The sequence below is a fragment of the Parabacteroides goldsteinii genome, from assembly GCF_020091425.1.
In the GTDB taxonomy this organism is placed as follows: Bacteria; Bacteroidota; Bacteroidia; order Bacteroidales; family Tannerellaceae; genus Parabacteroides; species Parabacteroides goldsteinii.
In genome coordinates this window covers 6,689,885-6,747,555 of sequence record NZ_CP081906.1, presented here as the reverse complement: position 1 = coordinate 6,747,555, position 57,671 = coordinate 6,689,885, and the positions used below count along the sequence as shown (strand labels likewise).

Below are 57,671 nucleotides of genomic sequence, written 5' to 3'. Positions count from 1 at the left end.
GCCGATCGGTATTTTCAGGACAGAGTTCAAAATGATGGGGACTATCCCCGGCTGCCTGTTCAAGGCGTGCCGGAGATGTCCATCTCAATGCTGTATAGTAATGTATATCGTCCATGTTTCTGGCGATCAGTACCCGGTCTTTCTCTTGCTTTTTAAGAACGGACTGATGGGCACCTGGTTGGTCATAGGTTCCCAGACAGTCCTGAAACTGATCATCTTTAGGATAAGGAAAATCCAGAAATACCGATAATTGCCCTTTACGAATCAAAGGACTTTCCACGGAAACTGCAACTGCATCCGATGTAGGGTGACAAGCAGTTTTCACCGATACGGGGATACCATCCAGTTTAAACTGACTGTAAATAATGCCTGTCCACAAATCAACCTCCTGTCGGGTATCCGACAAATCGGTTTCAGTCACCGGAGTACCATCCGGCTTCGTCAACTTAAATCCGATACGTCCCAGGTTAAAACGGTGCGGATTTCCTGCCAGCCACGCCGAAAGTTCCGGTTGTTCGGGATTTGGAAGCTCATAAGGAACATCCCTTCCATGCGTATCCATCGTAAGTCTTTTAAAATCCTCCACCTTACAACCCTCCGGCAAAGGAAAACTATGCCAACTCCACTGTGACATCGTATTGAAAGGAACAAAAGTCTGTAACCCGGTAATATCCACAGAAAAGGCAAACTCTCCGTTACCTACCTGAGCCGGACTCCGGGGATTGGTCTTCGTTGTCACGATACGATGCCTGTCAACAACAGCTTTGCGGTCGATCTTCGCCTGACCGCTTATGCCTACACTTGCAAACAAAACACAAATAAGAACACTAATCAGTTTTTTCATTGAGAATCAATTTATTATTAATAACCTGGATTTTGCACCAGCGAACCTTCACTCTTATCTATCTCCGTACGAGGAATAGGAACCAGTTTATGTTGCTCTAAAAACGACCGCTTCAATAACATTGTAACTTCATATGTTTTAGTACCATCTGCCTGCTTTTGAATATTCATTGCCAATAGGTCCCTATTCTCTGTTTCATCAGCAATACACCATCTTCTTACATCAAAAAAGCGATGTCCTTCAAAAGCAAGCTCCACACGACGTTCATTCCGTATCTTATCTCTCAGCTTTTCGCCGGAAGCGGTAACAGGCGGCATATTCACACTTTGACGGGCACGTACCTTATTAACATATTCACGGGCTTGTTCCTCATTGCCCAACTCATACATGATCTCTGCATAATTCAGATAAAATTCTGCTAACCGGAAGAATATCCAGGGATTTTCAGGTTTTACGGATGACCCTGAGGGCGGAATGGATTCGACCATGAACTTTTTAAACGCATAAGCCGTCTTCGAGGCATTCCATGAACCGATGCTACTCTCCGGTGAATCAAGTCCGCCGTGCCAGGTTTCTGTCTCCCGTCCGGCCCACATAGAACCATCATGCAGGATCGAAGCATCCAGACGCGGATCACGTCCGGCATATGGATTCGACTCATCATAGCCGGAAGCCGGATTTATCTTCAACGGCAATTCCTCATTCAGATATGGTAATTCACCATTTGTCATCTCATAAGCATTCACCAGATTCTGCGTCGGGTTCTCTCCGGTCCATCCATTTGAACCATTCCGACCGTTAAACAGCATAAAGTCGGTAGAATTGGCCTGCGTAAAGTAACGCGCAAAGATTATTTCATCATTATCTTCCAGGAAGACAGACTGATAATCATTACCCAAACTATATCCGGCATCCAATACGGCCTTTGTCGCTTCTGCCGCTGCTTCCCATTTTTCTTTTGAATGGGAAGGATTATTCTGCTCGCTGGCAGCATATAATAGAACTCTCGCTTTTAAAGCCTTACAAGCATCCCCTGTAGCACGTCCCAACGTTTCACTGCTCGATTTTGCAGGTAACCAAGTCATCGCGTCATCCAGTTCTTTTGTAATGAAATCCACACAATCGCTATAAGAATCACGTTTCACCTTATAATCCTGATTCAACTCGAACAAGTCTGTGATCAGGGGAACATCGCCATAACGCCAAATCAGATTCGCATAGATCCAGGCACGGATAAATTTCATCTCGCCTTTCATTCTGTTTTTTAGATCTGTCTCAACCGGAGCATCATCAATCCGGTCAAAGAAAACATTGATCGTACGGATGTTACTATATGCAGACTTCCAATAATTAATCTTCTCTGAAATACCCGTTACGTTATCAGAAGTCATTTCTCCTTTTTGAATCACCCAGAAATTAGCCCAATTATGAATACAATAAGTTTCGTCACTCGCATCACTTAACATATGCTGACTAAATTCATGATTGATAGAATTATAAGAAGCATTCACATAAAGTTCTATCAATGCACTGTCTTCCCATACATCAGCATCCGAAACTTTATCCAGAGGTTTCATGTCCAGCACATCACATGAGTTCAAAGCTAAAATAGCCACTAATATATAAATTATCTTTTTCATATCAAATAGTATTTAGAATGTTACATTTACGCCAAAGTTATAGGTACGCTGTTGCGGGTAATACCAAAAGTCTGTTGTTTCCGGATCAAATCCCAATTCCTTCATATGATCGTAAATAATAAAGAGATTATTGGCACTAAAAGAAACGCGCAGATTCTTTACCCATAACTTCTCACAGATAGAAGCAGGTAGCGTATAACCGAATTCCAGATTTTTCAAACGAAGAAAACCGGCATTCAACAGCCATTGGGTCGAAGCTTCCGTATTATTATTCCACATACTCGAACTACCTCTCGGCATAGAAGCTTTTGTACTCTCAGGCGTCCATCTATCCTTGGCACGCCATTCCATAAAGTTTCCCAATGAATAACTCATTACCGGAAAATAACTTCCGAAATATTGTTTTGCATTCTCCTGTCCCTGAAACAGCAACGAGAGGTCGAATCCCTTATATTCGAAATTCGCATTAAAAGAATAAACTATTTCAGGAGTATTAGTCTGGTTCACACGGATACGGTCCCTTGAATCAATCTGACCATCTTTGTTGACATCTTCATAAATGATATCTCCCGGTTGTGTATTCAATAAATGAGGCAATGACTCTATCTGCTCTTCCGATTCAAAAATACCAATTGCATTATAGTACAATCCCGATCCGATCGGGCGACCGGTTGCATACTGATAGGGCTCAGCCGCAGGTTGCTCATCACTGAAAACAACTTTATTACGAGCAAAAGACACATTAGCAGACAACCGATATTTCAGAGGATTTGAATAGTTCTCATGGGAAACGATCATTTCAAAACCTTTATTATCTACTATACCGATATTCTCATCCGGCAACTTCAATCCTGTATAATCCAGAATAATAGCAGAACGCTTCGTCAATATATTGGAACGTCTGGTTTTAAAATAATCAAACTCAATTCCTAACAGACCATTCCATAAACGAGAATCAAAACCAATATTGGTTGTCTTGGCAACTTCCCAGGTGATATTAGGATTGGGTACACCGTTTTGAACTAACCCGGTTACATCATTCTTCCCTATTACATAGTTGCTACCATAACTATAAGTCGTCAGATACTGATAAGCTCCAACCTGATCGTTCCCCATTTTGCCATAAGAGCCGCGTATCTTCAGGTTATCCAGGAAAAGCAAATTCTTCATAAACGGTTCTTCCGAGATTCTCCACCCTAAAGAAAAGCCAGGGAAGAATCCATATCGTTTGTTTTCCGGAAAATTAGGAGATCCATCCCGACGGAAAGTGAACTGGGCCAAATATTTCCCAGCGTAATCATAAGACAAACGTCCGAAAATATTTTGCCTCGCCGTTTGTGACGAACTCCCATCATTACTTTGTTTGTTTTTATCACTGCTTCCGGCAAAGATCTCCGGTATTGAAATGGAAACATAATCCCCTCTATAGGCCTGAAGATAATTTCCTTTTGTTTCACTTTGTTCATAACCGACCATGGCACCAACATGATGAACACCAAAGGTATGATCATAGTTCAACTTTGCAGTCATGTACAAATTAGTCGGATTCTCATACTTCTCAGAAAGATTGGCCTTATCGCTTCCCATACCGGAACGTCCTTTATACAGTTCACCTGTCTTTTCATCCTTATAATAAACATAATCAGGTGTCTGAAAATCTTTGGTAAAGACATAACCTGCATCATAACTGGCACTACCGTCCAGCCACAAACCTTTCACCCAAGGGATATCCAGTTTAAAAGAAACCGTACTCTGAAGAGCTGTAGTCTTTATATCCCGTGTTCCACCAGCGTCGCTTACCATATTCATGATATTTTCACTTCCCCGGTTTGGCATTAACTTGTCCGTCCCGGGCCAATAAGGCTGCCAACTGGGCAAATATAAAAAGATATGACTATATGTCTCATTCGTCGAGAAATACGGATAATGATTATCATCGACCTTTCCTGCCAGGTTCATTCCTACCTGAAGATATTTAGTAACCTGAACATCAATATTGGAACGTAAATTATATAATCTGACATCTGTTGTCCCATTTTTATAATGTCCGCTCTGATGTGACTCACCCAACGATAAATAATATTTCAAACGTTCATTACCACCTGATACTGACAAATTTACACGATGTTGCGGAGTTAACTTCTTGGTGATAAAGCCATACCAGTCCGTATTCGGATAATCTGGATCCGAACCGTTTCTGTATTTTTCCAGTTCTTCTGCAGTATATCTCGGAGCACGTCCTTCTCCTTCCTCTATTTCATTATATACTTTAGCATAAGTATAAGAGTCTGCCATCTTTGGTGTACGCGTCGATTCCGAAAATCCCTGATTATAAGAGAAACTTACAGAGGGTTTCATGGTGTTCCCACGTTTCGTAGTCACCAGTAAAACACCATTGGCAGCTCTTGCTCCATAAATCGCAGCAGAGGCATCTTTCAACACTGAAATATTTTCGATATCATTGGGATTTATTTCGCCTAAACCTCCACGTTCCACACCATCGATCAGGACTAAAGGAGAAGAGTCGCCCGTCGTACTTTTACCACGGATAAAAATGGACGGATCGTCTCTGCCAGGCTCTCCTGAACGGTTATTTATAATAACACCAGGTAAACGTCCGATCAAAGAATTGGCTACATTAATCGACGGACTTTTCATTACCTCGTCCCCCTTCAATGAAACAACAGATCCGGTAACAGATATCTTTTTCTGTGTACCATATCCTATAACGACAATCTCTTCTATTTGTTTTGAATCTTCTTCTAATTGAATAGCTACCGGCTGCCGGGAACTTGCAGAAACTTCTTTCGGGTTATAACCAATATATGTAACCTGTAAAACAGCATCAGCAGCAACCGATAATTCAAAATATCCGTTCATATCCGTAACCGTACCATTGGTCGTTCCCTTCTCTACTACATTCGCACCAATAATCCCCTCTCCACTATCGTCTTTGACAAATCCACTTACCTTTTTCAGAGTTCGTTCCATTGCTTTTTTCAGGATCAAATGATTCCCTGAAACTTCAAAAGAGATTTCAAGCGGAGGTAGAACTTTATCCAATACAGATTTCAGAGCCTCATTATTAGATGTAACAGAGACAGGTAAATCCGAATTGATCTCATTATAAAAAACAAATGTATAGTTTGTTTGTTTTTCAACGGAAGAGACAAGCTCTTTCAAGGTACTATTCTTTAGCGACAACGTCACTTTCACGGATTGGGCAAATCCTACATTGGTAAAAATTATTGATAATAACGTAACAATTAACGTTTTTCTTATCTTAAACATCTTCTTAAAATTTAAGGTTATAATAAAAATCGTATCTTTGCCCTTGAATATAAGCTCCCTATTCTATTCATTACGATGAATAGAATCTTCGAACAAGAGTTATATTGAAGGTCGCAGGCATTATGAATAGCGGTTCATAATGCCTCTTCTTTACTACACCAATAGAAAAGTAAAGGGGGAATCTGTTATTTATATCTTATGGTCACCTCCTCTCCGTTTATTTTATAGTCTATAGGAGTTATCTGGTTGATCAGATTCAACATCTCAGTCAATGATTCCGTTTTCAAAGTAAACCAATAAGAATAAGACGGATTTTCATTTTCCAACCTGATCTTAACCCCATACCAACGCTCTATTTTTCTAAAGACATCGTAAAGGGATTCTCCTTTAAACTGTAATTTATTCAACATCCAGATATTATAAGCCTCTGCATCAAAAGCGGAAACATTCCAGCTAATATCCGATTTAGCGATCAGCAATTTCTGTCCCGGCACCAATCTGGTCAGTAAATCATGCTCCCGACTGGTTTCTACCGAGACACTCCCCTTTTCCAGAGCCACTGAAATAAAAGAATCAGTAGGATAATCAGTCACTGAAAAACTTGTACCGTGCACCAGTACATTGACCGTACCGGTATTCACAATAAATTTATTATTCTCATCATGTACGACATCAAAATAAGCTTCACCTTCCAATTTTACCAATCGGCGTTTTTTAGAAAAGTCTACCGGGTAAGTCAATTTTGAATCGGAATTCATCCAAACTTTCGTTCCATCAGGCAATATAAGCTGGGATTTTTGTCCGGAAGGAACAATAAATACAGCCTCCGCAGCCAAATAATTTCCATCCGAACGGTAATAAGCAGAAAGCCAGACAGAGAAAGAAAGTCCAACCAATAAAGCAATTGAAGCTGCAACAGCAATGGCTTTATAAAGTTTCTTCTTAGTATATAATATTGTTTTAACAGGTTCATTGATCCGGGACAATATGTTTCCCCACATCTTATCACTATCTGGTAGCACGAACCGGGAAAAATCAGCATGTGCAATTTCCCATTCATGTAGATATTCCTGGTACAATTTTTCATTCTCAGGTGATTGGGCACGCCACCTCCTCACTTCCTCTGATTCTTCTACGGAAGTTTGGTTTACGAAGTGTTTCGCCAATAATGTATGAGGTATTTTCTGATCCATCTTTTTATATTTCTATATAATAGACACATCCCATCAAAGAATACCCTTAAAACAAAATAATATTTTTTCTGATTTTCGAATAATTATAGCAGAGTTAGCAAAAAAACGAAGATATCCCCTCCTTCTTTATAAGATGAAAGCATCTTTTCTCTTATTCTTTTTAATGCGATTCCCATCTGGGCTTCAACAGTTTTGACTGAAATACCTTTCTCTTCCGCAATTTCTTTATAAGTTTTTCGCTCATCGCGGCTCATCAAAAAAATTTCCCGACATTTTGGAGGTAGAGCTTCGATCGTATCCTGTAATAATAAAAAAAACTCCGCCCGGTCAATGCAATCCTGCGCTTGTCTTTCCTCCAATTCCATTTGAGCCCATCGCTCCAATATGATCGTCCGCGTATGTTCATTCCGTAGATAATTCAACATCCTATTCCGGGCACTGCTATACAGATAGGTTTTGAGATAAGTTATATTCAAATTGTCAGATTCTTTCCAGAGGTATACAAAAACATCTTGTACAACTTCCTCAATAGCTTGCTCATCGTGAGTATAGTAATTGAGAAAATAGCATAGTTTTTTATGATACTGCTTGTATATGCTGCGGAACTCCTGCTCACTCATCTCCTTAGTTATTAGACGAGCAAATATACTATATTATTTACTTATCTGAACCGTTTCTCCAGTTCTTCGTCAGTCAGCATGGAAATGATCGTCTTTCCGTCGGGAGTCAGGTTGGAATCCGGACAGGAGAACAAGGTTGCGATCAGGTGATCCATCTCGTCGGCAGACAATGTTTTACCCGGACGGATGGCTGCAGCTTTTGCCAGAGACAAAGCGATTGCTTCACAGATCTCTTCATGTACTTCACATCCTGTCTCGATAGCACGGTTGACAATATCCTTTATCAGAACCAGCTGGTCTACATTCTCAAGTCCGGCAGGCAGGCCGTTGATCGCATAACTGTTATTTCCCAGATTCGACAAGTCGAAACCGATAAAACGCATATCTTCCAACAGAACAGGCAAGACAGCAGCTTCTGCTGCCGTGAACTCAATGATTTCGGGGAAAAGAACCTGCTGCGATGCACCTTTCTGCTGTCGCATATTATTCAGATACTGGTCGAACAAGATACGTACATGAGCTCTGTACTGGTCGATCAGGGCCAGGCCGGACTTCAGTGAAGTAACGATATAACGACCTTTGTACTGATAGCATGGAGTAGTCGTTTCGGCAAACAAGGCTTCGCCTCCAACAACAGAAGCTACCGGTTCCGGCTTCTCATCAGCATCCGTCTCAATCACCTCTCCCATCATTTCCAAATCTTTACGCACGGCATCGCGGTCGCTTTCAAACCCCTGATAGAGTTGTGACCAGTCGAACTCCGACTTCCCGGAAGACGAAGGGGATGGCGAAGACAAAGAATAAGAAGACGGGGTAGAAGATGCCTTGAAAGGATTATAACCCGAATCAAGCTGCACGGTCGGTGCTCTAAATCCGTCCGGTTCTTTGACCGGGTTGTAAACCGGGATGTCTATCGCATCTTCCACATCAAAATCAATGGTAGGGATAGCACTCGACTTTGCCAGCGCCTCACGGGTTGCCGCCATCAGTATCTGCCAGATAGGCTGCTCGTTCTCAAACTTAATCTCGGTCTTAGTCGGGTGGATATTTACATCGATCGTAGAAGGATCAAGCGTGAAATAGATAAAATAATTGGGTTGTTCGCCGGGAGGGATCAACTGTTCATAAGCCTGCATAACGGCCTTATGAAAATAGGGATGCTTCATGAAACGTCCGTTCACGAAGAAATATTGCAGTGCACCACGCTTCTTGGCAGAGTCCGGGCGACCTACAAAACCGGAAATAGTGACCAGCGAGCTTTGTGCATCCACAGAAAGCAACTTCTGGTTCAGGTTCTTGCCATATACATTTATAATACGCTGGCGGAGACCTGACTCCGGTAAATTAAATATCTCGGTATCATTGTGGTTCAACACCAGGGCTACCTGCGGGTTGACCAGGGCGATACGTTCAAATTCATTGATTATATTACGGAACTCCGTTTCATTCGATTTCAGGAATTTACGGCGCGCGGGTACATTAAAGAATAGGTTCTTGATCGAAAAAATACTTCCCTCTGTACAAGCATCGGGGCTAATATCTTCCAATGTGGAACCGGCGATGGATAGCTTCGTACCCAACTCAGTTCCTCTCAAACGGGTACGCAGTTCCACATGGGCTACCGCAGCGATAGAAGCCAGCGCCTCTCCGCGAAATCCCATCGTATGGAGGGAAAACAGATCTTCAGCCGAAGATATCTTGGAAGTAGCATGCCGTTCAAATGCCATACGGGCATCTGTCTCAGACATACCTTTCCCGTCATCGACTACCTGGATCAATGTACGGCCGGCATCCTTAATGTTCACCTGGATATGTGCGGCTCCGGCATCGATCGCATTTTCAACCAGTTCCTTTACAACGGAAGCAGGCCGTTGAATGACTTCACCGGCCGCTATCTGATTGGCTATACTATCGGGTAATAAATGGATTATATCGCTCATGACCAAAACAAAAACCAGAGTAAAGCACCCAGGACTGCAATCCCCACGATCAGTTTTACACTCTTATATTTACGGCTACGCGCATCGTCGCCTCTGTCAAGGCTTTTCTTCAGATGCGAAGTACCCTCAATAAAAGTTCCTTTGATCTGCGGCTTGTAATCTTCCAGCGATTCTTCCATGCCCATCTCGCGTTTCATTTTACGCACACGTTCTTCCATCGCCTCTTTATGGGGATCCCAATAAATAGGTTTATGATTGAACTGCCGGGGTTTACGTACATTATAAAATGAGAAAAGTGCCATAACTCAACAAATTTAATAATAAATGCTATTGCTCGTGCTTAAACTTATTGCTTCGAACCGGTGCGTCTTCGACTCTCCTCTTCACTACCTGATAAATATCATCTTTATTTTTCGGACGCAAGTAATCAAACCAATAAAAATCTTTCAGCGTTTTCTGTTCCGGTTTCAGATCGGGGATGGGGGTAAGACTTCCCTGCGGACTGGGCCATATCTTCAGCCGTTCCAACGCATTGTCTTTCACCCAAATTGTCAGGAATCCGCTCTTGGTTTCATTCAAACCGATCATCGCGCCGTTATCCAACGGATAGAAGATGGATTCCGCATTCCCTTCGACATCGATCTGCCGGACAGCCTGACCTTCAAAATATGCTTTCAGGTCATTCCCTTTCAATTGATTATAATAAGTCGAATCGAGATGCTGCACTGCAAATGCATATTGTATCACATGTGCATAATCGATCGTACTGTCATTCATATAGATAACTATCGTATCACCGGATATCTGGTACTGCTCATTCCACAGAATCGGATCCCTATACATATATAATATGGAATCACGCGTATTAAACTGCATGGAATCACAAACACCCTGCATATCGGTGCGATAGAAACGCACACCATAAAAAGCCTTTATTTCGCGGGCCGTCGAATCGATCGACATCATTTCCAGCGTATCGGCATGCAGATATAACGTGTCGCCCTGCGAATATTCAAGGAAACGGGCACTGTCGGTTGCAAACGCATATTCCGTCCGCTCATTATAGAAACCGTACTGTCCCTCCAGCATTACTTTCTGAGCCGTATCCTGCAAGCACATATTCCCGAAGGCTTCACCGAAACCGGCATTCTGGTCATATGATATAGAATCGCCGATCAGGACCCTGTTGCCCGAATAAACTTCGGAACGGTCTAGCAACAGCGAAGTGTTAGCTTCCGTATTGTACCATCCGCGGGAAGAATGGATCGTCCCGCTGTCTGAAACAATGATGGAAGGTCCCAGTATTGTTGCAATCTTCGATTCGGTATCGTAATGAAGCGTATCCGAATAGAGTGTAAAATTCGGATTCTCCAGACGCACACTATCATTAAATATAGCCAGTTTCGTGCCCGGAGAATATTGACCGTAGAAAGAGGACAACTGATTCAGCGAGTCAACGATCAAACCGCCGTCAAAATAATAACCGATATCGGGAATACGCTCATAGTTCAAACTATCGGTAAAAAGCGTTACCTGCCCGTTCTCCATACGGACATTTTCACGCAGGTAAGCAATCTGGGTATCCCCGTCATAAAACAAGTAATTGCCGTATACAAACAAAGTATCTCCTTGTTCCATACGGACATTACTGAAAGCCTCCAGCGAATTAGTCGCCTCAAAAAAGTATGCACTGTCGCAATACATATACGAACTATCGTGCCGGAAACTGACATTTCCCTCCAGAAACTGTGCATCAGCCTTCATCACTTCCTTATCATAGGATACAGTATCGGCATGCAGCAGATAAACCAGTGTCTTTTTAGTTGTGACCGTATCGGCTGTAAGAGTCTCTCCCTGCTTGACGGATATGGAATCCTGCGTTTGTGCAAAAACACAAACAGCCAGCAGACAAAGCAGTCCTGTAAGAAAAAACTTTTTTACAATCTTCATTCTTTAACCCAACCCGGATATTTGAAATCGCAGTTACGCCATCCTTCGGCAATACGGACATACGTAGTTTTTTGCTTTTTCTTGATCCACTCATCCAACAATTCTTCTCTTTTCTGTTGTTCCACCATATTCTTCATTGCCTGGAAGTCATCAGAAAGATTTGCCTTATGCTGTTCTGTACGGGATTTCAATTTAACGATGGCAACCACTTCCTTCTGTTTGTTGGAAATCATAGTAAACGGTTTGGAGATTTCACCCACCTGCATGTTGTATACCACTTTACCGACTTCCTGGGGAAGTTCCTGCATTTCAAACTTCGGAGTACCGAAATTGTTTCCTTCATGATTCTGGTTAACCATCAACCCTTTGTTGTTACGGGTATCCTTATCATATGAAACGAATGTTGCAGCTTCCTCAAACGAGAATTTGTTTGCCTGCAAGTCCGCATATAATGAGTCCATGCGGGCAGTCGCTTCCGTCAATTCCTTTTCTGACACTTTCGGTCTTAACAGGATATGACGGCAGTTGATACGGTTACCGCGTTTCTCGATCAGCTGGATGATATGATATCCGTATTCTGTCTGTACAACCTGAGATACACGTTTCGGATCAGAAAGGTTGAATGCCACATTGGCAAACTCCGGCACCAGGTCAGTCTTGCTCATAAATCCCATCTCACCGCCACGGGCTGCAGAAGCAGGATCTTCGGAATACAGGCGGGCCAACGTAGAGAACTCCATCTTACCGCTGTTGATCTGTTCCGTAAAATCACGCAGTCGTGCTTTGATAGCATCCGTCACATCAAACGGAATCTTCGGTTCGAAAGTAATGATCTGGACTTCCACTGTTGTCGGGATAGTCGGCAGGCTGTCCTTCGACAACTGATTATAAAACTTACGAATTTCAGAAGGAGTCATCTTGATCTCCCCGATCAACTTGCGTTGCATTTCTGAAACGATCTGCTGTTCACGGAACTTTTCCTTCTGTTCATCCCTGATCTGTGAGATTTTCTTTCCGAAATATTCCTCTACTTTTTCCCTTGATCCGATCTGGTTGATTGCCCAGGTTATCCACTGGTCAGCCTGCTGTATCACCTGGCTTTCGCTGGCCTCGATACTGTCTATCTTCGCCTGGTTCAGGTACAGTTTCTGTATCGCTATCCGTTCCGGAATCACACAATAAGGATCACCATCCAGACGTTCGCCTTCGTTTTGCATATACAAACGCTGCGTTTCTACGTCCGAACGTAAAATAGCATCATCTCCTACCACCCACACAATCTCATCAATCACATTATCCTGTGCCATTGCCGCACAAGATAAGCAGGCAAGAAAGAATACAGTTAAAATCTTTTTCATCATTTCTACTTTATAAGTTACAAATTACGGTTCAGTAAAAAACTTTACATCACCTCCTCTGATTCCATCTTTATATAATTCTTCTTCAAACGTCTTCAAAAAATCTACTTTCCGCTGATTGATCAGCATCTCCGTGATTTGCGAACTCGCATAATCATAAGGCGCCACGCTTCCCTCCGGTAGATACTCTTTGATATTCAGCAGATAGCAATAACTACTATCGGCTACTTCCACAAACTTATTCGCCTTCAGATAAGCTGTTGAGTTGGATACATGGACAGGTATATTATCCATCACCTCGTCAAAGTCCACCCATTTGTCGTAAAAGTAGTCATAAATAGTGGCATTTTGCACACTATACTTCTCAATTTTTTCTAAAGAGGCTTCAGAAGTCGATTTGTACCACCCTTTTACCTCCGACAAACCGGGGGCATCCACCGGTATTTTCAGGAAAAGTCCCTTGATCAGGGCTTTATCAAGTGTAAACTTTTTCTGATTCTCCTCATAATAGTTCAGCTTATCGCTTTCGCGGATATCAGCCGACAATTTCTCTTTGATCAGGCGCTCCTGATAACGGTAACGAATCAGCGAGTGGCGGTATTCTTCTACCAGCTTGTCGACCTCTTCCTTTTCGTCCCCCAGGTTTCGCTGGGCAACTTCGTAAACCAGGGCATCCTTTACCCATTTCTTTACAAAGCTTTCGGCTAACAACAAACTATCCGCAGAGGACGTCCCCCGCGGAATCAGACTAACCACTTCCGAACGTTTCAACGTCCGGTCCTTCACTCTTACCAGCACATCCGCATCGTCGGTTTGCTGGGTTCGCTTACAAGAACACAGCAAAGATACGAATGCTATAAAAATGAAGCAATACTTCATAACCTTCTCTTTCTTATTTCTTTAGTTTTTTCAACAATTTCCAGTTAATCGTAACAGGATATTCCTTATTCAGCTCCTGCAACCAGGCTTTTTCCAACTCCGGCTGTTCAGCAGCTGGCTTGCTCCACACTTTCTGATTACTGATATTGAACAACAGGATACCATCCCGATATTCCTGCATCAGATGTGTAAATTCAGGATGCTTAGTTTCCAGATTCTTGCGCTCGGTTGTCGTAACAATATCACGAACGAACAGATCGAACACTTCCTGCATAAAATCTCCGGCATACGTTTTTGTCGAGAACGGACAACGCTGGATATAATAAGCGAATTCGCTCTGTGGGAAATCCGTATCCACCAGATGGATCAATGTCTTATTCATATCCTTGGCCTTTTCGTAGAAGTCCTTGTCGGAAGGAAAATGATCATTGCACAAAGCGACCAGTTCGGCATAAGCCTCCGGATAGAACACATACCCATACTCTTTTTTCAGACGTTCATCGAACGCCTTATAATATTCGAAATTACGTTCACCCTGTGCCATCACACGGGACCATGATTTCTTCTTTTCTTCAAAAGATGGGATGCCTCCCTTGTCGAGCAATTTAATAATATGATAACCGAACCGTGTTTTAACAGGTTTAGACACTTCTCCCGGAGTATTTAAAGCAAATGCACCTTTTTCAAAAGGTTCCACCATTTCTCCGACACCGAACCAGGGAAGCACTCCCCCTTTGCGTGCCGAAGCGGCATCCGAAGAATTTTCTTCTGCTAACTGTCCGAAGTCTGCTCCGCCTTGTATTTTCTGATAAACCTCTTCAGCCAAAGCCAACGTTTCACTATCACTGCGAGTTACCGAATCTTTCTGGAAAGGGATCAGAATATGGGCAACACGGCGCATCCCCGGGTTGGGTTTGCGGCTATGTAGTTTAATAATATGATATCCCAGCGTAGTACGTACCGGCATGGATAATTCACCCGGTTTCATAGAATAAGCATAATTCTCGAACGCTTTGATCGTCTGCATAGGCAACAGACAACGTGCATATTCATATCCGGTCTGTTTGGTAGAGTCCTGCTTTGCCAGTTCCTGACCAACGGTTGCCATGTCTTCCCCGTTTTTTATACGTTCATAGACTTTCATCGCCTTTTCATAAACAGCGAGCGTATCCCTTGAAAGAGTCTTTCCCGGCAGACGGAATAAAATATGACTCAATTCCAGCACTTCGCCCAAACGGTCATATTCCACACGGAGAGCTGCTTCTTCCCCGTCTCTGTCAGATAAGTAACTTGATGTCAGCTGAGCGCGGTATCCTTCCAGTTCATCGGTAAAATCTTTTGTCTTGTCGAGACCGGCGGTTTCTGCATCGACAACTTTCAACTTAAAGTTTTTATACAGTTCCACATAATTTTCCAATGACTTACGATCAGATAAATTAACTTCACCATTCTTTCTGGCCATAAAAACAAATTCATCCAGAGATACCTGTTTTCCGGCCACAGTCATCACTACAGAATCAGCCTTATTAGCGGCTTCTCCGGTTAAACAAGCGAATACTAAAGATAATACAAGCAACTTTTTCATCAAAATTCCGTTTATCATACTACGTACACATTACAAAAATAACACTAATCTAACGGATAGCATCCCCAAAAAGTATGCTATCCGATTAAATTAGTGTTTTTTATATAACGGGATTTATCCACATTTATTATTCGCCACGGCTATAATTGGGCGCTTCCTGTGTAATTGCCACATCATGCGGATGACTTTCCTGTACACCGGCATTGGTAATGCGGGTGAATTTAGCCTGATGCAGTTCTTCAATATTATGCGCTCCGCAATATCCCATACCGGCACGCAACCCGCCAACCATCTGGTAGATCACTTCGAATAAAGAACCTTTATAAGGAACACGCGCGGCAATACCTTCCGGCACAAGTTTCTTCACATCATCTTCCACATCCTGGAAATAACGGTCTTTCGATCCTTTCTGCATCGCTTCCAGCGATCCCATACCACGATAGGATTTAAACTTACGTCCGTTGAAAATGATCGTTTCACCCGGTGATTCTTCCACTCCGGCCAGCAAAGAACCCATCATCACAGATGATCCGCCGGCAGCAATCGCCTTCACGATATCACCGGAATAGCGCAATCCGCCGTCGGCAATCAGAGGAATACCTGTACCCTTCAATGCTTTTGCAACATCATAGATTGCAGACAACTGGGGGACACCGACTCCGGCAATAACACGGGTCGTACAGATAGAACCCGGTCCGATTCCTACCTTAACGGCATCTGCTCCGGCATCCGCCAGATATCTGGCAGCATCGCCCGTAGCAATATTACCGACCACGCAATCGATACCCGGATACTGTGCCTTAATTTGTTTCAACACATCGACCACACCTTTGGAATGTCCGTGAGCCGTGTCGATAACCAAGGCATCGGCACCAGCCTCTACCAATGCAGCCACACGTTCAAATGTATTGAATGTCACACCCACACCGGCAGCCACACGTAAGCGGCCTTTGGCATCTTTGCAGGCTGAAGGTTTATCTTTTGCTTTAGTGATATCTTTATAGGTAACAAGTCCGATCAGCTTATTATGGCTGTCCACCACCGGCAGCTTTTCAATCTTGTGTTGCTGAAGGATCTGGGCTGCTGCTTCCAGGTCTGTAGACTGATCTGTTACGACCAGGTTTTCCTTCGTCATCACCTCGTCGATCGAACGGTTCATGTCTCTTTCAAAACGAAGGTCACGGTTGGTAACGATTCCGACCAGATAACCGCCTTCATCCACAACAGGTATACCGCCGATCTTATATTCTGCCATCATAGCCAACGCATCGGCCACACGTTTTCCCTTCGTGATTGTTACGGGATCATAGATCATTCCGTTTTCAGCACGCTTAACGCTTTGAACCTGCTTAGCCTGTTCTACGATCGTCATGTTCTTATGAATAACACCGATACCACCTTCGCGGGCAATAGCGATTGCCATCTTTGCCTCGGTAACCGTATCCATAGCGGCCGATACCATCGGGATATTCAATGTAATGTTTCGTGAAAACTTTGTCGTAAGGTCGACATTTCGGGGAAGAACTTCTGAGTAAGCGGGGATCAACAATACATCATCGAATGTTAATCCGTCCATAACTAACCTGTCTGCAATAAATGACATAAAACGTATGCTTTAAAAATTATTGCGCGCAAATATACGAATAATATGCCAATAAAACAATATGCCAATGTGCCAATAAAAAACAACGATATATTATCTCTATTGGCATATTGGCATATTAACCCTATCGGCATATTATTAATTTGCCATTTCCGATAAGAATTTTATGCGTACCAGACGGATCTCTTCTTCTGTATAATCACCGCCCAACTCTTCGATCGCATCTTCCAGATCATCCGTTTCGGAATCTTTGAAATATTCATAGATATCTTCCACATGATCTTCATCCATCACATCGTTTACAAAGTAATCGATATTGATACGTGTTCCCGAATAAACGATCGCTTCGATCTCATCCAGCAGTTCGTTGAATTCAAGACCGTTTGTCAACGCTATCTCATCCAGAGCGACTTTGCGGTCGATACGCTGGATAATGGAGACTTTCAGTTTCGACTTGTTTGCAACCGTACGAACACGCAAGTCTTCCGGACGTTCGATCTCATTTTCTTCTACGTGTTTTTTGATCAGTGTAATGAATTCCTGTCCGTAACGTTTTGCCTTACCGGCACCGACACCGGGAATATTCTGCAACTCATCCAGAGTCACCGGATAAGTGGTAGCCATCGCCTCAAGCGACGGATCCTGGAAAATCACAAAAGGAGGAACTTCCAATCGCTTGGACAGCTTCTTACGCAAATCCTTCATCATAGAATAAAGGACCGGGTCAACCGCACAGGTTGCTCCGCCACGTACCGGCACTTCAGATTCTTCCTCTTCCTCAAACTCGTTATCCTTTGTTATTTTGAAAGACACCGGCTTCTTCATGAAATCTTTTCCCTTCGGAGAGATTTTCAGCAGGCCATAGTTTTCGATATCCTTTGTCAGATAACCGGCAATCAGCGCCTGACGGATCACTGCGTTCCAGGTCTTGTCGTCTTCGTCCGTTCCCGAACCGAAGACTTCCAGTTCATTGTGTTTGTAAGATTGAATTTCGGAGGTCTCGTTACCGACCAACATGTTGACAATATAATCTGCCTTAAATTTTTCTTTCAAAGTACTTATCACTTCAAGTACCGCACTCAATAATTCTTTCGCTTCCACTTGCTTTTTGGGGTTCAAACAATTATCACAATTTCCACAATTTTCTTCCAGGTATTCCTCACCGAAATAATGCAACAAGACTTTGCGACGGCATACGGAAGTTTCGGCATAAGCCGCTGTTTCAAGCAACAGTTGCTTACCGATTTCCTGTTCCGCTACAGGCTTACCCTGCATAAATTTCTCCAGCTTCTGCAAATCTTTGTATGCATAAAAGGCAATACACTGGCCTTCGCCACCATCACGGCCGGCACGACCTGTTTCCTGGTAATAACCTTCGAGGCTCTTCGGGATATCATAATGAATGACATAACGTACGTCCGGCTTATCGATACCCATACCGAATGCGATAGTAGCCACGATAACGTCGGCTTTTTCCAACAGGAATGCATCCTGATTGGCCGACCGTTGCCCTGAATCCATTCCGGCATGATACGCAAGCGCTTTGATTCCGTTCGCTTTCAGAATATCGGCAAACTCTTCCACCTTCTTGCGGCTCAGACAATAGACAATACCCGATTTACCTTCGTTGGCCTTAATATATTTAATGATCTCGCGGTCTACATTTTCATCCTTCGGACGAACTTCGTAATATAAATTAGAACGGTTAAAGGAGGATTTGAAAACTGAGGCATCAATCATACCCAGGTTTTTCTGGATATCGTGCTGAACTTTCGGAGTGGCTGTTGCCGTCAGCGCAATCAGCGGACGCTTGCCTATTTCATTGATAATAGGACGTATCCGGCGATATTCCGGACGGAAATCATGTCCCCATTCTGAAATACAATGCGCCTCATCTACTGCATAAAACGAAATATTCACATTACGCAAAAATTCGACATTCTCCTCTTTAGTCAGCGACTCGGGAGCAACATACAATAATTTTGTGCGGCCAGCCATTATATCAGCCTTCACCTGGTCGATCGCCGACTTATTCAGTGAAGAGTTAATAAAATGAGCGACTCCGTCTTCTTCACTAAAATTACGCATGGCATCCACCTGGTTCTTCATCAAAGCAATCAGGGGAGATATAACGATCGCAGTACCTTCCATCATTATAGAAGGCAACTGGTAACAGAGGGACTTGCCCCCGCCGGTGGGCATCAACACAAAGGTATCATTCCCGGCCAGCACATTTTCAATGATTGCTTTCTGATTCCCTTTAAAGGTATCAAAACCAAAATGAGTCTTTAAATGCTCAGTTAAACTATCCTTCTTCGCCATACTTATTATATTTTACAAACCGCAGGCATTACGCTATCTGCAAACGGTTTACATCTGATTTTTCAAACTTCTCCTTCGCATACTCCAATGTTACATGGAGTTTCTTCTTCTTCTCAGACGGCATGCTGAACATAGCATCCATCATGATAGCCTCTACGATCGAACGCAGGCCACGGGCTCCCAGCTTAAATTCCAAAGCTTTATCTACAATATATTCGTAAACGTCTTCATCAAACGTCAGTTTAATGGAATCCATCTCAAACAATTTGACATACTGCTTGATGATCGAATTCTTCGGCTCTGTCAGAATGCTGCGAAGCGTGCTCCGGTCAAGCGGGTTCAGATAAGTCAGAATAGGCAGACGGCCGATGATCTCCGGAATCAGCCCGAACGACTTCAGGTCGGTTGGCGTAATGTATTTCAGGAAGTTATTCCTGTCCACCTGAGCAGTATCCTTGCTGGCAGAATATCCCACAACACGAGTGTTCAGACGTTGTGCAATTTTCTTCTCGATACCGTCAAATGCTCCGCCACAGACAAAAAGAATATTTTTAGTATCTACCGCTATCATTTTCTGTTCCGGATGCTTTCTTCCACCCTGGGGAGGTACGTTCACGATCGAACCTTCCAGTAGCTTCAGCAAACCCTGCTGTACTCCTTCTCCACTTACATCACGGGTTATAGACGGATTGTCACTTTTACGCGCGATCTTATCTATCTCATCAATAAATACAATTCCCCGTTGGGCTGCATCCACGTCATAATCGGCAGCCTGCAACAGACGGGTCAGAATACTTTCAATATCTTCTCCCACATAACCGGCTTCGGTCAGTACCGTAGCATCCACGATAGCAAACGGCACATGCAGTAATTTTGCGATCGTACGAGCCAGCAGGGTTTTTCCCGTACCGGTTGCGCCGACCATAATAATATTAGATTTTTCGATCTCCACGTCATCCGAAGTGACTTTCTGGAGTAACCGTTTGTAATGGTTATACACCGAAACAGAAAGGTAACGCTTGGCGTCATCCTGTCCGATCACATATTGATCCAGAAAGTTTTTTATATCCTCCGGTTTCGGCAGTTCCGCCTGGTCAAGTCCCAGAGAACTTTTCCTGGCAGGCTGTTGTTCTTTTACAATTTCATACGCTTGCTGTGCGCATTCATCACAGATGGCACCGGATATCCCATTTATCAGCATATTAACGTCCCGACTGCTTCTCCCACAAAACGTACAAACGTCGCCTGTTTTGGCCATAGATATTTTGTTTATTTATTTGTCGAAAAAGACAAGGCGCAAAGGCCTTGTCTCTATGTTTGTTATTTACTATTACGGACCAGGATCTCGTCTACCATTCCATAAGCTTTCGCTTCTTCGGCAGTCATCCAGTAGTCGCGATCGCTATCGCGTTCTACCTCTTCATAAGGTTTTCCTGAGTGAGTTGAAATAATAGTATACAGTTCTTTCTTTACCTTCAGGATTTCACGAGCAGTAATCTCGATATCCGAAGCTTGTCCCTGTACACCGCCCAGAGGTTGGTGGATCATCACGCGAGAATGCGGCAAAGCCATACGTTTGCCCTTCGTTCCGGCTACCAGCAATACGGCGGCAAAAGAAGCGGCCATACCTGTACAGATAGTAGAAACATCACATCCGATAAACTGCATGGTATCATAAATACCATAACCTGCATATACCGAACCGCCCGGCGAATTAATATAAATAGATATATCTTTGCCGGGATCGCTGGAATCCAGATATAATAATTGCGCCTGAATCACATTGGCCGAATAATCGTCGACCTGTGTTCCCAGGAAGATAATACGATCCATCATCAAACGGGAAAACACGTCCATCTGCGCAACATTCAGCTGGCGCTCTTCAATAATTGTCGGAGAAATATAACTGCTGGTGATATTCATATAACTATCCAGCGCGTTACTGTTCATCCGCAAATGCTTTGTTGCATACTTTCTAAAATCGTCCATAGTTTACTGTTTATTGTATAACCGAAAGTCATAAAAAAAGGGATTTCCCTCTGACTTATCGGAATAACAAAGTTATAAATAAATTTCTGAAAGAAACAACTTATTTGCTATCCGCTAAGATATTTTTTAGAGAGGAACCCCTTTTTCTTGCTGAAACCTTAGTAAATACTACGATTTCTGAAGAATAATATTATTCAAAGAGTTTGTTGAACTCTTCTGCTGAAACTTCTTTTACGTCCAGTTCTACCTGTTCTTTCAACCAGGCAGCCAGTTTTTCTTCTACTGCACGGTCGATAACATTCTGTAAAGTCTGTTTGTTTTTCAACATATCTTTTGCATAGTTGGCCAATACATCTTCAGGAACAGAAAGCATGCCGTACTGTGCAAACTGAGCTTTTGCCACACGTTTTGCAAAGTTTTCAATATCTGCATCTTCTACCTTCAGGTTATTGCCTTTCACCAGGTTTTCTTTGATCAACTGATATTTCAGGTCTTCGATAATCTTCGGATACTCTTCATCCAGTTTTTCAGCCGTATTCTTTTCATTTGCAGCCAGCAACCAACGTTTCAACAGGTCGTCGGCAAACTTCAGTTCGCCAGCTTTCTGTACCAACACTTCACGGGCATCCAACAGGAACTTAAAGTCGCTCTGAGGAGTGAACTGTTCTGCCAATGCATCCTTAATCTTATTCTTGAATTCTTCTTCGCTGGAAACAACGCCTTCACCGAATACTTTGTCGAACAATTCCTGGTTCAGTTCTGCCTTTTTGTGACGTGTGATTTCTTTAATCTCGAAGCTGAAATCTCCGGTAAGACCGGCAACAGCTTCTTTGTCAACCTTCAGCAAAGAAGCGATCTCTGCTTCAGCGCCTTCGTAAGCCTTATTCGGGTTGAACACGATTACAGTGTTAGCTTTTGCACCGATGAATTTAGCTTTTTCAGCTTCATCCTTCAGATAAGAAGGCATCAGTACTGCATCTTCCACAACGATACCACCTTCTTTCGGAGAACCGTTTTCAAGTTCTGCAATAGTACCTTTAACCAGGTCTTTTTCTTCTACTTCTTCAGCAGTGTCATAAGATCCGAAGTTTGCAGTATAAGCGTCAACCTGCTGGTTCAACATCTCTTCGTCGATAGCAACCTGATAATAAGGAAGCTTGTCGCCCTTACTCAGTTCGATTTTGATTTCCGGAGCCAAAGCTACGTCAAAACAAAATTCAAAATCTTCCTGTGTATCGAAATTAATAGGCTGTTGTTCTGTTTCGTTAGGCATCGGTTCGCCTAAAACGTTCAACTTATTCTCGTTGATATATTTGAACAGATTTTCGGAAACCAACTTGTTGACTTCTTCAACCAGTACATGTTTTCCATACATCTTCTTCACCATACCCATCGGTACCATTCCCTTACGGAAACCCGGTACATTTGCTTTCTGACGGAAGTTGCGCAGGCTCTTTTCAACCTGTTCAGCATAGTCAGCCTTCACTATTTCTAATTTCACAATACCGCTAACGGCATCAATGTTCTTAAGCGAAACGTTCATTCTGAATGATTTATTTAATTAATAGTCGTATCGAATTTTAGGCTGCAAAATTAGAGTTATTCTTTTAATCTCGCAAATTGTTTACTTAATTTGTTATAAGTAAGCCAAAATTAGACACATATTAATTTTTTCAATCCAAAATCTTGTATTTCTAAAATAAATGTATTCCTTTGTAATGTGAAAGGGGATTTACCTTGAACGTAAATAACATTGTTTTTTATTTCTTCATTTACTTGTTACTTGTCGATTTATCTATCACTGTTACGAAATTCCGGTTTATTACTTTCATCAGTAACAATTTTATTTTTTAATTATTTCTATTTTTATGAACATTTACATTGGTAACCTGAACTATCGTGTTCGGGAAGAAGATCTGAAACAAGTAATGGAAGAATACGGAGTGGTAGATTCTGTAAAGATCATCAAAGACCGTGAAACAGGTAAATCAAAAGGCTTTGCTTTTGTTGAAATGCCTGATGATGCAGCAGCTAAGAAAGCTATTGGAGAATTGAACGAGGCTGAATTCGAAGGTCGTCAGATGGTTGTAAAAGAAGCCAGACCAAAAATGTAATTCATTCTTTCCTGAAGAAATAAAAACTTCTACCTATATTTGGGCAGAAGTTTTTTTATGTCCGTACATTAATATTATAGATATGGTATTAAAAGGTATATATGCCGGTAAACTGGCCATGTTCCAGTTATGGCTCCTGCTGGTCAGTCTTTTGTTCGGAGCAGTCCTGTCATCCCTGATCGGAACGGGAATCTTTGTTTTGTCACACGGTGTATCCGTCAATATAACGCAATACCCCGATATGATGCGAATGATGCAGTTGTTGTCAGCCATCGGGACTTTCCTGTTCCCGGCACTGGCGGTAGCCTGGCTGTGCAGTGCGGACCCGGCCGCCTACCTTTGTATAAAGCGTAAAGTGGATACCAAAATCCTGCTGCTAGCACTGGTCAGCATGTTCCTGATGTCCCCTGCGATCACACTGACAGCTTTGCTGAACAAGCAAATGATACTACCGGAGTTCATGGCCCCGGTCGAAAGCTGGATGAAAGCGCAGGAAGCCCTTGCCGAACAAATTACCAATACGCTTTTAGCCGGCGACGGTATGCTTACATTCCTGTCGAATCTGTTTGTCATCGCTATAATGGCCGGTATTACAGAAGAATTTCTGTTCCGTGGTGCCCTGCAACGGATTATAGGTCAATGGACATCCAATCATCATATAGTCATCTGGTCTGCCGCTATTCTATTCAGCGCATTCCATTTGCAATTCTACGGGTTCCTCCCCCGTATGTTACTGGGAGCATATTTCGGTTATTTGTTATATTGGAGCAGAAACATCTGGATTCCGGTCTTCGCCCATTTCGTCAATAACGCTTTTGCCGTTATCAGCATGTCGAATATCCATCTGCGGGAGAATGAATTTATCACCGGAGATATATCCAACGCAAACCTGTTGCCTTACTCGGCATTAGCCGTTGTGACATTAGTCCTGTTCTTCTTATGCACCCGGCACATCAGGAGACTTTTGCAATAAAATAAGTTGAATTTATAAATCTTTTTTCCGCAGCACGAAGTCTTTCCCCAAATACTTTTCGCGTACGATCTCGTTTTCTGCCAATTGCTCTGCTGTTCCCTGGAAAAGCACTTTTCCTTCGAACAGCAAATAAGCACGGTCGCAAATGCTCAATGTTTCGTACACATTATGGTCGGTAATCAGGATACCGATATTCTTATGCTTTAACTTGGCTACAATCGTCTGAATATCCTGCACGGCAATCGGGTCGACACCGGCAAACGGTTCATCCAACATAATAAACTTAGGGTCGATCGCCAGACAGCGGGCAATCTCGGCACGACGGCGTTCACCACCAGACAACTGGTCTCCCAGGTTCTTTCTAACCTTGTTCAATCCAAACTCAGCGATCAGGCTTTCCAGTTTTTCTTTCTGATATTCGGGAGTAGTTTCCGTCATTTCCAAAACAGAACGGATATTATCCTCAACCGTCATTTTACGGAAGATAGAAGCCTCCTGCGCCAGATAACCGATCCCGTTACGGGCACGTTTGTAAACCGGGAATTTCGTAATTTCCATATCATTCAGGAATATCTTTCCCTCATTAGGAGTCACCAACCCCACAGTCATATAGAATGTCGTCGTCTTTCCCGCCCCATTCGGACCGAGCAATCCAACAATCTCCCCTTGTTTCACATTAATAGAAACATGGTTCACCACCGTTCGCGTTCTATATTTTTTCACCAGGTCCTCCGTCCGGAGCACCATCTGTTGTTCGTCTGCCATATCCTAATAATTTACGGGTACAAAGAAACGCAATTAATTAGTTTTCCACAAGACTATTATCATTTCTTACAATTCCATTACCACCAACTACCCAACCAACCGCTTTCATGACCACTTCTCCTATTTTATTAACCTAAAAATATTTTTTTCAACACACTGATTATAGCAAACAAACCGAAGATCAGAGGATTAAAGACACCCCAGCCACCCATTTCGCCAAAAGAAAACAGATTATATAAAGCCGTTAACGAACCGGAAGAAACGAACATGATTTTACGCTTTATCAGATCTTCATATTTAACCCAATTTTCTCCCGAATAACCGGAACTTCCTTCCGGGACATAAATAGCTTCCAATGAAAAACAATTCTCAAATACATTCTCTCCAAAACGGGCAGGTGCCTTTGATGAGAGAAAAGTAACATCAGTCAATTCGGAACAACATTGAAACACCTCTTTCCCAATCGCTTTCACAGAAGATGGGATTATAACTGAGGTAAGATATGTTTGGGAAAAAGCAGCACGTTCAATATCCGTGACAGATGCCGGAATTACAACAGATTTAAGAGCGGAATGGGAAAAAGAACCTGCACCAATCGTTTTCACGGAAAATGGAAGTTCTACGGAGGACAAAGCCGTTCCGTAAAAACCACCTGCTCCGATCTTCTCTAATTCCGATTTTTCGGCAAACGTCACTGACGATAATTTTCTACAATCAGTAAAGGCAGCCCCTCCGATTGCCGTTACGGAAGACGGAACCATTACCGACTCAAGAGGTGTTTTAGCAAAAGCACCCGCTCCAATCGTAGTAACCGAAGAAGGTATTGAGAATGAAGCCAGTGCTGTTTCTGAAAAAGCCCACTCACCGATCGCTTTTAAATTATCGCCACCAAACGTCACCAACGTCAATCTCCTGCAATACCTGAAAGCCCCCTCCCCAATCGTTGCAACAGAAGATGGAATCATAACTGAATGGAGCCTCGTCCCGGAAAAAGCCCCAGCACCAATCGTCCTCAAATTCATGTCTCCCGTAAAAGTTACAGACGAAAGTCTCTTACACTCCGTAAAGGCAGCCTTTCCTATAGTAGTTACGGAAGCGGGGATTACAACCGATTCCAGAGACGTCTCACAAAAAGCCCATTCACCGATTTCCTTTAGCTTCTGGTTTCCGGCAAATATAACCGACGACAGATTATAGCAATATCTGAAAGCTGCCTTTCTGATCGCGGTAACAGATGCCGGTATTACAACAGACTCAAGGGCTGTTTCATAAAAAGCATACTTACCGATCGTTCTCAACTCCGAATCTTTAGCAAACACCACAGATGACAAATTGCTACATCCCGCAAAGGCAGCCCCACCTATCATCGTCACCGAAGCAGGAATCGTTACCGACCCGACACGCGGCAAATCTTTAAATATCAAATTCGGAATAACGGGAACACCCTCTTCTATATAAATTTCAGTCACTGCCCTTTTATCATTTTCACTGGCATTCTTCTTCCAATCGGCATAACCGCCATACATCAGAATAGTCAGCTTCCCATCCTGCAACTCATAACCGAAATCTTCCGCTGACAGGCTCCCCATCGAAAGCAACAACAAAGCAAATATCCAGATACAGTGTCTCATAATCATTTCTTTTCTGGTTAACAATTTATCATTTTTGCAAGATACACACTTATACGAACAATCCGTGATCCAAAGGCTTAAAGTTATTTAAATCCGTTAGGATTTCCGTAACTGATAAACTAAATGGTACAAAAAAAGATATAACACAGATTATAATTAGAGATCCTATTTTTTATGCTTGATCAACATGATTACCGGATTATCTTCCGGATCCAGGTTGGCTGCAATTTCTTTTAGTCTGCCTTTTAACACCCCCTTCTCATAGTCCTTAACAAGTTCCCAGGCTTCTAATGTTTGCCAGGATGAGATCTCTCTGTTCAAAGGTCTTCTTGGGCTCAGGAAGGTTTGTTTTTCACTTGTGTAATCACTATTATACACTTTAAATCTGAATAAAGCCTTTTTCTGTTTATCGTATACTATATCGGTCGTTGAGAAATCCATTCTTTTTTCAACAGCTGCAATAAAATAGTAACGGTCAGTTAACATACTCGGCAAAAGAAATATTTCGGGATTCAGAGATTGGATAGAGGGAGCCCTTACTATAAACAGCTTCAGGGTATGATCCGGTAAATATCGGTACAAAGTATCGGCCGAATATTCGGTCAGTATATAATCATTAAAATAAGGCATTAGCGGATGGGTAGTTTGAGGAGAGTAAAGATAAAATTTCCCACTTACTTCTTTATCTTCGATTCTAATCATAATTGTCTTCTTTTCTTTAAAGGGTATTTGAATCTCTTCGGTAATGCTGCCATCCTGTTTTGATATAAGCATAAATGATTGTCCAGTATGGGATGCCTGCATGCCATAGTCATTAAAAGCATCACGGCAAATTAAATTTTCCTGATCAAAACTGTACATTTCAAAAAGTGAAAAATCTTTATTAATCGAAAGACTTCGCTTAAAGTTTCCCTCCAGATCATATACGAGTATTTTTTTAGCATACCCATCGTTGGCAAATATTTCACCATTCTCTTCATCCAATACTATTCTTGAAAAGGTAGTATATTCCTCACCACCTTGTCCTTTCCGGTTTATCTTTCTCAACGCTTTTCCTTTCCGATCGAAGATAAAAATATTACCATCAGTATTAAAATTTGATGCCACTATGACATCCTTGCCTACAGCCCAGAGGCTACCCTGACAAAGATATTCATCTGTAGTTTCCAACGGAATGTATTCCACATCCATAAAATCTTGAAGTATCAGCTTTTTTTGAGGGTATTTTGCTGTAACATCAACCGTAATAAAGTCACCTGCCGGTTGTTTATTCTCTCCGCATCCTGCAACAATGAACAGGAGAAAAATTAAAATTGAATTTAAGTTCTTCATAGACTACTAGTGTTTAGATATCGATCAACGGACGCAAGGTAAGGCTTTATTTTCAAAACGACTCATCAAAAGAGGAATATTTATAAAAAACTTTCCTATTCACCCTCCTAAGAACTCATCTATTTTATCCGTCGCAATTTTCGTAGCAGACAGATTAAAATGATCAAACCAGGAATTAATATCCACCAGACAATCCGGCTCGTTTTTCTTCTGGTCACTTCCTGCTCGACGGAGACGGATGAAGTAACACCCTGCTCATTAACCGTATTGGCAGACACAGACACCAATTCTGTCGAATCTGCCATTCCCCATTCTTCAGTAGCATATACAATACGTTCTACATACTGGCTACCGGCACTGTCGGGTACGGAAAGGGAGACTTCCTTCAAACGAGACCAACCCCGCAACTGCATCCCCCGATTATAATGCAGGCAAGAAGTGTCCAACCGTGTATACGATATCGAATCCCTGAACGAACGAAGTTCTCTCCTGCTTCCGGGATTACGCGATGCACAGCCGGACAATCCTGCTATAAGTAATAAAAAACAAATACCACCTCTCATTTGATAATCACCTGGCGACGGTTCTTCCCCGTCAATTTCAATGACAAATGAATAAAACCACGGCGACGGTAATAAATCGCCTGATCAAAATTCAACCGGCTTTGCTGTAAAGCCTCCAGCAAACGACAACTGCCGAACGTATAAATATCCGCCGCCTCCCCTTTCAGATGCTGGGAATCGGCGACACCACCCACCAGATGATTCAATTCTTCACAACGATACCCACTGGAGATATGCATCCCCATAGGACAATCCGCATACTCCCGAAGCGGCTCCAATAATTTTCTAACCAGATTTCTGATTGCACGCTGCGCTTCCGGTGGCGGCGTATTGTCCAGGCCCTTCTCCACAGCAACCGCACTGTAGATAAACTCCCCCATGTAAAAATGATCACTGATCCAATCCGGATGATTTCTTCTCCACTTCATTTGTTCCGACGTCAAAGGTTCCTCTATTGCATATTGACAAAATTTCGTTTTCATTCTTTTCTTATTTTATATGAATAATCCACTCCAAACAAGGCTCCGGCAAACGTACTGATCTCCCCGAAAGCGACTAAAACGCTATTATGTATTTCCCCTGTCGGAGCCACCCAAAAACCGGAAAAGATCAGGATAAGACCGGCTGCACAAAGCAGCACGGCCATTACCAATTGAACATTCATTCTTTTCATCCATCATCGAATTACTCGATTTCCGGACGATCCTCACCACCTCCGGGATTCTCCGTTTTTTCAACTTCCGGAGTAATCAAAGAATAACCCATCGTTTTCTTAGTCTCACGCAAATCAAACCCGGGAGTGAAAACAATCTTCGGAGCACGAATCATACTTGCAGAGAACTTCTTTTTATCCTCCACGCCCTCGCTTCCGACCGTAATACGGAAATTACCGAATTCCCCCAACTGAACAATACGACCATCCTGCAATTCCAGATCCAGAATATAATTCAGATTATCCAGTACCGCTTTCACATCCGCACTCGATACCGTACTTCTAGCAGCAACCAACTTGCATAAACGTCTGATATCCGTAAATCCCGTACTTTTAGATACCGCATAATACAACTTCTTGGAACCTTTGACTCCCGGTTCCGACGGGCGCAGAACCAACTTGTAACCTTGTGCCATAATTAAAAATGTTTTTAAGTGAATAATTAAGTACAACACAAAGATACGGCGGTAAAAAAGAGGCAATAAGCAATAAGAAGAGGAAGCTAAAACAATATAATCACATAAGAATCAAGTTGTTGATCTTTTAAACGATCAAGAAAGAGATTATAATCCCGGTTCTTACTGCTTTTCTGAAACGCCCATATTTTATATTCTTTAAATATAAACTTCAGCTTAACTTTACTTTCTCAATCAACTCAAACAACTCAACCAGATCATCCGTATCCACCTTGGCGTACCTGATTTTGTCAGATAATCCCTTGACTTCCAAGTCCATCTTAAACCCTAGCAAAAAAGAAAAAGCCAACTTGGAATAAGAAATCTTATGCTTTTTAGACGGTCGCTCAAACAGATTTAATATTTTCACAAACAACTCTTTATCTTTCAGATCGTACAGGAATTCCCCCAGAACCGTATCCTTGCGAACAAACTCCACAAACTGCTGTCGTTTACTCTTTATCAATGCGACCAAAAACTCACGATAAGCAACATTCAGGTTTCCCCACTCAGAGAAAGCCAACCCGAAAGTACCTTTCACAAAACCGGCTTTTTCATTCTCCGGAAGATTTATCACTATTTCATTAAAATGCTGGACGGTAGGCTCGGCACCCAGCTGTGCCATCAGTAACTTTTTCATACGAATCCGGGAAGGGGATTGTTCATCCTTCCCGGCTCGAAAGCCACTAAACGAGACAAAAGAGACAACAAAAAAACTTCAGAACCCTTCTTTCAGTATCTTTTTCAGTGGCTGGAAGAAACGTTCTATCAAACGTACATCATCAGTTACAATTTCGGCTGTGGCTTTCATTTCATAAGAAACAGGCAAATTCTTCCTATAATTGGTGGTCAGTCCGTCCGGGAAGGCAATCTCCACCATATAATTGTCTTCCGAAGGCACCAGCGAAACTGACGACAAACGCCCGTTCACGATACCGAATTCCTGATCCGGGAAATTCGTAAACCGCACAATCACTCGCTGTCCGGCCTTCACCTTTCCGGACCGCTGAATCGGCAGTAAGGCCCGCCCGATCCAGGTCTCCCCGCCCGGACATTCGCTTAATGTACCGTTAAGTAAGAGCATATCGGTAATTTGTTGTAAATCCTTTTTTATTTGAATGATATTATTTTCTAATACTGTCAATACTTTTTACTTTTTAGCCTTTACCAACATAATCACCGGATTAGAATCCTCCTCCAATGTCGCGGCGATTTCTTTGAGCTTGCCTTTCAACTTTCCTTTTTCATAGTCCTTGCGAAGATTAAAAGCATTTATAGAAGAACATAATTCGCCTTTTGGATTTATAGGGCTCAGCGTAACCATATAGATTTCTTTTTTATAAGAATAATCACCATTGTATACGACATATCTAAAAAAATCCTTTTCCTGTGTATCGTACACTAAGTACGTTTTCGGAAACCCTTCTTCTTTACTAAAATCATATACATTCTTTATGCTTTCCATGAAATAATAACGCTCGGAAACCAACTTTAAAATCAGGAAAACTTCCGGATTCATGGTGTGGACAGATGGTGTTCGCGCAATAAACGGACGTAAACTGTAATCGGGCATTAAAGTGTAGATCGTATCTGACGATGGTTCTAATAGGATCCAATTACCCTTAAATGGAGTTATTCTGCTATAATCTCCTGGTCCGGCAGCTCTTGTCCCTCCTTCATCCCTTAAAAGTTGAATAAATACCTTCTTCTCTTTAAACGGGGTTTTAATTTCTTTGGTTATGCTCCCGTCTTGTTTCGATACGAGCAGGAATGGTATCTCTTCATTCAATTCATCGTAACAAATCAGATTCTCTTTATCATAATTAAATATTTCCCAATAAAACATGGTATTACCACCCTCTTTCTGTTTAATACTTCGCTTAAAATTTCCCTCCAAGTCATAAACCTTTATTTTTTTTGCAAAGTGATCATTTATAAACATTTCATTGTTTTCTTCATCCAATGTAACACTTCTACAAGAGATGTATTCCTCCCCTCCCTGCCCTTTACGATTTATCTTACGGATAGCTTTCCCGGTTCGGTCATACACAAAAATATCACCGTCATCCCTATAGTTTTTTACTAATATGAATTCTTTGCCCACAGCCTGCACAAACCCTTGATTAACAAAATCATCATTTGTTTCCAGCGCAATATACTCCACATCCATGAAGTCTTGAAGAATCAGTTCTTTTTTGGAGGAATAACTTTTATTTACGTCTACTGTTATAAAATCATCAGTCGATGAATTACCTCCTCCACACCCCGTCATCACAAACAGGATGATTATCTCTATAAAAATTAATATTTTCATCTGCATATCATTTTGTTTACTCCGTTATTCTTTTACATGACAAAGATTTGGACGCCCAACAGTTATTTCATAATTGGATGAAGGCGGACAAAACATAAAAAATATCACACATGATGCAATCTCCTTCATATCGGTTAAATTTAATCATTTGAGATATCCAAAGATAGAAACTTTATTTCTATAAAATGGATCTTGCCGGACAGGCTTTTCATATTAAAGCCGAAAAAACGAAGAAAACCAGTAGCGTAAAGAACTTCAAAATCCCTCCTTCAGCACCTTTTTCAGTGGCTGGAAGAAACGTTCTATCAAACGTACATCATCGGTTACAATTTCGGCTGTGGCTTTCATTTCATAAGAAACAGGCAAATTCTTCCTATAATTGGTGGTCAGTCCGTTCGGGAAGGCAATCTCCACCATATAATTGTCTTCCGAAGGCACCAGCGAAACTGACGACAAACGCCCGTTCACGACACCGAACTCCTGATCCGGGAAATTCGTAAACCGCACAATCACCCGCTGCCCGACCTTCACCTTTCCGGACCGCTGAATCGGTAATAAGGCCCGCCCGATCCAGGTCTCCCCGCCCTCAGGCACCATACGGGCAAAAATATCTCCCGCCGACAAATAAAGGTTCGGAGCCCCTTGCACAAGCAACTGTACCTTTCCATCCGACGGCGCCACCAGGCAGTAAGACATCTCCCAGACACGGATCGCCGCCAGTAACTGTCCGACCGAAGCCCGGTAATCGCGGGCTGAAATATCTTTCGATGCCAGACTCATATAAGCCGACTGAATATCCCCCAGCAGCCACACATCCTGCAACAGATAATAGCTCAGACGTTCCGGCTGCTCCTGATAACGTGCCAACAACTTCTTCAGCCGGAACACATCCTCCGTCCTGGCCGGGTTCTCAACCACCGCCAACGGAGCACCCATCTTCACCTCCTGTCCGTTAAACACATAAAGCTCATTTATCTTTCCCGACGAGCGGGCCACCACCTCCGCCACCGGATGCCGGCTTGTCAATGTCATCTCCGTCGTGATCACATCCGGATATCTAAAGAAATAGCTACCCACCAAAAGCACCAGCACCACGATAAACAAGATCGTAATCCCCCACCGCACAATCCAGGCCGGGATCTGTCCCATCACCTCCTGAACCTCTTCGCTGCGTAATTCTATTTCTTTTCCTGCTTCCATACGACTGTCCCCTGTAAGGGCGGTTCGCGAACCGCCCTTACGAACCCAATTCCAATTGATTCTTTACCAACTTATAATATACACCCCGTCGTGCCGTCAGTTCCTCATGCGTCCCTTCCTCCACGACCTGTCCTTTATCCAGTACCACTATATTATCCGCATCCCGCACCGTACTCAGCCGGTGAGCCACAACAACCACCGTCCTTCCTTTATAGAACTGATGCAGATGTTCCATTATTTCCCGTTCATTATTGGCATCCAAAGCATTTGTGGCTTCATCCAAGAAGATAAATTCAGGATTCTTATATACAGCACGTGCAATCAGGATACGTTGCCGCTGTCCCTGGCTTACACCATTTCCTTCCATACCTATTTTTGTGTTATAGCCCAATGGTAGCGAATCAATAAAATCACGGATATTAGCCACAGTCACGGCATGCAACAACCGTTCTTTATCGATCACTTCTGTACCAATAGCGATATTCTTTGCAATCGTATCCGAAAAGATAAATCCGTCCTGCATCACACATCCCGTATGCGCACGCCATACATGCGGATTCATATTCTTCAAGGACAGATCACCTATTTTGATATTTCCTTTATTCGGATCATAAAACCCGAGCAACAATTTGATCAGCGTCGTCTTTCCGCTTCCGCTGGCACCGACAATAGCCGTCACTTTATGTTGCGGAATTGCCAGATTTATATGCTCCAACACATAATCCCGGTCCGCCCCATCATAACTGAAACTCACATCCTCGATATGCAACGCCCGGTTCTCCGGTAAAGTATTCACTTTCAAAGCTAAAGTCTGCTCTTCATCTTCCCGCTGATGAATCTCCCCTAAACGCTCCAGACTGATCTTCGCATCTTGAAACGAACGCGCAAAACCGATAAACTGCTCGATCGGAGATGTCAATTGCCCTACAATATATGTCAATGACATCATCATACCTAACGTCATTTCACCGGAAACAACAGCCCGGGCTGCGATGAAGGAGATAAGGATATTGGTGCTTTGGTTAAAAAACACCGACCCGAGCTGTTGATATTGCCCTAAAGCTAAACCTTTTATACCAATCTTAAATAATTTCACCTGAATACGCTCCCATTCCCAGCGTTTCTCTGTTTCACAGTTATTCAGTTTGATTTCCTGCATACCGGTCACTAATTGAAACAAATTACTTTGCTCGCTGGCAGCCTGTGAAAAACGTTTGATATCCAGTTCACGTCGATACTTCATAAATGCCAAAATCCAGGTTACATACAATCCATTTCCCAACAAGAAAAGTCCAAGTATTGACAGATCATAATATGCCAAAACAAAACCGAAAACCACAAAATTGACAAAAGAAAATAATGTACTAATCGAAGATCCTGTCATAAAAGCCTCAATACGATTATGATCGCTAATACGTTGCATGATATCCCCCACTCTCTTCGTATCAAAAAAATGAAGAGGCAACCGCATGAGCTTTGCTAAGAAATCTGATATCAATGATATATTAACCCTGGTATTGACATGCAGTAAGATCCAACTACGAATAAAATCAACAGACAACTTCGCCATAAAAATCACTAACTGGGCTATCAATATCAATGTAATAAAGTTCAGATTTCCATCCCTAATACCAGTATCCACTAGGCTTTGTGTCAGAAATGGTATAATCAGTTGTAGGATACTTACGGTTAGCATCCCTAAAATCAACTGAAAAAGTTCCTGTCTATAGGGTATTAGATAGCGAAAGAAAAATGATAACTTTCTATTTTTCAGTTCCTCCATATCTTGCCGTTTATAAAACTCTGGCCCCGGTTCAAACAACAAGGCTGTCCCTGTATCTTTCCCCTCTACTGAAGAGCTAAACCAACAATGTCCAAATTCCATTTCATCAAATACCACTCGACCTGCGGCTGGGTCAGCTATATAATATTTCCCATTTTTTATTTTGTAACAAACTACGAAATGACGCTGATTCCAATGTAAAACACAAGGCATAGAAACTTCTCTACGCAATTGTTCCAACGTTATCTGTACACCTACTGTACGGAACCCTATTAATTCAGCAACATCACTAATCCCAAGCATTGAAACTCCTTCACGAGTGATAAAGGCATGTTCCCGTAAATATTGAATAGAATAATTACGCCCATAATATTTTGCAATCATACGAAGACAAGTAGGACCACAATCTGCAGCATCTAATTGAAGATAATATGGAAAAAAACACATCATAATTATGTTATTTTTTGCAAACTACACACATCAACAAACAAGCATAGTTACTCAATTTTTATTCCTCATCAATAATCAATTGACTAAAACGTAGTTCAAATAATTGATTTGGAATGTAGATTAATAAACTCTCAAAATAACATGAATAACCGTATTTTTATATTATTATATTAGTATACCAATAAGTTTTCATTCATGCTAAAAAATAAAGTATTATAATTATAAAAAACATGATTACTAGGTCCAATTTATCTCTAAAAATTCTAAATCTTCTATTTTATATTGAAAAGGTAACATATATCCGTTTATTAAGACTGTAGGAGTTGTACGCAATTGATTTTTCCTAATCCATTCCTCATGATTAACAAACTCATTTTCTACAATACTATCCACCAATAATCCTTTTTGCAAAAAAAATTCTTCTTTCCTATATTTTCCATTTGTAAACCAATCATCATAAACTTTCATAACATCAACAGATCCATATTTGAAGAAAGCTGCAATTAACATCTTATTACTTACAGACAAGGATTCCTCAAAAGATGAAAAGACATATTGTAGACAATATTTATCGCCAGTCTTTGATAATAGATTATTCAAACGATAGTGCATTTTAGCACATGGTTCACAGTGAGGATTAGTTAATACAGAAATTAATATATTTGCCCGTAGATTTCCAAATCTTATTTGTGACGTAGAACATGAAACGTCATAATATTCATTAGATTTCAACAAAGCCAAAAACACATTTTCATTCATTTTAATATTATTCACCTCATACATAAGTTCCTTTTTAGATAAAGAATCAGTTAAAATAGAAACAAACTGATGAACGATTAAAAATGGTAATACATATAATAGTAATATCCAGAACGACTCAATAAGTTTAAAAGGTCGCATTGTTAAATAGCCAAAATACGCATAAAAAATAAACAACAACCAAAATATTCCCATTACAATTAAACACATCGGACACCATTGTTTCACTTTAAAACGTTGATACCAAATACTCCAAAATGTATAAAAAAGAGCAAAAACACTAATCCATGCACAATAAAACAACCAATAATGAAACAAAATACATATCAAAAAAGTAGAAGCAAAATATGCGAAACCGATTTCACTCCACGAAAACAAACCTAAAAATTTTGAGGCATCAGATTCAAGAATATCATTACAGTTACTTTTCTTAAAAAGCGAACATAATTTATCAGCATAGAGACTTTTTGCATTCATCTGTTTCTGCAATAATAGAAAACATATATAGTCCAAACAGCAATACACCTCCTAAAACAGCATCCTCCCCATTCAATAATCCTAAAAAAATAAGAGAGAGTACCCCTCCTAGAAATAAAACAATATACAATATTTTTAAAAAAAACACATCAACAAACTCTTTTACTTTATTTTCATGATAATTAGGTTCAATCGATTCTTCACTCACCTCAGGAACCAACAAAATACCAGACCAAATAGAAATAAATTCATCGACAGATATATTCATTTCTTCACCATTAAATGAACAATAAGCATAAGTATTTTTTATATTTTTAACCAAAATAAAACTATGACTAGCATAAGCTATAAATGGACATATTATATCTATTATTTGTTTTTTATTTTTAATTTCAACAGCCGTATTTTTCACATTATAATGAGACAACATCATAGACAAACCATATAGACTATTATGATAAGGATTACCTTTATATATATCCATTGCATACCCATGGGTATATTTCACATTTAAGCATCTCAACAACTCTATAAATACATTCATATTTTTCATAATTAAATCTATATTATTCAAATATAACAACTACTGGATTATCCTCTTCAGACATGTTAAAAACATTTTCATTTTTGACATTTTCCATAAAAGAAGCAGCATCTACTAATCCTATTAATTTACCATCAGCTGTTGCAGTTTGTAGTTTTCCTGTAAAAGTACCATTTTTCGCATCTTCTATCTGAAGTTTATCCGTTACTTTAACAAACTCATCTTGTTTATTATAAATTCCCCAATAAGTTTTTGACTCTGGACCCTTATAATAATTCATTTCAAAAACAAAGAACAAAGAAGTCTTTCCCTCTAAGATATAATCTATAGCTATTTTACTATCTTCAACTTTAAATCGATCTTTATAATCACAATGCATTTTTCCCAAATTAAAAACTAATTTTGGATTCATTTTATTCTCTACAACTTCGTAAATTGTATCATTAAAATTTTCCTTAAAATAAACATTATCACCAAAACTCCACAAACAAGGGTTTTCTGTATAAAAAAAAGCCATTCGACCATCTTTCAAGGCAAATATTTGACAACATGTTGACACTGGTATATTTCCAAACCCTGTAAAAAAAACAGGGGTTTGAGAGAAATCAGAAGGCAAAACCTCATCCTCATTATAAAAACACTTTTGTACTTCTCCATTTTGAATATTATATATAAATATTTTATAATCAGATTTATTAAACAATGTTTGTTTATAAGCATACAGCTTATCTCCCATGGAGATTTGAGGAACTTCGGTCAAACGAGGAAAACTATCAGGCAAATTTATACTACTAAGTGAATTTCCATTTGCATCGAAACGTAACATTTTTTTTCCTTCTGTTTGTACATATATTATTTCAGCTTTATCGTCTACCCAAAAGACAGGAATTCCATCTTGTAACACATACTCATTCATTCCTTGCCCTATTCCCCCTATAACTTTAATAAAATGTCCTGTTTTTTTATCAAACATTTTTATAGGCTGTTGAAAAGAACCAACAAGCAATTTATCTTTCAATAATCTGACATAAGCTCTCTTCCCAATCAATGATTCATCAGTTGTTTCCAATGGAATATATGAAACATGCTCACTAATATCCGTAACAAAAAGTCCTTCAAGATGTATTAATGCATCTTCTATATCTATAGATTTGCAACTTTCTTTTTTAGAATTGGAACAAGCACAATATGCTATGAGAAAAAGAAACAAAAGAACTTTTTTCATAAAATTACACAATTAAAAGACAATACTAAATTATTCATTGAAAATGACGAAAGCCTCTATTTAGTCTAATTCATTGATAAATAAACCCAAATAGAGGCTTTCTTTAGCACTACATTTCCATTCTTATTTCTCGCGATGGCAAGTCTTACCATTTACATCCACATTGCAAAGAGCCTGTAGAAGTATCCCAATCACAAGACCCATAGTGCATTATGCCCCATACAAGTACAGAACATGATCCTACACAAGACGAAGCAGAACAACCTGATTCAGCTCCAACAATACTTTTCATTTCTTCCTTAGATAATTCTACTAAGTCAATTTTTTTTAAATTCAACTTCGATAACTTTCTCATATAAAATCATAATTTTAAAAATTACATAGCTCATTCTTGAGTTCCTAGAACTGACTCAAGCTACTGCATAGCTACAATTTCACAGTAATTATATATTTACAGAAATATTCATAACATATAAAAGGATATATCATGAATATTTTCAACATCATAATTATCATCTAATATTATATCATAATTCAATATTCTATCTCTATCCTCTACCTGATAAAAATCATATTTATGCTGCCGATCAATTAGATTCAAATATCCTAAATGAATTAACAAAGTCTTTGCTTTAAAACATCTATAACTATTTTTATAAGGTATAGATGGAAAATGAAGTGTCCTTTGATTTATTATCTGCATCCATCCTTTATTACGAAACATTCTCCATCTTAACCAAAATCTACTATTTGAAGATATACCAGCTTCCTTATCCACCCTATATGTCTCCATACTATCCCACAAATTTGCAATTTGAATTCCTACAGTATCTACATCTGTTCTTTTTATCACCTCTCGCAAATCCATAAATCTATCATCAAACCGTTCATCCGCATCAATAAAAATAAACCATTCCACCTTGAAAAAGGACGCAATATCCAACAACATATTTCGATTCTGCTTGTCGTTGAACTCCGTCCGGACTTTCTGAGCTTTCAACAAAAGTTTATCGGATTGAGTAATTTCATACGTATCATCCTGACTGTCATCATCTAATAAGATAATCCCGTCACAATATTTCTCCACACTCCGAAGACAATCCGTGATCCGTTCCGACTCATTATAAGTCGGGATCAACGCAATCAATGGATAAAACTTTTCAAAGACCACGTCAGACGGAATATCGAACTGCTTCAATGCCGAAAGATACTCCCGACACTGTTCATTTGCATATGGATGTTCTTGCCAATCATAAAGCAACTTTCCCGATCCCGTTTTTGATCGATTGTCTGCCTTGCTTTCTATGGGTAACAACATTTCATACAAAAGATCCTCTGGTACGCTTTGTTCCCAAGCTTCCGATAACCGGCTTTCCCCCAGTTGCAACAAGGCATCTGGATAATATAAACGGTGAATGTCCGCCAGTTCCATACGTCGACACAGGTTTTCTTCTGCCCCTTCCAGTACATCGAATTGTCCATCATAACCACCAACCAAATCCAAATACTCTTTCTTCACCATCAAACAGCCATAGGAAAAACCGATCGCATAATGCAACGGGTATTCATCCAGCGTCACACGCAATTCATAAATGACATCCGCTTGAAAGAGAGATTCAGGGAACATCAACAGGATATAGTTTTTTATCGACTGACAGATACCTTCATTATAGGCTACCGCACTATTTTGCCACGATCCGGCCACCACTTTCCAACTGATAAAGGGGTATTTACGGATACATGCCAACAAACTTCGACAATCCGCTTCTTCATCCACCAGCAAGACAACCTCTATGCCGTTCCGTTCGTAATAAGCCGTACGCAAAGGAAGACTATCCACAAACGATTCCAACCGGTCACCCAACGGTACCACAATGCTCAGGTCAAAATTCGGCAACTGTTTCATAAGGCAAAAAGGATTAGTTTCTCTTTCCACAACTCATACAAGTTCGACCATAAGATTTCCAAATCTTCACGGTCGTATCCATTCCTTTCCGCCAGTTCCTGAATAGAAACTGCCCCATCACACTGATCCAACAAATCGATCATTTCCTGATCCAGTTCTTCGAAACAAATCAATCCGCGCTTCAGATACGATTTACCATCCAATTCTTCCACCGCAAAAAGTGAAGACAAACAGGGTTTCAATAACAACCGTTTCTGACGATTGTTCATATATGTAGACATGTTTGTAATCCGCTCTATCTCTTGTAACAGTTTTGTCTTAAATACATGCTTTCCATAAATTGCCAATACCTGTTTCTGAAGAGCTAAAACATCTTCCCGTCGGTCAAATGCAAACACTTTTCGTATCACTGATTCGAGCAAAACTGGAGAAACCGATTCTCCGAAGCTTCCTCCCTTACGCCCCTTAAAATGGACAGATTGCAATTGGACATAATTCTCCGAAGTCACCAATCCGCCCAAACCGTAATCACCCATAACGACACAAGGTTTGCATAAAGCTAATGCCTGCACAGCTTCCGAACCGGATGCCACCACTAAATGCGCTTGCTTATAAGCTGAAAACCAAGAAGAGCGCGACACAACTGTCACGAAAGGAGGAAAGGCATTTCTCAAACACGCATATTCATCGGAAACAATGGTCAATGAGGCATTGGTTTGCCCCAGAAAAGTCAACAATTTGAAATCGTTCTCGCCTACTGAATTTCCGGTTGGACAATAAACGATACGACAAACCTCCGGCTGCTGTTCGTAAAAATAATAATTACCTGTCCTTTCCACCGGACAACAAAGACGGATTTCCATTTCTTCTGGTATCCCTAGAGTAGACAGAACTATATTTCCCATATTTAATACACCAAACATATTTTCAAAAGGAGCAACATAACTATCTATATTTTGGGTAGTTGTAACAAATAATACCGGGCATTTCACATACTGTTTGATCAATTTTTTATAATGAATCAGACAAATAGAGTTCTGAATAAAAATTAAATCATAAGATTTTCTTAACTCCTGAGATTGGTCATTAAACAAATCCCCTATCAAATGAACCTGATAAAGACTTGAAAGAAGATTTATCAAATAACCTGCCAATTCTTTTGACCGGATATCCAGATACTTCCCAATTCCTATATATAATGCATACATCTGCTTCATGGTAGATTTATTGTTAAATTTCAAGACAAAGGTATGGATCTAAAAAAATAAAAAGTGGATTGAATCTATTTTAACACGCCACACAACACCCTGATAATAAACCCGCTAAACTTCCATGCTATGTAAAATTAAAAGAGCCCTACAAAAACATGGATTTCAAGCTAATAATTAGCCACGATCTCGTAATTAGATCGATATAATTTCATTGGTGTTTAAAGATAAATAAATTTGAGTTTCAAAATTTGTAGCAATGTTATTCCAGCTACATATATATTGTTTTAGTTGATTTTTGGACATACTACAAACTTTCATAAACTCTTTACCGCTCTCTATCCTCTGCCGTTCACTACAATATCGGGAGTTTCCATTTCGAAAATGAAACAAATGGTATAAAACTCCGGTAACTCGAGAAACTGGTAGTCCTAATATTTCCATCCGTTTTACACGTTCCTGATCCTCCATCCCCCAACCATAAAAGTGCTCATTCTCTCCCCCTGCATTCAAATAAATACTCCTGTGTACTAATAAAGCACCACCGACAGAATGAATAACACGGTTAAAATGTTCTCTTTCTTTCAAAAAATCAATAGAACGGTTATTTCGAAATACAAAACTATCTTCCAACGAACAGAAATTGAAACATCCGTCATAAGGGAAACTCATGACTGCTCTTCCTTCACGTATGTCGTCTATCGAACAATCTATCTGATTATCCGGAACTATCACATCGGTATCCCATATACCAACAATAGATGTATCGGCTTGCCTTAACAATTCATTCAGGTATTTCGTCCGGTAAAAAATCGGGTTATCGTCTTTCACAAATAAGTAAGTCACATTCGGATAATTTTCTGGCATTTTATATAAGGGACCGGAATCAGCTTCTAATATTATTATTTTAGTATGTGTACGTTTCGATAACTGATCTAACACCACATCCAGATTTGCCTGCCGTTCAGACGAGTCTATGCGAACCGGGATTACGAATGTAACTACATCATCTAGCGGTTTTTCTATATCATTGTAGTTCGTACTGACAATTTCTTTCGTTCCTAATAACCGTTTAGTTCGCTCTGGAAAGAGCCCCAAACCATCTATTATCCGGATGTCCTTCAATAAACACTCATCAATCATTCCCACCTCTTCCAGACGATCCAGTAATTGGATCAGGTTTTGTTTATTGAAAAGAGTTACAGAACTTTCTTCCGAAACATCTATCCGAAGCGTCAAATAATGTATCCAACCATATAAAGAATAGACTTCTTCTTTTTTCCAATTCATACAGAGAATGAGCAGGCGTTTATCCAGTTCCGCCAGCACTTCATCTTCTTTTCCTTCGGCAAATCCATTGCGCAGGATGTATATAAGACCGCATCCCAAGCTACATAAACTACATTCCCGTCCTAAAGAAGGAATAATTTCTATATCATTTTCCAATAATTGCTCTAATAACTCATCCGCTTGTTTTTCATAAATCACATCTCCGGTATAACTCGCATAAGTATACAATGCTATAATTCGTCCAATTTGCGGAATACCGACAGTCCACTCGTCCGGTGTTTGCTGATTGGCGCTCCTATAACGGTTTATAAATTCAATCTGATATTTACGGCGTATATCATAAGCAAATGCTTTCTGTTCATCTCGATGTAACTGGGATATCTGAGACGCATGCCAACGGCACATCATCAATATATTCGGCAGATTTTCGACCTTTCCTGATAATACAAGCCTCGACATAAGGTCATAGTCGGAAGAGTAGATATATTTTTCATCATATCCGCCATGCATTCTCATCACATCAGTTCGTATCATCAAAGATGAATGCAAAAAAGTATTATTCTGAAGCAAATGAATCATCAATTGTTCATATGATAAGGATAAATGTCGTTTCATCTGCGGATTCGAGAAAATAAAATTCGTACCTATTCCCCAAATATCCGGATGAGTTTCCAGATACTTATATTGGAACTCAAATTTTTGAGGATAGGCTATATCGTCCGCATCCATAACACAAATATATTTTCCAACGGCAAGTTCCAATCCTCTATTCCGGGAAGGATAGTTCCCGACATTATATTCATTACAAATCAATATAATACGTTTATCCGTATAAGACTTAATGATTTGCAATGAATTATCTGTTGACGCATCATCTATTATAATAAATTCAAAATTGTCAAAAGTCTGAGAAAGTATGCTGTCAATTGCTGCATGAAGATACTTCTCTTCGTTAAAGACAGGCATTATGACGGATATGTCAATCATAGTATTTAGCTTATAGAATTATAGAGATTCGCTTCTAGTTAAAAAACACACAGTGAACCCCACTAGTATATTGGACTATATTAATTATATAAACCATCTACTATATTCATGGAGCTCACTGCTATATCCATTATTTGGCACGTATAAGGAATGGTCATTCTATTGCAAAATCGCCATATAAACATGTATCTTCATAGGCAACTTCAAGCGTATAGGAACCAGATACATAAAGTGCCTGCAATTTAACGATTTTCGGTGAACTATAGGCCTCTATAAAAACTTTATTACCTTCGGCATCCAGTACTGTCACTGTTACATTTCGCGGAGCGTTAAAAAAGTTGATTAAAATTGTATTTCCTTCCAAAGAAGACCTTACAGGAATAACACTACGGAGAACATCTTTATCCGCCTTTCGTGCTTTTAAATGGATATCTCTTGAATCCATTATTTTGGAAAATGCACTAAATGCGACAAGCATACATAAGAATAAGATAACTGTTTTTTTCATAATTGACTTTAATTTGTTGTTTGTACAGCAAAATAACAAATCCTTTTTTGAAAAAATATGGATTTAACAAATAAAAAAAACAGAACCAGCACATTGATTATCAACAACCAACTCAAAGCAACAAATGTTCAAAATTTGAAATATGGATTTTACACTATACTAAGTAATATATCTTCTAATGATTTTTTTCCATACGATTTAAAATATTTTTCTTGAATGTTAGTTGGATATTTTGAAATGGTATTAGGTTCTAAATCCATAATTGCCGATATTTTTGCCGTTTTTACACCTAATAATAACAAACAACAGAACCTCTGTTCCTTCTTATTCATTTTAGGATAATTCTTACAAAGCTTAGGTATTAATTTAGGATAAATAGAACAAAACAACTCCTCAAAAACTTCCCATTCTTTATCTGAGTATTTGACAACAACATCTCCCTTATCATAAAGTTTTTTCATTTGCGGATAGTTATTTTCTAAATATTTACGCAAAAATCCTCTCGATTTATTTCTCAAATTCTTAATAACAGACTCTTTCGCTTTTATATCGCTCTGCAATATAGTTATTTGCTTATCTAAAGCATCTGCTTGCGCAGAATACACACTCTTTAGTTGTTGTTTTTCATATTCTATGAATTCAATTTTCGCTTCAGTATTTTCTAATTCATCCCTTTTTAATTGAAGTTCATGTTGTTTATTTTCATATAAAAAATCCTTATTTTCGATTTCACTTTGCAAAGTGACTATCTCTTCATTTAAAACTTTACATCTTTGAGCCAATGATTCTCCAAGCTGTTTTTTTTCAAGCATTAATGATTGAATCGTTACGGCATTATCCTCCAATTCTTTCATTTTCAACTTAAGTTCATTTTCCTTTTCACTTAACAGAGTTTTATTAAATTCAATTACTGATAGACTCTTTGAAAGAGCAATTTCTCCATCTCTTATTATCACTTGCTTTTCACAAATTATTTTTTGATATCGAATAAAGACTATGAATATAAAAAACAACAAAGCTAATATTAAAATAGAAAAAAACAATATTGCATTTTTTTTCTTTAAAGCCAATTGACTCTTTTCATTGATCAATTTATCATAATTATAGCGTGCTTCAATCTCTGCCAATTTTTCAGGTTGATAAATATGTTCTATCGAATCACGTAATAATATATATCGTTCATTATATTCAAATGCAGTTTCATAATCTTTACTTTCAAAGAATAAGACAGAAAACTCCCTATTCAATTGACACTGTATATACAAGTCAGAACTGTCCATAGCTTTATTCAAATAATAAAATGCAGAATCCGATAGTCCTACCTGTCGATATAAGTAACCTAACGAATAATATAAAGAATAGGATAGGTTATCTTCTTCTACCCCACTCATAGATTTATAAAGATATTCAACTGCTTCCGAATATGATGATTGACTTTCACAAATATTCCCTAGACAGACAAGAAGGCTCCTACTCAAATCATTCCAGCCATTCTCATCTGATATTTCCAATGATTTTTTTAAATAGGAAGTTGCACTATCTAATTGATTCTGATACTCATAAGACGATCCTATATCTCTCAATACAAAAGCCACACCCAATAAATTATTTGCTAATTTATAAGAATCATACGCTTTTTGATAACAAGATAAAGCATCTTCGTAAAACGAAGTCTTATCATACAAATCTCCCAAATGATTATAAATACGTGCCTGCAAATTATAATCAGTAGTTTGCAGTACCATTTCTTCCGCTTTTAAATAACTGATAATCGCTTTATCAAAAAGCAACATATCAGTCAAGACTCTTCCCTGGCAATAATAAGCTTGTGCCTTTCTCTCCATATTGTCAGTCTTTTCAAAATAATCCACTGCTACATTTATCAAAGAGTCAGATGTAGGAGTAATGATATTTTTATCCTGTGCCTGAGTCAACAATAAACACCAGAGAGCATTTTGTTCCTGTGAAAGATTTTCCGGATGTGCTATACTATCTAATAGTAATAACGCACTATCCGGTCTTTCATTCATGTATTTCTCTGCTTCAATCAATAAGGGAGATACACTTGTACCGTCACCGCAAGCCACCAGACAGAAAAAAAATAGCAGATTCAGAATTAGTTTAGGGTCTTTCATCATATACATTCAAATTATTGAATGCAAGGTAAAACTTTATTTTCATAAGATCAAAACAAATATCGATAAAAGCTTATAATTCTTCTCCACAAGTGATTTCACACAACAAACAATAGATTTCTTCACTTAGAAATTACTCCACAAAACATATTGTTCCCATTCCGGAATAACTGAACCATAAGAATATTGTGAACGTGAAACGACTCGAAGATTTTTAACCCAGTTAAATACTTTTTTAAATAGAATATCGCTAATCTCTATTGGTTCACAAACCGTTGCCGAATGGTAGTGAACATGCATCGTAAAAAAACAATCCGGTTTGCAAACCCTTTGTAATTCCATTCCTACTAGTTCTAAAGAATCGATATGATCAATTGCATTGACAGATATTACTACATCAAAAAAATTATCCTCAAAAGGTTGTTTTTCAGCATAAGCTTCTATAAAATGAACATCCGGATACAATTCATGTGGAAACCCTAAATCTCTATAAACAGACATTAACGGGTCCAAAGCATATAGTTCACATCCAGAAAAACAAGTAGCACTCGGCATAGGTCCCGCTCCTAGATCCAAAACCTTTTTCCCGGAAAATATCTGTGAATCCAACTGCAATACCTGCAAATATTTAATTTGTTGGTGTAACTTCGTCCAAGTCATAATTGCAGAGTGTATTGGATTTTCCAATACAATGCATTGCTCCGGCAACGGAGAAGAAGTTCCGTACAATTCAGATAACTTTCCTTCATACCACAATTTATATCGAGAAATTTCATTTTTCCAAAAAGCTATCTCCGAACTATATTTTTCATTTTTTCGAAAAGTATCTGTAAGCTTTCTCATGTCATAACCATTCTTTTGAATAAAATTCAACAGTTCTCCTGCAGATAAACTACAAATTTTCAAAAACATCTTCCGATTATGCATTTCAATGTCTCCTTCAGCATATTTTGAATTATCATTACGGGGATGATATAAATGGAATAAAGGTCCTGGTGATCTAAAAACAGGTAGTCTCAATATTTCCATTCGTTTAATACGTTCTGTATCTTCCGGACCCCACCCGTAAAAAAGTTCATTTTCACCACCTGCTGCCAAATAAGTCTTTCGGTTTACAAAAAAAGCTCCTCCGTTTGTATTTAGTCTATAAATACCATAATTGTTCAATGTTTCAGGAGAACAATTCTCTCTAAAACGATTTGAATCAGAAGGGGGAAGCCAACAGCAACGTCCGTCATAAGGATAGCTCATAACTGCTTTCTTTTTCTTAATAGCATCAACTGCCATTTGAATCTGTTCCTCTGCCACCCAAATATCTGTATCCCAAACACCAATAATCGGAGCCTCAACCATCTTTAGCATGTCATTCAGATATTTGGTACGATAAAAAACGGGATCAGAATCTATCTTAAACAAATAATATACATTCGAATATGAATGCTTGAATGTATAACGAGGTCGATCATCTCCCTCTATTATCCAAACCTTACTATTGGGTATGTTTGTCAATTTTTCCAATAAGAAATCCAAATTTCTCTCCCGATCGATTGAATCAATACGGATCGCAACAACAAAAGCCACCTCATCTCTTTCAATATTATCAATCGGAATCAAAGATTCAGTATTTGTCTGTAACCCAAGCAAAGTTGCTGTTCTTACTGGAAAAATATTCATCAAATGAATATTTTTTACTTCCGAATAGATATCTCTGGAAAAATGATATCCACTTTTGATCGCATTAGTCAAACGATCTAACAAAAAAATCAGATTTTGACGAAAAATAATTTCTGACAAACAGTTAGTTGGTTCTCTGTTACATAAAATACGTATTCGAAAATAGTATAACCAATCTGCCCAATTCGCAATAGCTTCATCGGGACGACAAGTCAACTGCCAAAACAAAAAATGATCTACTTCTGCCAATATCTCATCTGCATCACCGTCTACATATTGGTGCTGTAGCAAATAAATAATGCCACAAGCAGTTCCTAACAATCCATTTCCCAATTCTATAGGCATTTCACAAGAGAGTCCCTTCAAAACAATATCTAATAATTCCTCGGCTTGCTTCTCTAATTGACTATCTTTGAACAATCGTGATTTTTGATAAAAATCAATCACATTTATCATATCTGAAGATATTTTTTCTTTTATACCATTCATTATATAAAAATTTCATGTTTGCATTTTTCAAATTAAAACATTTCTATTCTAGAAAAAATGGATTAATAAAAAAAAAGAATCAAGCTAACTAATTAATATTCCATAGATTACAAAGCAATAAAAAAATCACGTAACAAAATGTGGAATTTATCTCAAATAAAAGATTCTTTCTCACTAAAAAAGTTCTACAAAACAAAACAGCGAACTGATAACTAAGCAAAAAAACAATCAAACTGACCTTATAAATAATAAAAAAGTAATATATTCACTAGAAAATTATTATATGAGTACTTCATGTCCTTTTTTATCTATAATAGTTCCGATATATAATGTCGCAACATATCTGGAAGAGTGTTTGAACTCTTTGATCAACATACGGATAATTTCAAAGGAGATTATTTTGATCAATGATGGCTCTACTGATCGGTCCGGAGAAATTGCAGAGAAGTTCGCTTCTTCTCATTCCTGTATAAAGCTCTTTCATCAACCGAATCAGGGATTGTCGGCAGCACGTAATAAAGGATTGTCTGAAGTGCAAGGGGAATATATAATGTTTATCGACAGCGACGATTGGATAATAGAAGGACAGACCGAAAAAATGTTCTCGGAAGCTATCGGTTTTCACCCCGACATAATAATGGGAAATTCCGTTTGTTATTATCCTGACGGACAAACCGGGACCTTATTTAATCCAATCCCATCCCATTTATGCCATACCTGCCTGACAGGAAAAGAGTGTTTTTCAGAATTAATGAAACACGGGGCTTTTCCTCCGATGGTTTCTAATTACCTATACAAAAAGGACTGGCTAAACAAGCAAACATTGTATTTTGAGAATGTTGTCCACGAAGACGAACTCTGGACTCCCCAAGCTCTTTGCCTTGCAAAAAGCATTTACATCACCAACATTGATTTTTACGGATACCGGCAACGGGAAGGTTCTATCATGAGGACATTGGTCACGTCCAAACGCGTACGAGACCTGATCTATATAGCTAATCGTTTGATTCGTTTTGCATCGGGATACCGTTTCAATGGCCCGGACCGGGAAATGAAAAGCGAACTATACGCAAAAGCTTATATGTTATATAATTTAGCTTTCTTATCACTGGCCAAAATCAAAAATGGTAATTTCACTTTACCGTCACATGCATTGTATACCATTTTTAAAATATATCACCATCTCTCACCACTCTCAAAAAAGAGGATTTACCGCTATTACAAAAATGCCCAGAATAATTTGAAGAGTTATTTAAAATGGAAGATATCTTACTGGGCGGAGAAATTATCTCCTGAAATAATAAAAAACAAACATATTATATTGATATATAATACGATGTGGGATACTCCTCTAAACATTCCCGTTGAGCAGATACCGGAAAACTATAGGTTTACGACTGACAGGCAGTATTATTCTCAGGCACAAACAGTTATTTTCCACTTACCTACTTTAATCAATGAATTAGAAAACGATCTGGATAAACCTGAAGGACAAATATGGGTTGCCTGGACATTGGAATGCGAAGAAAACTACCCGTTCTTCAAAGATCCGGAATTCATGGAACTATTTGACTACCGGATTTCTTATCATCAAACGGCAGACGTCATACAATCGTATTTGCATGACAATTTTATTCCTTTGATGAAACAACCAGTCGACACAAAGGAGAGAGCCAACAATATCTGTATGCTTATATCCAGCCCGATCAACCAAAGTTCGAGACAGGAATACCTGAAAGAACTTATGCGGGAAATACCTATAGATTCCTATGGAAAACTATTCAATAATAAGAAAATGGATCAGGATAACGGAAGGGAGTCCAAAATCAATTTATATAAACAGTACAAATTTGTTATTGCTTTTGAAAATGCCTGTGCAACCGATTATGTAACGGAGAAATTCTTTGATCCGTTGATCGCCGGAGCGGTTCCCATCTATTTAGGCGCCCCTAACATCAACGAGTTCGCACCTGGAGAGCATTGTTTTATCCATGCAAATGACTTTAAATCCCCTAAAGAGTTAGCCGATTATATAGAAGAATGTTACAATAATGAACAGGAATATCAATCTTTTTTCCAATGGAAACAAAAAGACCTCCGTCCTCAATTCATAGAGAAAGCCCAATTACAAAAAACAGCTCCCTTCATCCGCTTATGTGAACTTATTTGAAAGAATATCATTAATATATGCTATCTCCGGTACAATTCCTTCCATTCCGTATTATATTTGTATTCGTACGTTTTTACGTTTGATATATATCAAACGAATAAAACACATATATGCTTCTTTCGTTTGATGATTGATTTCCTTTCGTTCAATGATTATTGAATGAATGGTTGTACGGGATGAAAATTTGTTTTGGCTGGTATTAATTTAAAACAAGATAGTAATGAGTTTAAAATTCGGATGGTACAAGACACCGGTCCCGGGAGACAGGGAAGACAAAAAGATTCCGCATGCACGGATCATTTCACAAGGTACGCTCGACACGAAGTATATGTGCAAGATGATCTCGATGTCGAGCACGATCTCATCGGCAGACGTAAAAGGGGTATTGGAAGCACTTAACTTCTGGATGGGGTTTCACCTGGCGGAAGGGAATAGCATCGAGCTGGACGGACTGGGGTATTTCACACCCACGCTGAAAAGCCGGACAGTAACGGATGAAAACGGTAAAGCCAAAGTCATCGCAGAAGCCGACACCGTCAGTTTCCGCTGTGCAACCTCCCTGAAAGAACAAGTCAGGGAAGCCGGACTGGAACAGGTGAAAAAGGCGAAAACAGAAAAACTCACACAGGAACAACGGCTGGAGAATATTATGAAAGAGGTGAATAAAAACAGATGTATCAACACCGGTACCTGCGTGCAGATAAATCATTACAGCCGGTTTATGGCCCTGAACGACCTGAAGTTACTGATAGACAGCAATAAGCTGGTTCAGATCGGCAGAGGGAAACAAACAATGTATATACGGTCATTTTAGCAGGGGTGAAATTTGTCATTTTGCGTTCTGTCTTTTATCTTTATTCGAAATTTCGCGGTGGCGAAAATAACCGCCGCGAAATTTCAGATTAATTCCGGTAATATGAAATTTTACCGATCCTTTCTAAAGAAGCAACGCAAACTGTCGGGTATGACATTGGAGATGTATTTCAGGGAAAAGCTGAAAGAACAGTAACTAACAACCTCAGCATAACTCTGCAATATTGCGTCATAAACGATAAAATAAGGTCATTATGAATAATAGAAGAATTGCTTCTGGTGCCAGAGTGACCCAGTACAAATATACGGCATTTATCTCTAAGTGCCGTATATTTGTACATATTTTCTTTCCCTACCTCGCTAAAAAATATGTTTTATAACTATTTGATTTTTTAGTATGGTCGCGTTGTTTTTGTGCACCTTTTTGAAATACTTAGTTTCGCCTATAAAAAAATGGATTTATTACCGTAAATTTGATTTATCCACATGGAAAACAGCTTATCGGTCACGGAAAACACTTTATTGATTTCAGTAATAATATCTTTTTCCAGCAGTTTTTTTACAGCTGACTGTACTGAACTTGCAGATGTCAGGCTATGTCGTTTTATAAACGATCCGGATGTAATACGCTCTGCTTCGCCGTCTTTGGCAATAGCATAGAGTAATTCTTTCTGTTTTTCAGGGATATTTGATAATATTTCACGGAAAATCGTATCATTCGCCGCAATCATGTTGTTGATAGCTGCCCGTATCATTTCCAGTGTACATATTTCCCCTTCCGGGGTATCGGCAAAAGCTTCGTTAAAAGTTTTCTGAATGTAGAACGTATGCCCTTTAAACAGGGTATAAACCCGTTCTACATCTGCAACCTCGATTTGGCGGTTCCGCTTCAGGAAATGTCCGACAATGAACGGGATATATATATCCGGAGCAATTGCGGTCAACTCAAGCATATCCGCACTATGATAAAAAGGGCGGGCGGCAGACAGGAACATCTCTTGCATCATATGCCGTTCGCTACCGGCAAAAATGAAATGGCTATTCCTTATTTTCTGAATGTGAGTACGCAACAAGGCTTCAATATTCTTTTCCGGATATTTGGCGATCTGCTGAAACTCGTCGATCGCCACGATACAGGGTTTGTCAGCCGCTTCCAGATAACGAAAAATCTCATCCAACGTATACTCGGGACGATCTATATCACCTAACTCTATATTAAATGTCGGTGTACCGGAAAGCGGATCAAATCCAAATTTTCCACTGATGGATTTCAGGGTTTGAATGAAAAGGTTTGTCATTTTCCGGCTGCGGGGCAACAAGGTTTCGTAAATCTCACGCCCTAACAAATAAGTAAATTCACGTAGCCCCGATGTATGCAGAATATCAATGAAAAAAGTGTAATATTCCTCCCTGATCTCCGGCTTCTCATAACAGAATTGAATCAGTCCCGTTTTACCCATACGGCGGGGAGATATAATAACCATATTGTTTCCGTTCGTGACAGACTTTATCAGGCGAGCCGATTCCTGTATACGATCACAAAAATATTCCGGTTCAATTTTACCGGTTACGATAAAGGGATTTACAACTTTTGCCATATACTCGATCTTTTCAGCAAATATAATTATTTAATTCGAATTATTCAAATCGAATAATTTTATTAGCCTCTAATAATGGTTTTCATTTGCATTATAAAAGAACAATAGTTACCTTTGTAACAGCCATTAAATTAATGACCATTAAAACAGTAAAGTCATGAAGTTTTACGATCGTACACAAGAGTTGGAATTACTTTGGGATATCAATAAACAATCACGAAACACTGCTTGTTTCACGGTGATGGTGGGACGCAGGCGCATCGGTAAAACCTCTTTATTGCTCGAAAGCATGAAAGGTGAAAAGTTTCTCTATCTCTTTGTTTCACGTAAAAGCGAAGTCCTTCTGTGTGAACAATTCCAGCAGGAAATAAAAGACAGTCTGGAACTGGAGATTTTCGGAAACGTAACTGAGTTTCGTATTTTATTCGAACAACTGATGATATATGCCACTCAAACACATTTCACACTGATCATCGATGAATTTCAGGAGTTTGACAATATTAACAGTTCCATTTTCAGTGATATTCAAAATATCTGGGATAGATACAAGGAGCAGGCAAAAATAAATTTTATCGCTTGCGGTTCGATATATTCCATGATGAAAAAAATTTTTGAAAATAACAAAGAACCTCTATTCGGGCGCCTTACTTCAAAAATCATTTTAAAGCCTTTCAGCGTTTCAACAATTAAAGAAATTTTGAAAGACTATAACCCGAAATATACCCCGGAAGATCTTCTGGCCTTTTATCTTATCACAGGCGGTGTTGCTAAATATGTAGCTTTACTAATGGAAGCCGGAGCTGTCACTTTCAATCAAATGATCCGCTATACCATTCGACCGGATTCTCCTTTTTTATCGGAAGGACGTGATTTGCTGATATCAGAGTTCGGACGCGAATATGCTACTTATTTTTCCATTTTACAATTAATAGCTTCCGGAAAGACCAGCCAAAGTGAAATAGATTCGATCATTGGAAAAAATACGGGCGCCTATCTGGCTAATCTCGAAAAAGAATATTCCCTGATCAACAGAAACAAACCGATGTTTTCAAAACCGGAAAGCCGCAACAGTCGCTGGTGCCTTAATGATAATTACCTGATGTTCTGGTTCCGTTTCATATTCCCGAATCTGTCAATGATTGAACTGGGAAAAAACAATATGCTGGAACAATTCATCTTAAAAAATTACGAACAATACAGCGGGCGCATCCTGGAACGCTATTTCAGGGATATGATAGCTGAAAGTGAAGACATCACGGATATCGGAAATTACTGGGATAACAAAGGTGAGAATGAAATAGACCTTATCGCCCTCAACCGATTCGAGAACAAGGCGTTAATAGCAGAAGTCAAACGAAATTTTCACAAGGTAAATATAGCCCGCCTATACGAAAAGGTTGCAACAATAAAAAAACAGTTGGCACATTATACGCTGGATATAAAAGGATTATCAATGCAAGATATGTAAATCTTTATAGATATGATATTACTCTCAAACATAGATTTCACCCTCCCGCTGGCTGATCCGGTATTGAAGTTCTTACTGATACTGCTGATCATCCTGGCCGCCCCGCTCCTGTTGAATAAACTCAGGGTTCCGCACCTGCTGGGACTGATCATTGCCGGAGCCATTATCGGGCCGAACGGTTTTAACCTTGTCCTGCGCGACAGCAGTATCATTCTTTCGGGGACGGCAGGGTTACTTTATATCATGTTCCTGGCCGGGCTGGAAATAGACATGGGGGATTTTAAGAAGAATAGCGGGAAAAGTCTTGTATTCGGGATGTATACGTTCCTGATCCCTATGATACTGGGGACGGTCGTTGGATTATGGGTGCTTGATTTCAGCATGGAGACGTCCGTACTGCTCGCCAGTATGTTCGCATCCCATACGCTGATCGCTTATCCGATCATCAGCAAGCTGGGGATCAGCAAAAACAATGCTGTCAGCATTACCGTCGGCGGGACCATGATCACGGATACGCTGGCTTTACTGGTGCTGACAATTATTGTCGGGATGGCGACAGGAAATGCCGACAACGCTTTCTGGATACGCCTGGGCGTTTCCATCGTTATTTTTGCCTTGATTGTGTTACTGGTGTTTCCCTTTATCGGACGATGGTTCTTCAAACGGGTACACGATAATATTTCGCAATATATATTCGTGCTGTCGATGGTGTTCTTCGGTGCATTCCTTGCCCAGTTAGCGGGGATGGAAGCGATCATCGGCTCTTTCCTTGCCGGACTGGCCCTGAACAGGCTGATCCCGCAGAGTTCGCCGCTGATGAACCGTGTAGAGTTTGTCGGGAACGCGATCTTTATCCCCTTCTTCCTGCTGAGTGTGGGGATGCTGATCGATTACCGGGTTTTCTTTACCAGCTTCGAAACGATCAAGGTCGGTATGGTTATGATCATCGTGGCTACGGCGGCAAAATATGCGGCAGCCTGGCTGACACAAAAGACCTTCCGCCTGTCGGTCGACCAGCGGAGTGTTATTTTCGGACTGAGCAACGCCCAGGCGGCAGCTACACTGGCAGCCGTCATGGTCGGGTATAACGTGATCCTGGGAACCGACGCCAACGGTGCTCCCATACGGCTCCTGAATGAAAGCGTACTGAACGGTACGATCCTGATGATCCTGGTGACCTGCGCCATCGCCTCCTTCTCCGCCCAGAAAGGAGCGCATAATATAGCGATGAAGGAATCCGGTGAGGAGACAGAAGACAAAGATACGAAGGACGAACATATCCTGATCCCCGTCAGCAATGAGGAGACGGTTGAAGAACTGGTCAACCTCAGCCTTGCCATAAAATCAAAAACGAATACCAGCGGATTATATGCCCTCAAAGTGATAGACAACCAGAATTCGGACGACAAGACGCTGAAGTCCTCCAAACGGGTATTACAGACCGCCGTCGATACCGCCGCGGCCACCGACACCCGGCTGAAAGGTTTACTCCGCTACGACCTGAGCATCTCCAACGCCATTACCAGCGTCGTGAAAGAACGGGAGATAACCGACCTGGTCCTCGGATTGCATAAGGAAAAGGACATACCGGCAGCATTCCTGGGAAATATTGTTGAAAACGTATTACAGCACAGCAGCGTAACGACCTTCATCTACAAACCGGTACAGCCGCTGGCCACTATCAAACGCCACCTGATTATCCTGCCGGACCGGGCGGAAAAGGAGATCGGCTTCATACCGGTCATGAACCGGGTATGGAACGTGTTGCAGAATACCGGGGCAAAAGTCGTGTTCTACGGTTCGGAGGATACGCTGAAAGCCATCAAAAAACTCTTCGCCAAAAGAGCGGGAGAAATATCATATGTAAACTTCAGCGACTGGGATGATTTCCTGATCGTGTTCCGGGATGTGAAAGCGGACGACAGCATGTGGGTGATCTTCAGCCGGAAAGAAGGCTATTCCTACGACCCCGTAATGCCACGTATCCCCGGCTATCTGAACAAGTATTTCCAGAGTAACAGCTTCATCCTCTCCTACCCGATCCAGGCTAGTATGGACGAAGGGACACGGTACCTGACGTGAAAACAAATCATAAACAGTGAACAGTAGTTGACATATTTCAGTTATATTTGCAGACTGGAACAGATAAGTAATCAAGAAAATAATGAATAAAGCGTTACATAGAATGGGAGAATATGTCATGTTGATGGGGAAATCCATATCAATACCTGACAGATGGAGCATGTTCTTCAAACAATTGATAAAAGAGATATATAAGCTGGGTGTCGACTCTCTCTGGATCGTGGTTATCATTTCGGTATTTATCGGTACGGTTATCGCCATCCAGATATCATTGAATATCAGTTCACCGCTGATCCCTAAATTTACGATCGGGTATACGACCCGCGAAATTATCCTGCTGGAGTTTTCATCCTCCATCATGGCACTGATCCTTGCTGGTAAAGTAGGTAGCAACATTGCCTCCGAAATAGGAACCATGCGTGTAACGGAGCAGATCGATGCGATGGAAATTATGGGAGTCAATTCGGCTAACTTCCTGATTATGCCGAAAATTGCCGGACTGATGATCTTTATTCCGGTACTGGTTATTTTCAGTATGTTTACAGGAATTATGGGAGGTATAGCCGCCAGCCATTCGACAGGAACAGGTATGACGCCGGCCTCTTTCGAATACGGGTTGCAGTTTTATTTCAATGAATTCTATATCTGGTATTCTATTATAAAATCTGTCGTTTACGCCTTTATAATCTCATCGATAGCCGCTTATTTCGGTTATTATGTGAAAGGAGGGGCACTCGAAGTCGGTAAAGCGAGTACGAATGCTGTTGTAATGAGCAGTATCATGATCCTGCTGGCAGACGTAATAATGACCCATTTAATGCTTACGTAAGAA

Annotated in this window: 45 protein-coding genes and 1 pseudogene (1 of these 46 cut by a window edge); 7 read left to right on the top strand and 39 right to left on the bottom strand. The window is 40.2% G+C overall.

What is annotated here, in order from left to right; all coding sequences use genetic code 11:
• From K6V26_RS27660 to tig, 16 genes are all read right to left on the bottom strand, one after another.
• On the bottom strand, positions 1-844 hold the 5' end (the start) of the coding sequence (locus K6V26_RS27660; protein WP_224264359.1) for a hypothetical protein. Its footprint begins 1,262 nt before the window's first position; 844 of the gene's 2,106 nt are visible here — the first part of the coding sequence; it begins with the start codon at positions 842-844; its stop codon lies beyond the left edge, outside the window.
• 17 nt (positions 845-861) lie between these two features.
• A complete protein-coding gene (locus tag K6V26_RS27655) occupies positions 862-2,484 on the bottom strand; it encodes a RagB/SusD family nutrient uptake outer membrane protein (protein ID WP_195585971.1) in 1,623 nt (540 codons plus the stop codon).
• 12 nt (positions 2,485-2,496) lie between these two features.
• A complete protein-coding gene (locus K6V26_RS27650) occupies positions 2,497-5,775 on the bottom strand; it encodes a SusC/RagA family TonB-linked outer membrane protein (RefSeq protein ID WP_224264358.1) in 3,279 nt (1,092 codons plus the stop codon).
• 185 nt (positions 5,776-5,960) lie between these two features.
• Positions 5,961-6,968: a FecR family protein gene (locus K6V26_RS27645; protein WP_009859566.1), complete on the bottom strand. Its 1,008-nt coding sequence runs from the start codon at positions 6,966-6,968 to the stop codon at positions 5,961-5,963.
• Positions 6,969-7,051: 83 nt separating this feature from the next.
• Positions 7,052-7,588, bottom strand: coding sequence for an RNA polymerase sigma-70 factor (locus K6V26_RS27640; RefSeq protein WP_009859567.1), 537 nt, complete (start codon positions 7,586-7,588; stop codon positions 7,052-7,054).
• A 41-nt stretch (positions 7,589-7,629) separates the two neighbouring features.
• Positions 7,630-9,528 (bottom strand): DNA mismatch repair endonuclease MutL, encoded by a 1,899-nt coding sequence (mutL, locus tag K6V26_RS27635; protein WP_129698374.1) that lies wholly within the window; start codon positions 9,526-9,528, stop codon positions 7,630-7,632.
• Complete coding sequence (locus K6V26_RS27630; RefSeq protein WP_009859569.1) at positions 9,525-9,830, bottom strand: hypothetical protein; 306 nt, start codon at positions 9,828-9,830, stop codon at positions 9,525-9,527. The genes mutL and K6V26_RS27630 overlap by 4 nt, the downstream gene beginning before the upstream one ends.
• 25 nt (positions 9,831-9,855) lie before the next feature.
• Entirely contained in the window at positions 9,856-11,478 is a 1,623-nt protein-coding gene (locus tag K6V26_RS27625) for an OstA-like protein (RefSeq protein ID WP_048314547.1), read from the bottom strand.
• Entirely contained in the window at positions 11,475-12,839 is a 1,365-nt protein-coding gene (locus K6V26_RS27620) for a peptidylprolyl isomerase (protein ID WP_009859571.1), read from the bottom strand. Before K6V26_RS27620 ends, K6V26_RS27625 begins: the two co-directional genes overlap by 4 nt.
• Before the next feature lie 21 nt (positions 12,840-12,860).
• Positions 12,861-13,715, bottom strand: coding sequence for a hypothetical protein (locus K6V26_RS27615; RefSeq protein ID WP_010800560.1), 855 nt, complete (start codon positions 13,713-13,715; stop codon positions 12,861-12,863).
• A gap of 13 nt (positions 13,716-13,728) precedes the next feature.
• Entirely contained in the window at positions 13,729-15,318 is a 1,590-nt protein-coding gene (locus tag K6V26_RS27610) for a peptidylprolyl isomerase (RefSeq protein ID WP_317197513.1), read from the bottom strand.
• 109 nt (positions 15,319-15,427) lie between these two features.
• Positions 15,428-16,903: an IMP dehydrogenase gene (gene guaB, locus K6V26_RS27605; RefSeq protein WP_224264356.1), complete on the bottom strand. Its 1,476-nt coding sequence runs from the start codon at positions 16,901-16,903 to the stop codon at positions 15,428-15,430.
• Between the two features lie 138 nt (positions 16,904-17,041).
• Entirely contained in the window at positions 17,042-19,225 is a 2,184-nt protein-coding gene (recQ, locus tag K6V26_RS27600; protein ID WP_009859575.1) for a DNA helicase RecQ, read from the bottom strand.
• A gap of 28 nt (positions 19,226-19,253) precedes the next feature.
• The gene (gene clpX, locus K6V26_RS27595) at positions 19,254-20,483 is read right to left on the bottom strand and encodes an ATP-dependent Clp protease ATP-binding subunit ClpX (RefSeq protein ID WP_009859576.1); all 1,230 of its coding nucleotides are present in this window, start codon (positions 20,481-20,483) and stop codon (positions 19,254-19,256) included.
• Between the two features lie 62 nt (positions 20,484-20,545).
• Positions 20,546-21,214: an ATP-dependent Clp endopeptidase proteolytic subunit ClpP gene (gene clpP / locus K6V26_RS27590; RefSeq protein ID WP_009859577.1), complete on the bottom strand. Its 669-nt coding sequence runs from the start codon at positions 21,212-21,214 to the stop codon at positions 20,546-20,548.
• A 190-nt stretch (positions 21,215-21,404) separates the two neighbouring features.
• Positions 21,405-22,757 (bottom strand): trigger factor, encoded by a 1,353-nt coding sequence (tig, locus tag K6V26_RS27585; RefSeq protein ID WP_129698372.1) that lies wholly within the window; start codon positions 22,755-22,757, stop codon positions 21,405-21,407.
• A gap of 325 nt (positions 22,758-23,082) precedes the next feature.
• Between tig and K6V26_RS27580 the strand changes: the two genes are divergently transcribed.
• Together K6V26_RS27580 and K6V26_RS27575 are read left to right on the top strand one after the other, a co-directional pair.
• Positions 23,083-23,328: an RNA recognition motif domain-containing protein gene (locus K6V26_RS27580; protein ID WP_009859579.1), complete on the top strand. Its 246-nt coding sequence runs from the start codon at positions 23,083-23,085 to the stop codon at positions 23,326-23,328.
• 82 nt (positions 23,329-23,410) lie between these two features.
• The gene (locus K6V26_RS27575) at positions 23,411-24,301 is read left to right on the top strand and encodes a CPBP family intramembrane glutamic endopeptidase (RefSeq protein WP_224264355.1); all 891 of its coding nucleotides are present in this window, start codon (positions 23,411-23,413) and stop codon (positions 24,299-24,301) included.
• Positions 24,302-24,313: 12 nt separating this feature from the next.
• On the opposite strand, the gene lptB is transcribed toward K6V26_RS27575, so the two are convergent.
• The 22 genes and pseudogenes from lptB to K6V26_RS27465 form a co-directional block, all read right to left on the bottom strand.
• Positions 24,314-25,066: an LPS export ABC transporter ATP-binding protein gene (gene lptB, locus K6V26_RS27570; protein WP_009859581.1), complete on the bottom strand. Its 753-nt coding sequence runs from the start codon at positions 25,064-25,066 to the stop codon at positions 24,314-24,316.
• Between the two features lie 128 nt (positions 25,067-25,194).
• A complete protein-coding gene (locus tag K6V26_RS27565; RefSeq protein ID WP_224264354.1) occupies positions 25,195-26,697 on the bottom strand; it encodes a leucine-rich repeat domain-containing protein in 1,503 nt (500 codons plus the stop codon).
• A gap of 165 nt (positions 26,698-26,862) precedes the next feature.
• On the bottom strand, positions 26,863-28,029 hold the full coding sequence (locus K6V26_RS27560; RefSeq protein ID WP_224264353.1) for a 6-bladed beta-propeller: 1,167 nt from the start codon (positions 28,027-28,029) through the stop codon (positions 26,863-26,865).
• A 119-nt stretch (positions 28,030-28,148) separates the two neighbouring features.
• A complete protein-coding gene (locus K6V26_RS27555) occupies positions 28,149-28,592 on the bottom strand; it encodes a hypothetical protein (protein WP_129698370.1) in 444 nt (147 codons plus the stop codon).
• The gene (locus K6V26_RS27550) at positions 28,589-29,074 is read right to left on the bottom strand and encodes a D-Ala-D-Ala carboxypeptidase family metallohydrolase (RefSeq protein WP_009859584.1); all 486 of its coding nucleotides are present in this window, start codon (positions 29,072-29,074) and stop codon (positions 28,589-28,591) included. Before K6V26_RS27550 ends, K6V26_RS27555 begins: the two co-directional genes overlap by 4 nt.
• Positions 29,071-29,265 (bottom strand): hypothetical protein, encoded by a 195-nt coding sequence (locus K6V26_RS27545; RefSeq protein ID WP_009859585.1) that lies wholly within the window; start codon positions 29,263-29,265, stop codon positions 29,071-29,073. Before K6V26_RS27545 ends, K6V26_RS27550 begins: the two co-directional genes overlap by 4 nt.
• Before the next feature lie 11 nt (positions 29,266-29,276).
• The gene (locus tag K6V26_RS27540) at positions 29,277-29,720 is read right to left on the bottom strand and encodes an HU family DNA-binding protein (RefSeq protein WP_009859586.1); all 444 of its coding nucleotides are present in this window, start codon (positions 29,718-29,720) and stop codon (positions 29,277-29,279) included.
• A gap of 211 nt (positions 29,721-29,931) precedes the next feature.
• Positions 29,932-30,399 (bottom strand): hypothetical protein, encoded by a 468-nt coding sequence (locus K6V26_RS27535; protein ID WP_224264352.1) that lies wholly within the window; start codon positions 30,397-30,399, stop codon positions 29,932-29,934.
• Positions 30,400-30,477: 78 nt separating this feature from the next.
• Positions 30,478-30,795, bottom strand: a pseudogene (locus K6V26_RS27530) (HlyD family efflux transporter periplasmic adaptor subunit); the annotation flags it as partial.
• 114 nt (positions 30,796-30,909) lie between these two features.
• Positions 30,910-32,073 (bottom strand): 6-bladed beta-propeller, encoded by a 1,164-nt coding sequence (locus K6V26_RS27525; protein ID WP_129698369.1) that lies wholly within the window; start codon positions 32,071-32,073, stop codon positions 30,910-30,912.
• A gap of 255 nt (positions 32,074-32,328) precedes the next feature.
• Complete coding sequence (locus K6V26_RS27520) at positions 32,329-33,273, bottom strand: HlyD family efflux transporter periplasmic adaptor subunit (RefSeq protein ID WP_129698368.1); 945 nt, start codon at positions 33,271-33,273, stop codon at positions 32,329-32,331.
• Between the two features lie 37 nt (positions 33,274-33,310).
• The gene (locus K6V26_RS27515) at positions 33,311-35,506 is read right to left on the bottom strand and encodes a peptidase domain-containing ABC transporter (protein ID WP_224264351.1); all 2,196 of its coding nucleotides are present in this window, start codon (positions 35,504-35,506) and stop codon (positions 33,311-33,313) included.
• A gap of 237 nt (positions 35,507-35,743) precedes the next feature.
• Positions 35,744-36,742 (bottom strand): vitamin K epoxide reductase family protein, encoded by a 999-nt coding sequence (locus tag K6V26_RS27510; protein ID WP_224264350.1) that lies wholly within the window; start codon positions 36,740-36,742, stop codon positions 35,744-35,746.
• A complete protein-coding gene (locus tag K6V26_RS27505) occupies positions 36,717-37,295 on the bottom strand; it encodes a cysteine peptidase family C39 domain-containing protein (RefSeq protein WP_224264349.1) in 579 nt (192 codons plus the stop codon). The genes K6V26_RS27510 and K6V26_RS27505 overlap by 26 nt, the downstream gene beginning before the upstream one ends.
• A gap of 13 nt (positions 37,296-37,308) precedes the next feature.
• Complete coding sequence (locus K6V26_RS27500; protein WP_129698365.1) at positions 37,309-38,511, bottom strand: 6-bladed beta-propeller; 1,203 nt, start codon at positions 38,509-38,511, stop codon at positions 37,309-37,311.
• Positions 38,512-38,656: 145 nt separating this feature from the next.
• A complete protein-coding gene (locus K6V26_RS28760) occupies positions 38,657-38,866 on the bottom strand; it encodes a TIGR04149 family rSAM-modified RiPP (protein ID WP_129698364.1) in 210 nt (69 codons plus the stop codon).
• A 108-nt stretch (positions 38,867-38,974) separates the two neighbouring features.
• The gene (locus tag K6V26_RS27490) at positions 38,975-40,417 is read right to left on the bottom strand and encodes a glycosyltransferase family 2 protein (protein ID WP_129698363.1); all 1,443 of its coding nucleotides are present in this window, start codon (positions 40,415-40,417) and stop codon (positions 38,975-38,977) included.
• Complete coding sequence (locus K6V26_RS27485) at positions 40,414-41,634, bottom strand: hypothetical protein (protein ID WP_129698362.1); 1,221 nt, start codon at positions 41,632-41,634, stop codon at positions 40,414-40,416. Before K6V26_RS27485 ends, K6V26_RS27490 begins: the two co-directional genes overlap by 4 nt.
• A gap of 186 nt (positions 41,635-41,820) precedes the next feature.
• Positions 41,821-43,902: a glycosyltransferase gene (locus K6V26_RS27480; protein WP_195585983.1), complete on the bottom strand. Its 2,082-nt coding sequence runs from the start codon at positions 43,900-43,902 to the stop codon at positions 41,821-41,823.
• A 154-nt stretch (positions 43,903-44,056) separates the two neighbouring features.
• Positions 44,057-44,410, bottom strand: coding sequence for a DUF3244 domain-containing protein (locus tag K6V26_RS27475; protein ID WP_224264348.1), 354 nt, complete (start codon positions 44,408-44,410; stop codon positions 44,057-44,059).
• A gap of 149 nt (positions 44,411-44,559) precedes the next feature.
• Positions 44,560-46,548: a tetratricopeptide repeat protein gene (locus K6V26_RS27470; RefSeq protein WP_165364471.1), complete on the bottom strand. Its 1,989-nt coding sequence runs from the start codon at positions 46,546-46,548 to the stop codon at positions 44,560-44,562.
• 123 nt (positions 46,549-46,671) lie between these two features.
• Entirely contained in the window at positions 46,672-48,708 is a 2,037-nt protein-coding gene (locus tag K6V26_RS27465; protein ID WP_129698359.1) for a methyltransferase domain-containing protein, read from the bottom strand.
• Between the two features lie 283 nt (positions 48,709-48,991).
• On the opposite strand from K6V26_RS27465, the gene K6V26_RS27460 reads away from it, so the two are divergent.
• Both K6V26_RS27460 and K6V26_RS27455 read left to right on the top strand, forming a co-directional pair.
• Positions 48,992-50,878, top strand: a complete 1,887-nt coding sequence (locus K6V26_RS27460) for a glycosyltransferase family 10 domain-containing protein (protein WP_129698358.1) — start codon at positions 48,992-48,994, stop codon at positions 50,876-50,878.
• Between the two features lie 220 nt (positions 50,879-51,098).
• Positions 51,099-51,692 carry an HU family DNA-binding protein gene (locus K6V26_RS27455; protein ID WP_009859605.1) on the top strand — a complete coding sequence of 198 codons (594 nt, stop codon included), beginning with the start codon at positions 51,099-51,101 and terminating at the stop codon, positions 51,690-51,692.
• Positions 51,693-52,134: 442 nt separating this feature from the next.
• Here the strand turns inward: K6V26_RS27455 and K6V26_RS27450 are convergent, their stop codons facing one another.
• Complete coding sequence (locus tag K6V26_RS27450) at positions 52,135-53,289, bottom strand: AAA family ATPase (RefSeq protein WP_009859606.1); 1,155 nt, start codon at positions 53,287-53,289, stop codon at positions 52,135-52,137.
• 157 nt (positions 53,290-53,446) lie between these two features.
• Here K6V26_RS27450 and K6V26_RS27445 point away from each other — a divergent pair, with 157 nt between their 5' ends.
• The 3 genes from K6V26_RS27445 (at position 53,447) to K6V26_RS27435 (ending at position 57,668) form a co-directional block, all read left to right on the top strand.
• Positions 53,447-54,757 (top strand): ATP-binding protein, encoded by a 1,311-nt coding sequence (locus K6V26_RS27445; RefSeq protein WP_129698357.1) that lies wholly within the window; start codon positions 53,447-53,449, stop codon positions 54,755-54,757.
• A gap of 12 nt (positions 54,758-54,769) precedes the next feature.
• Positions 54,770-56,839: a cation:proton antiporter gene (locus K6V26_RS27440; protein ID WP_129698356.1), complete on the top strand. Its 2,070-nt coding sequence runs from the start codon at positions 54,770-54,772 to the stop codon at positions 56,837-56,839.
• An 82-nt stretch (positions 56,840-56,921) separates the two neighbouring features.
• Positions 56,922-57,668, top strand: coding sequence for an MlaE family ABC transporter permease (locus K6V26_RS27435; RefSeq protein WP_044215279.1), 747 nt, complete (start codon positions 56,922-56,924; stop codon positions 57,666-57,668).
• Positions 57,669-57,671 lie beyond the last annotated feature (3 nt).

Coding starts and splice junctions, on each gene's coding strand:
- K6V26_RS27655 (WP_195585971.1), bottom strand. CDS start 2,484: ATGAAAAAGATAATTTATATATTAGTGGCTATTTTAGCTTTGAACTCA.
- K6V26_RS27650 (WP_224264358.1), bottom strand. CDS start 5,775: ATGTTTAAGATAAGAAAAACGTTAATTGTTACGTTATTATCAATAATT.
- K6V26_RS27645 (WP_009859566.1), bottom strand. CDS start 6,968: ATGGATCAGAAAATACCTCATACATTATTGGCGAAACACTTCGTAAAC.
- K6V26_RS27640 (WP_009859567.1), bottom strand. CDS start 7,588: ATGAGTGAGCAGGAGTTCCGCAGCATATACAAGCAGTATCATAAAAAA.
- mutL (WP_129698374.1), bottom strand. CDS start 9,528: ATGAGCGATATAATCCATTTATTACCCGATAGTATAGCCAATCAGATA.
- K6V26_RS27630 (WP_009859569.1), bottom strand. CDS start 9,830: ATGGCACTTTTCTCATTTTATAATGTACGTAAACCCCGGCAGTTCAAT.
- K6V26_RS27625 (WP_048314547.1), bottom strand. CDS start 11,478: ATGAAGATTGTAAAAAAGTTTTTTCTTACAGGACTGCTTTGTCTGCTG.
- K6V26_RS27620 (WP_009859571.1), bottom strand. CDS start 12,839: ATGATGAAAAAGATTTTAACTGTATTCTTTCTTGCCTGCTTATCTTGT.
- K6V26_RS27615 (WP_010800560.1), bottom strand. CDS start 13,715: ATGAAGTATTGCTTCATTTTTATAGCATTCGTATCTTTGCTGTGTTCT.
- K6V26_RS27610 (WP_317197513.1), bottom strand. CDS start 15,318: ATGATAAACGGAATTTTGATGAAAAAGTTGCTTGTATTATCTTTAGTA.
- guaB (WP_224264356.1), bottom strand. CDS start 16,903: ATGTCATTTATTGCAGACAGGTTAGTTATGGACGGATTAACATTCGAT.
- recQ (WP_009859575.1), bottom strand. CDS start 19,225: ATGGCGAAGAAGGATAGTTTAACTGAGCATTTAAAGACTCATTTTGGT.
- clpX (WP_009859576.1), bottom strand. CDS start 20,483: ATGGCCAAAACAGGCGACGTTTGTACGTTTTGTGGGAGAAGCAGTCGG.
- clpP (WP_009859577.1), bottom strand. CDS start 21,214: ATGGACGATTTTAGAAAGTATGCAACAAAGCATTTGCGGATGAACAGT.
- tig (WP_129698372.1), bottom strand. CDS start 22,757: ATGAACGTTTCGCTTAAGAACATTGATGCCGTTAGCGGTATTGTGAAA.
- K6V26_RS27580 (WP_009859579.1), top strand. CDS start 23,083: ATGAACATTTACATTGGTAACCTGAACTATCGTGTTCGGGAAGAAGAT.
- K6V26_RS27575 (WP_224264355.1), top strand. CDS start 23,411: ATGGTATTAAAAGGTATATATGCCGGTAAACTGGCCATGTTCCAGTTA.
- lptB (WP_009859581.1), bottom strand. CDS start 25,066: ATGGCAGACGAACAACAGATGGTGCTCCGGACGGAGGACCTGGTGAAA.
- K6V26_RS27565 (WP_224264354.1), bottom strand. CDS start 26,697: ATGAGACACTGTATCTGGATATTTGCTTTGTTGTTGCTTTCGATGGGG.
- K6V26_RS27560 (WP_224264353.1), bottom strand. CDS start 28,029: ATGAAGAACTTAAATTCAATTTTAATTTTTCTCCTGTTCATTGTTGCA.
- K6V26_RS27555 (WP_129698370.1), bottom strand. CDS start 28,592: ATGAGAGGTGGTATTTGTTTTTTATTACTTATAGCAGGATTGTCCGGC.
- K6V26_RS27550 (WP_009859584.1), bottom strand. CDS start 29,074: ATGAAAACGAAATTTTGTCAATATGCAATAGAGGAACCTTTGACGTCG.
- K6V26_RS27545 (WP_009859585.1), bottom strand. CDS start 29,265: ATGAAAAGAATGAATGTTCAATTGGTAATGGCCGTGCTGCTTTGTGCA.
- K6V26_RS27540 (WP_009859586.1), bottom strand. CDS start 29,720: ATGGCACAAGGTTACAAGTTGGTTCTGCGCCCGTCGGAACCGGGAGTC.
- K6V26_RS27535 (WP_224264352.1), bottom strand. CDS start 30,399: ATGAAAAAGTTACTGATGGCACAGCTGGGTGCCGAGCCTACCGTCCAG.
- K6V26_RS27525 (WP_129698369.1), bottom strand. CDS start 32,073: ATGAAAATATTAATTTTTATAGAGATAATCATCCTGTTTGTGATGACG.
- K6V26_RS27520 (WP_129698368.1), bottom strand. CDS start 33,273: ATGGAAGCAGGAAAAGAAATAGAATTACGCAGCGAAGAGGTTCAGGAG.
- K6V26_RS27515 (WP_224264351.1), bottom strand. CDS start 35,506: ATGATGTGTTTTTTTCCATATTATCTTCAATTAGATGCTGCAGATTGT.
- K6V26_RS27510 (WP_224264350.1), bottom strand. CDS start 36,742: ATGAATGCAAAAAGTCTCTATGCTGATAAATTATGTTCGCTTTTTAAG.
- K6V26_RS27505 (WP_224264349.1), bottom strand. CDS start 37,295: ATGAAAAATATGAATGTATTTATAGAGTTGTTGAGATGCTTAAATGTG.
- K6V26_RS27500 (WP_129698365.1), bottom strand. CDS start 38,511: ATGAAAAAAGTTCTTTTGTTTCTTTTTCTCATAGCATATTGTGCTTGT.
- K6V26_RS28760 (WP_129698364.1), bottom strand. CDS start 38,866: ATGAGAAAGTTATCGAAGTTGAATTTAAAAAAAATTGACTTAGTAGAA.
- K6V26_RS27490 (WP_129698363.1), bottom strand. CDS start 40,417: ATGAAACAGTTGCCGAATTTTGACCTGAGCATTGTGGTACCGTTGGGT.
- K6V26_RS27485 (WP_129698362.1), bottom strand. CDS start 41,634: ATGAAGCAGATGTATGCATTATATATAGGAATTGGGAAGTATCTGGAT.
- K6V26_RS27480 (WP_195585983.1), bottom strand. CDS start 43,902: ATGATTGACATATCCGTCATAATGCCTGTCTTTAACGAAGAGAAGTAT.
- K6V26_RS27475 (WP_224264348.1), bottom strand. CDS start 44,410: ATGAAAAAAACAGTTATCTTATTCTTATGTATGCTTGTCGCATTTAGT.
- K6V26_RS27470 (WP_165364471.1), bottom strand. CDS start 46,548: ATGATGAAAGACCCTAAACTAATTCTGAATCTGCTATTTTTTTTCTGT.
- K6V26_RS27465 (WP_129698359.1), bottom strand. CDS start 48,708: ATGAATGGTATAAAAGAAAAAATATCTTCAGATATGATAAATGTGATT.
- K6V26_RS27460 (WP_129698358.1), top strand. CDS start 48,992: ATGAGTACTTCATGTCCTTTTTTATCTATAATAGTTCCGATATATAAT.
- K6V26_RS27455 (WP_009859605.1), top strand. CDS start 51,099: ATGAGTTTAAAATTCGGATGGTACAAGACACCGGTCCCGGGAGACAGG.
- K6V26_RS27450 (WP_009859606.1), bottom strand. CDS start 53,289: ATGGCAAAAGTTGTAAATCCCTTTATCGTAACCGGTAAAATTGAACCG.
- K6V26_RS27445 (WP_129698357.1), top strand. CDS start 53,447: ATGAAGTTTTACGATCGTACACAAGAGTTGGAATTACTTTGGGATATC.
- K6V26_RS27440 (WP_129698356.1), top strand. CDS start 54,770: ATGATATTACTCTCAAACATAGATTTCACCCTCCCGCTGGCTGATCCG.
- K6V26_RS27435 (WP_044215279.1), top strand. CDS start 56,922: ATGAATAAAGCGTTACATAGAATGGGAGAATATGTCATGTTGATGGGG.